General features: G+C 54.9%; 62 protein-coding genes and 1 pseudogene (2 of these 63 running past the window's edge). 27 read left to right on the forward strand and 36 right to left on the reverse strand.

Going from position 1 to position 55,055, the window contains the following annotated elements; all coding sequences use genetic code 11:
* Positions 1–736 carry the end of a transglycosylase domain-containing protein gene (locus tag OCA8868_RS10845; RefSeq protein WP_093996583.1) on the forward strand. Its footprint begins 1,418 nt before the window's first position, so 736 of the gene's 2,154 nt are visible here — the last part of the coding sequence; its start codon lies off the left edge, out of view; it ends in the stop codon at positions 734–736.
* On the opposite strand, the gene OCA8868_RS10850 is transcribed toward OCA8868_RS10845, so the two are convergent.
* From OCA8868_RS10850 to OCA8868_RS10860, 3 genes are read right to left on the reverse strand one after another with little or no spacing between them, the layout of a single operon-like run.
* Positions 737–1,102: a hypothetical protein gene (locus tag OCA8868_RS10850; protein ID WP_093996584.1), complete on the reverse strand. Its 366-nt coding sequence runs from the start codon at positions 1,100–1,102 to the stop codon at positions 737–739. It lies immediately after the preceding gene.
* A complete protein-coding gene (locus OCA8868_RS10855; protein ID WP_093996585.1) occupies positions 1,102–1,698 on the reverse strand; it encodes an MlaC/ttg2D family ABC transporter substrate-binding protein in 597 nt (198 codons plus the stop codon). The genes OCA8868_RS10850 and OCA8868_RS10855 overlap by 1 nt, the downstream gene beginning before the upstream one ends.
* Positions 1,698–2,417 (reverse strand): MlaA family lipoprotein, encoded by a 720-nt coding sequence (locus tag OCA8868_RS10860; protein WP_245848182.1) that lies wholly within the window; start codon positions 2,415–2,417, stop codon positions 1,698–1,700. Before OCA8868_RS10860 ends, OCA8868_RS10855 begins: the two co-directional genes overlap by 1 nt.
* 280 nt (positions 2,418–2,697) lie before the next feature.
* Between OCA8868_RS10860 and OCA8868_RS10865 the strand changes: the two genes are divergently transcribed.
* Genes OCA8868_RS10865 through OCA8868_RS10880 form a run of 4 tightly spaced genes read left to right on the forward strand, consistent with a single transcriptional unit; the run spans position 2,698 to position 5,389 of the window.
* A complete protein-coding gene (locus OCA8868_RS10865; protein ID WP_093996586.1) occupies positions 2,698–3,156 on the forward strand; it encodes a RidA family protein in 459 nt (152 codons plus the stop codon).
* A complete protein-coding gene (locus OCA8868_RS10870; protein ID WP_093996587.1) occupies positions 3,153–3,899 on the forward strand; it encodes a glycerophosphodiester phosphodiesterase family protein in 747 nt (248 codons plus the stop codon). Before OCA8868_RS10865 ends, OCA8868_RS10870 begins: the two co-directional genes overlap by 4 nt.
* A gap of 30 nt (positions 3,900–3,929) precedes the next feature.
* Positions 3,930–5,114 (forward strand): GNAT family N-acetyltransferase, encoded by a 1,185-nt coding sequence (locus OCA8868_RS10875; RefSeq protein WP_093996588.1) that lies wholly within the window; start codon positions 3,930–3,932, stop codon positions 5,112–5,114.
* Complete coding sequence (locus OCA8868_RS10880) at positions 5,111–5,389, forward strand: 4a-hydroxytetrahydrobiopterin dehydratase (protein ID WP_093996589.1); 279 nt, start codon at positions 5,111–5,113, stop codon at positions 5,387–5,389. Before OCA8868_RS10875 ends, OCA8868_RS10880 begins: the two co-directional genes overlap by 4 nt.
* A gap of 36 nt (positions 5,390–5,425) precedes the next feature.
* Here the strand turns inward: OCA8868_RS10880 and OCA8868_RS10885 are convergent, their stop codons facing one another.
* Positions 5,426–5,917 (reverse strand): peroxiredoxin, encoded by a 492-nt coding sequence (locus OCA8868_RS10885; protein ID WP_093996788.1) that lies wholly within the window; start codon positions 5,915–5,917, stop codon positions 5,426–5,428.
* 81 nt (positions 5,918–5,998) lie between these two features.
* Between OCA8868_RS10885 and OCA8868_RS10890 the strand changes: the two genes are divergently transcribed.
* From OCA8868_RS10890 to OCA8868_RS10900, 3 genes are read left to right on the forward strand one after another with little or no spacing between them, the layout of a single operon-like run.
* Entirely contained in the window at positions 5,999–7,207 is a 1,209-nt protein-coding gene (locus OCA8868_RS10890; protein WP_093996590.1) for an NAD(P)/FAD-dependent oxidoreductase, read from the forward strand.
* Positions 7,204–7,749, forward strand: coding sequence for a 16S rRNA (guanine(966)-N(2))-methyltransferase RsmD (rsmD, locus tag OCA8868_RS10895; protein WP_093996591.1), 546 nt, complete (start codon positions 7,204–7,206; stop codon positions 7,747–7,749). The genes OCA8868_RS10890 and rsmD overlap by 4 nt, the downstream gene beginning before the upstream one ends.
* Positions 7,746–8,387 (forward strand): HAD family hydrolase, encoded by a 642-nt coding sequence (locus tag OCA8868_RS10900; RefSeq protein WP_093996592.1) that lies wholly within the window; start codon positions 7,746–7,748, stop codon positions 8,385–8,387. The genes rsmD and OCA8868_RS10900 overlap by 4 nt, the downstream gene beginning before the upstream one ends.
* On the opposite strand, the gene map is transcribed toward OCA8868_RS10900, so the two are convergent.
* Both map and sfsA read right to left on the reverse strand, forming a co-directional pair.
* Positions 8,384–9,193, reverse strand: coding sequence for a type I methionyl aminopeptidase (gene map, locus OCA8868_RS10905; RefSeq protein ID WP_179214843.1), 810 nt, complete (start codon positions 9,191–9,193; stop codon positions 8,384–8,386). The two genes, OCA8868_RS10900 and map, sit on opposite strands and share 4 nt — an antisense overlap.
* Positions 9,194–9,292: 99 nt before the next feature.
* Positions 9,293–9,988, reverse strand: coding sequence for a DNA/RNA nuclease SfsA (sfsA, locus tag OCA8868_RS10910; protein WP_093996593.1), 696 nt, complete (start codon positions 9,986–9,988; stop codon positions 9,293–9,295).
* A 40-nt stretch (positions 9,989–10,028) separates the two neighbouring features.
* Between sfsA and OCA8868_RS10915 the strand changes: the two genes are divergently transcribed.
* From OCA8868_RS10915 to OCA8868_RS10930, 4 genes are read left to right on the forward strand one after another with little or no spacing between them, the layout of a single operon-like run.
* On the forward strand, positions 10,029–10,751 hold the full coding sequence (locus tag OCA8868_RS10915; protein ID WP_093996594.1) for a competence/damage-inducible protein A: 723 nt from the start codon (positions 10,029–10,031) through the stop codon (positions 10,749–10,751).
* Complete coding sequence (locus tag OCA8868_RS10920) at positions 10,748–11,467, forward strand: GNAT family N-acetyltransferase (RefSeq protein WP_093996595.1); 720 nt, start codon at positions 10,748–10,750, stop codon at positions 11,465–11,467. Before OCA8868_RS10915 ends, OCA8868_RS10920 begins: the two co-directional genes overlap by 4 nt.
* A complete protein-coding gene (locus OCA8868_RS10925) occupies positions 11,468–12,037 on the forward strand; it encodes a peroxidase-related enzyme (protein ID WP_093996596.1) in 570 nt (189 codons plus the stop codon).
* Complete coding sequence (locus OCA8868_RS10930; protein ID WP_093996597.1) at positions 12,034–12,972, forward strand: OmpA family protein; 939 nt, start codon at positions 12,034–12,036, stop codon at positions 12,970–12,972. The genes OCA8868_RS10925 and OCA8868_RS10930 overlap by 4 nt, the downstream gene beginning before the upstream one ends.
* A gap of 82 nt (positions 12,973–13,054) precedes the next feature.
* Here the strand turns inward: OCA8868_RS10930 and OCA8868_RS10935 are convergent, their stop codons facing one another.
* The 7 genes from OCA8868_RS10935 to ilvD all read right to left on the reverse strand — a co-directional run bounded on the left by OCA8868_RS10935 (position 13,055) and on the right by ilvD (position 20,750).
* Positions 13,055–13,960 (reverse strand): LysR family transcriptional regulator, encoded by a 906-nt coding sequence (locus OCA8868_RS10935; RefSeq protein WP_093996598.1) that lies wholly within the window; start codon positions 13,958–13,960, stop codon positions 13,055–13,057.
* Between the two features lie 145 nt (positions 13,961–14,105).
* A complete protein-coding gene (locus tag OCA8868_RS10940; RefSeq protein WP_093996599.1) occupies positions 14,106–14,807 on the reverse strand; it encodes an SGNH/GDSL hydrolase family protein in 702 nt (233 codons plus the stop codon).
* Positions 14,808–14,881: 74 nt separating this feature from the next.
* Positions 14,882–16,900, reverse strand: coding sequence for an NADPH-dependent 2,4-dienoyl-CoA reductase (locus tag OCA8868_RS10945; protein ID WP_093996600.1), 2,019 nt, complete (start codon positions 16,898–16,900; stop codon positions 14,882–14,884).
* Between the two features lie 155 nt (positions 16,901–17,055).
* Complete coding sequence (locus OCA8868_RS10950; RefSeq protein WP_093996601.1) at positions 17,056–17,445, reverse strand: hypothetical protein; 390 nt, start codon at positions 17,443–17,445, stop codon at positions 17,056–17,058.
* Positions 17,446–17,454: 9 nt separating this feature from the next.
* Positions 17,455–18,228 (reverse strand): DUF6478 family protein, encoded by a 774-nt coding sequence (locus OCA8868_RS10955; protein ID WP_093996790.1) that lies wholly within the window; start codon positions 18,226–18,228, stop codon positions 17,455–17,457.
* Between the two features lie 96 nt (positions 18,229–18,324).
* Positions 18,325–19,011, reverse strand: coding sequence for a hypothetical protein (locus tag OCA8868_RS10960; protein WP_093996602.1), 687 nt, complete (start codon positions 19,009–19,011; stop codon positions 18,325–18,327).
* A 5-nt stretch (positions 19,012–19,016) separates the two neighbouring features.
* Complete coding sequence (ilvD, locus tag OCA8868_RS10965) at positions 19,017–20,750, reverse strand: dihydroxy-acid dehydratase (RefSeq protein ID WP_093996603.1); 1,734 nt, start codon at positions 20,748–20,750, stop codon at positions 19,017–19,019.
* Between the two features lie 78 nt (positions 20,751–20,828).
* On the opposite strand from ilvD, the gene OCA8868_RS10970 reads away from it, so the two are divergent.
* The 8 genes from OCA8868_RS10970 to OCA8868_RS16735 all read left to right on the forward strand — a co-directional run bounded on the left by OCA8868_RS10970 (position 20,829) and on the right by OCA8868_RS16735 (position 27,467).
* Positions 20,829–21,230, forward strand: a complete 402-nt coding sequence (locus tag OCA8868_RS10970) for an ACT domain-containing protein (protein ID WP_245848184.1) — start codon at positions 20,829–20,831, stop codon at positions 21,228–21,230.
* Positions 21,223–22,104 carry a CPBP family intramembrane glutamic endopeptidase gene (locus tag OCA8868_RS10975; RefSeq protein ID WP_245848187.1) on the forward strand — a complete coding sequence of 294 codons (882 nt, stop codon included), beginning with the start codon at positions 21,223–21,225 and terminating at the stop codon, positions 22,102–22,104. The genes OCA8868_RS10970 and OCA8868_RS10975 overlap by 8 nt, the downstream gene beginning before the upstream one ends.
* A 54-nt stretch (positions 22,105–22,158) precedes the next feature.
* A complete protein-coding gene (gene accD / locus OCA8868_RS10980) occupies positions 22,159–23,112 on the forward strand; it encodes an acetyl-CoA carboxylase, carboxyltransferase subunit beta (protein WP_093996606.1) in 954 nt (317 codons plus the stop codon).
* Positions 23,113–23,129: 17 nt separating this feature from the next.
* A complete protein-coding gene (locus OCA8868_RS10985) occupies positions 23,130–24,398 on the forward strand; it encodes a bifunctional folylpolyglutamate synthase/dihydrofolate synthase (RefSeq protein WP_093996607.1) in 1,269 nt (422 codons plus the stop codon).
* Positions 24,395–24,934: a hypothetical protein gene (locus OCA8868_RS10990; protein WP_093996608.1), complete on the forward strand. Its 540-nt coding sequence runs from the start codon at positions 24,395–24,397 to the stop codon at positions 24,932–24,934. Before OCA8868_RS10985 ends, OCA8868_RS10990 begins: the two co-directional genes overlap by 4 nt.
* Before the next feature lie 147 nt (positions 24,935–25,081).
* Positions 25,082–25,696, forward strand: a complete 615-nt coding sequence (locus OCA8868_RS10995; protein ID WP_093996609.1) for a rhodanese-like domain-containing protein — start codon at positions 25,082–25,084, stop codon at positions 25,694–25,696.
* Positions 25,697–25,938: 242 nt separating this feature from the next.
* Entirely contained in the window at positions 25,939–26,571 is a 633-nt protein-coding gene (locus OCA8868_RS11000; protein ID WP_093996610.1) for a rhodanese-like domain-containing protein, read from the forward strand.
* 20 nt (positions 26,572–26,591) lie between these two features.
* A complete protein-coding gene (locus OCA8868_RS16735) occupies positions 26,592–27,467 on the forward strand; it encodes a LysM peptidoglycan-binding domain-containing protein (protein ID WP_218822681.1) in 876 nt (291 codons plus the stop codon).
* On the opposite strand, the gene zapE is transcribed toward OCA8868_RS16735, so the two are convergent.
* Positions 27,464–28,537 (reverse strand): cell division protein ZapE, encoded by a 1,074-nt coding sequence (gene zapE / locus OCA8868_RS11010; protein ID WP_093996611.1) that lies wholly within the window; start codon positions 28,535–28,537, stop codon positions 27,464–27,466. The two genes, OCA8868_RS16735 and zapE, sit on opposite strands and share 4 nt — an antisense overlap.
* Positions 28,538–28,680: 143 nt before the next feature.
* On the opposite strand from zapE, the gene OCA8868_RS11015 reads away from it, so the two are divergent.
* Positions 28,681–29,925, forward strand: a complete 1,245-nt coding sequence (locus OCA8868_RS11015) for an MFS transporter (RefSeq protein WP_093996612.1) — start codon at positions 28,681–28,683, stop codon at positions 29,923–29,925.
* A gap of 13 nt (positions 29,926–29,938) precedes the next feature.
* Here OCA8868_RS11015 and OCA8868_RS11020 read toward each other — a convergent pair whose 3' ends face one another.
* The 8 genes and pseudogenes from OCA8868_RS11020 to mbfA all read right to left on the reverse strand — a co-directional run bounded on the left by OCA8868_RS11020 (position 29,939) and on the right by mbfA (position 36,374).
* Positions 29,939–30,871 (reverse strand): alpha/beta fold hydrolase, encoded by a 933-nt coding sequence (locus OCA8868_RS11020; RefSeq protein ID WP_093996613.1) that lies wholly within the window; start codon positions 30,869–30,871, stop codon positions 29,939–29,941.
* 2 nt (positions 30,872–30,873) lie between these two features.
* A pseudogene (locus tag OCA8868_RS11025) lies at positions 30,874–31,787 on the reverse strand (ornithine cyclodeaminase family protein).
* Positions 31,784–32,404, reverse strand: a complete 621-nt coding sequence (locus tag OCA8868_RS11030) for an HAD family hydrolase (protein ID WP_093996614.1) — start codon at positions 32,402–32,404, stop codon at positions 31,784–31,786. The pseudogene OCA8868_RS11025 and the gene OCA8868_RS11030 overlap by 4 nt, the downstream one beginning before the upstream one ends.
* Before the next feature lie 48 nt (positions 32,405–32,452).
* Entirely contained in the window at positions 32,453–32,902 is a 450-nt protein-coding gene (locus tag OCA8868_RS11035; RefSeq protein ID WP_093996615.1) for a YaiI/YqxD family protein, read from the reverse strand.
* Complete coding sequence (gene fghA, locus OCA8868_RS11040) at positions 32,899–33,726, reverse strand: S-formylglutathione hydrolase (RefSeq protein WP_093996616.1); 828 nt, start codon at positions 33,724–33,726, stop codon at positions 32,899–32,901. The genes OCA8868_RS11035 and fghA overlap by 4 nt, the downstream gene beginning before the upstream one ends.
* Positions 33,726–34,421: a nitroreductase family protein gene (locus OCA8868_RS11045; RefSeq protein WP_093996792.1), complete on the reverse strand. Its 696-nt coding sequence runs from the start codon at positions 34,419–34,421 to the stop codon at positions 33,726–33,728. Before OCA8868_RS11045 ends, fghA begins: the two co-directional genes overlap by 1 nt.
* Before the next feature lie 12 nt (positions 34,422–34,433).
* Entirely contained in the window at positions 34,434–35,357 is a 924-nt protein-coding gene (locus tag OCA8868_RS11050) for an AEC family transporter (RefSeq protein ID WP_093996617.1), read from the reverse strand.
* Positions 35,358–35,396: 39 nt separating this feature from the next.
* Positions 35,397–36,374 (reverse strand): iron exporter MbfA, encoded by a 978-nt coding sequence (mbfA, locus tag OCA8868_RS11055; protein WP_093996618.1) that lies wholly within the window; start codon positions 36,372–36,374, stop codon positions 35,397–35,399.
* 153 nt (positions 36,375–36,527) lie between these two features.
* On the opposite strand from mbfA, the gene OCA8868_RS16680 reads away from it, so the two are divergent.
* Together OCA8868_RS16680 and OCA8868_RS11060 are read left to right on the forward strand one after the other, a co-directional pair.
* Positions 36,528–36,704, forward strand: coding sequence for a hypothetical protein (locus OCA8868_RS16680; RefSeq protein WP_179214844.1), 177 nt, complete (start codon positions 36,528–36,530; stop codon positions 36,702–36,704).
* 62 nt (positions 36,705–36,766) lie between these two features.
* On the forward strand, positions 36,767–37,384 hold the full coding sequence (locus OCA8868_RS11060) for a TetR/AcrR family transcriptional regulator (protein ID WP_093996619.1): 618 nt from the start codon (positions 36,767–36,769) through the stop codon (positions 37,382–37,384).
* A 42-nt stretch (positions 37,385–37,426) separates the two neighbouring features.
* On the opposite strand, the gene OCA8868_RS11065 is transcribed toward OCA8868_RS11060, so the two are convergent.
* Positions 37,427–38,539 (reverse strand): S-(hydroxymethyl)glutathione dehydrogenase/class III alcohol dehydrogenase, encoded by a 1,113-nt coding sequence (locus tag OCA8868_RS11065; protein WP_093996620.1) that lies wholly within the window; start codon positions 38,537–38,539, stop codon positions 37,427–37,429.
* 99 nt (positions 38,540–38,638) lie between these two features.
* Between OCA8868_RS11065 and OCA8868_RS11070 the strand changes: the two genes are divergently transcribed.
* Both OCA8868_RS11070 and OCA8868_RS11075 read left to right on the forward strand, forming a co-directional pair.
* Positions 38,639–38,926, forward strand: a complete 288-nt coding sequence (locus tag OCA8868_RS11070) for an I78 family peptidase inhibitor (protein ID WP_093996621.1) — start codon at positions 38,639–38,641, stop codon at positions 38,924–38,926.
* Positions 38,927–39,115: 189 nt separating this feature from the next.
* Entirely contained in the window at positions 39,116–39,451 is a 336-nt protein-coding gene (locus tag OCA8868_RS11075) for a DUF2794 domain-containing protein (protein ID WP_093996622.1), read from the forward strand.
* Here OCA8868_RS11075 and OCA8868_RS11080 read toward each other — a convergent pair.
* From OCA8868_RS11080 to OCA8868_RS11100, 5 genes are all read right to left on the reverse strand, one after another.
* Positions 39,448–40,275: a C40 family peptidase gene (locus OCA8868_RS11080; protein WP_093996623.1), complete on the reverse strand. Its 828-nt coding sequence runs from the start codon at positions 40,273–40,275 to the stop codon at positions 39,448–39,450. The genes OCA8868_RS11075 and OCA8868_RS11080 overlap by 4 nt on opposite strands.
* Positions 40,272–41,651, reverse strand: a complete 1,380-nt coding sequence (locus tag OCA8868_RS11085) for a leucyl aminopeptidase family protein (protein ID WP_093996624.1) — start codon at positions 41,649–41,651, stop codon at positions 40,272–40,274. Before OCA8868_RS11085 ends, OCA8868_RS11080 begins: the two co-directional genes overlap by 4 nt.
* Positions 41,652–41,738: 87 nt before the next feature.
* The gene (locus tag OCA8868_RS11090; RefSeq protein ID WP_093996625.1) at positions 41,739–42,143 is read right to left on the reverse strand and encodes a hypothetical protein; all 405 of its coding nucleotides are present in this window, start codon (positions 42,141–42,143) and stop codon (positions 41,739–41,741) included.
* Between the two features lie 190 nt (positions 42,144–42,333).
* Positions 42,334–43,356 (reverse strand): aspartate-semialdehyde dehydrogenase, encoded by a 1,023-nt coding sequence (locus OCA8868_RS11095; RefSeq protein ID WP_093996626.1) that lies wholly within the window; start codon positions 43,354–43,356, stop codon positions 42,334–42,336.
* A 94-nt stretch (positions 43,357–43,450) separates the two neighbouring features.
* Positions 43,451–44,635, reverse strand: a complete 1,185-nt coding sequence (locus OCA8868_RS11100; protein WP_093996627.1) for an MFS transporter — start codon at positions 44,633–44,635, stop codon at positions 43,451–43,453.
* A gap of 130 nt (positions 44,636–44,765) precedes the next feature.
* Between OCA8868_RS11100 and OCA8868_RS11105 the strand changes: the two genes are divergently transcribed.
* Complete coding sequence (locus tag OCA8868_RS11105) at positions 44,766–46,436, forward strand: ABC transporter permease (RefSeq protein ID WP_093996628.1); 1,671 nt, start codon at positions 44,766–44,768, stop codon at positions 46,434–46,436.
* A 59-nt stretch (positions 46,437–46,495) separates the two neighbouring features.
* On the opposite strand, the gene OCA8868_RS11110 is transcribed toward OCA8868_RS11105, so the two are convergent.
* Complete coding sequence (locus OCA8868_RS11110) at positions 46,496–47,509, reverse strand: extracellular solute-binding protein (protein WP_093996629.1); 1,014 nt, start codon at positions 47,507–47,509, stop codon at positions 46,496–46,498.
* A gap of 156 nt (positions 47,510–47,665) precedes the next feature.
* Between OCA8868_RS11110 and OCA8868_RS11115 the strand changes: the two genes are divergently transcribed.
* Positions 47,666–48,889 (forward strand): NAD(P)/FAD-dependent oxidoreductase, encoded by a 1,224-nt coding sequence (locus OCA8868_RS11115; protein ID WP_093996630.1) that lies wholly within the window; start codon positions 47,666–47,668, stop codon positions 48,887–48,889.
* Here the strand turns inward: OCA8868_RS11115 and OCA8868_RS11120 are convergent.
* The 7 genes from OCA8868_RS11120 to leuC form a co-directional block, all read right to left on the reverse strand.
* Positions 48,882–49,856, reverse strand: coding sequence for a DMT family transporter (locus tag OCA8868_RS11120; RefSeq protein WP_093996631.1), 975 nt, complete (start codon positions 49,854–49,856; stop codon positions 48,882–48,884). The two genes, OCA8868_RS11115 and OCA8868_RS11120, sit on opposite strands and share 8 nt — an antisense overlap.
* 109 nt (positions 49,857–49,965) lie before the next feature.
* Complete coding sequence (leuB, locus tag OCA8868_RS11125) at positions 49,966–51,069, reverse strand: 3-isopropylmalate dehydrogenase (protein WP_093996632.1); 1,104 nt, start codon at positions 51,067–51,069, stop codon at positions 49,966–49,968.
* A 145-nt stretch (positions 51,070–51,214) separates the two neighbouring features.
* The gene (locus OCA8868_RS11130; protein ID WP_245848191.1) at positions 51,215–52,195 is read right to left on the reverse strand and encodes an endonuclease/exonuclease/phosphatase family protein; all 981 of its coding nucleotides are present in this window, start codon (positions 52,193–52,195) and stop codon (positions 51,215–51,217) included.
* Between the two features lie 116 nt (positions 52,196–52,311).
* Positions 52,312–53,100, reverse strand: coding sequence for a hypothetical protein (locus OCA8868_RS11135; protein ID WP_093996794.1), 789 nt, complete (start codon positions 53,098–53,100; stop codon positions 52,312–52,314).
* 405 nt (positions 53,101–53,505) lie between these two features.
* Positions 53,506–54,111: a 3-isopropylmalate dehydratase small subunit gene (gene leuD, locus OCA8868_RS11140; protein WP_093996633.1), complete on the reverse strand. Its 606-nt coding sequence runs from the start codon at positions 54,109–54,111 to the stop codon at positions 53,506–53,508.
* Positions 54,112–54,266: 155 nt separating this feature from the next.
* Positions 54,267–54,797 (reverse strand): hypothetical protein, encoded by a 531-nt coding sequence (locus OCA8868_RS11145; protein ID WP_093996634.1) that lies wholly within the window; start codon positions 54,795–54,797, stop codon positions 54,267–54,269.
* On the reverse strand, positions 54,797–55,055 hold the 3' portion of the coding sequence (gene leuC, locus OCA8868_RS11150) for a 3-isopropylmalate dehydratase large subunit (RefSeq protein ID WP_093996635.1). Its footprint extends 1,148 nt past the window's final position; only the last 259 of its 1,407 coding nucleotides appear in the window; its start codon lies beyond the right edge, outside the window; the stop codon is at positions 54,797–54,799. The genes OCA8868_RS11145 and leuC overlap by 1 nt, the downstream gene beginning before the upstream one ends.

A 55,055-nucleotide genomic window follows, 5' to 3' on the forward strand; every position in this document is an offset into this window, starting at 1 on the left:
GGTCACTATGGTTGAGGCCCTCCAGCAATCGCTGAACATCCCTGCTGTCGCCCTGTCTGAACTTGTTGGCAGAGCCGCTGTTCGCGCTGTCGCGGAAGGTTTCGGCATTGACCGTGACCTCGCGGATGGTCCCGCTCTCGCGCTTGGGGTTTCCGAAAGCACGCTGCTTGAGATGACTGGTGCATATGCCGGTATTCTAAACGGTGGTTCTGCGGTGAAACCTTATGGGCTGACTGAACTACGGTTGGCTGGGGATGATACGCCACTTCTTGAGGCGACAGGTGGTATCCGTGAGCGCGTGATCCAAGAGAGTGCGGCGCGGCAGCTGACGTGGATGATGTATCAGGTCGTTGAAGGTGGTTCTGGCCGACGCGCGGCTGTTGAGGGCTGGGAAATTGCTGGCAAGACGGGCACCACTCAAGCAGCGCGGGATGCGTGGTTTATCGGGTTCAGCGGCGACTATGTGGCTGGTGTTTGGATGGGGTACGACGACAACACGCCGTTGACTGGCGTGACTGGATCGGGCCTTCCGGCGGATATCTGGCATGAAACGATGACGCGGATTTTGTCAGGTCTGACCCCGACACCGCTCCCAATGGAAGTACCGACCCAGGTAGCCGTTCCGCAACTGCAACCACAAACAGGTCAAGCGGGTGACGGGTTGGGTTACACACCTGAAGAAGCAGATACGATCATCAACGATCTGCTACGCGAATTGCAAAACAGCGGTGGTTGATTACTCGGTGGGTTCGTTGCAGCGGGAATAGCGGAAGGCGTAGCCGTCCCAAATCATGATGATGCCGCCTTCGACTTCGGCGTCATTCATGACCATCGCGCGTTCAGTCCAGATTTGATCGCTGCCGGAACAACGCATGGTATAGAGAGTCGCGTCCATGCTGACGACGGTCACAGGGCGCGTCATACGGCATTCCATTTCAACGCCGTAAAAGATGCCATCATCGATTTTAAGCGAACCACCATCCACCCCAACAAGCTGGCATTCGGAGTTCGCGTTCTGGCGGTACGTTCCGTCGTACGGCGTCGCGACAGCCAGTGCCGGAACGAACGTGAGCGCAAGCGCGGAGGCGAAACGGCGACCCATTAGCGTAGGTCGCGAATGAGCTCGTCGAGGTTACCACCGCGTGCATCCAACATCGCACCAATTTCGGCGCGTTCAGACAACAGCATGTTGATGCCCTCAATGATCAGGTTGAAGAACACCGGACGACCCGGGCGGTCGGATACGTGGAAATCCACCTGAAACGGTGACTGGTTGCGCAGTACGGCAAGGGTGCGCACTTCGATATAGCTGTTCACGGAACGGGAGCCTTGCACCTGAATCTGTCCACCTGCGAATTCATTAAACCGGCGGCCGTATTTGTCTGCAAGGTAGTAGCTAAACGCATCCGCAAACGCGCTTTTCTGAGCGTTTGTCGCGGAACGGCCATCGTTGCCCAGCGCATAGGCTGCGACATAGGACGTGTCAGAATAACGGTCAAAGATGCCTTTGAAGCTGCGGATCATCGAATTCAGCGATGCACCTGACTGAATGACACCGTTGATGTCAGCCACGGCGGAATTCACGAGACCTTCGGCCTGACCGCCAGTCAAAGCGAAGCTTGGCAACGGCAGCGTTGCCAATGCGCCTGCGCCACCAAGGGCCAAAACATTGCGACGGGAAAAAGTTTGGTTCGTCATTACTCAAATCCTTCAAGGCTTAGTTCATCTGAGAAGGGGTCAATTTCGTCGCCGGCGGGTGGTTCTTCACCCAATTCAAACCGACGGTTTTGCAAGTAAGCAAGCCGCGCCTGTGCATAGCTGTCCGCGCTATCATAAAGGACGCCATCGAAGGTATCCATGAATTCGCCACGTGTAATAGCCAGCCCAGCCACACGAGCGCCTGCTCCATAGTCAATTTGTGGTGAGGTCCCGACCTGATCAAGGGGGTCGAACACCATATCGACGATAATTCCGACCATATCGCGCTGTGTAGACGGGCCAAATACCGGCAGTTCTACATAAGCGCCTTCGGGAACACCCCAAACGGCGAGGGTCTCACCAAAGTCGGTTGATTGTTCTTCTAGTCCAATGGCACCTGCGGGATCGAACAGACCGCCAATACCCACGGTCGTGTTGAGTAAGAAACGGAAGGTGTTTGTGGCGGACCCGCCGATATCACCTTGCAGCAACCCATTCGCGACCATCCCCGGCAGGCCGACATTATCTGCGAAATTCTCAACTGGAATGGTGATTTCTTCGGGCAAAACGGCTGCAGCACGCCCAGCTGGACGTAAAAACGCGCGATCAATGCCTTTGTTGAACGCGTGTATGCTGCGGTTCGTTTCCTCAAACGGGTCGTTGAACTCGGCCCCCGGTTGTTGGACGGCACATGCAGACAGCGTGATAACTGCGGACAACGCGCACCCGGTGCGCAATTTTTTCAGAACAGAATGTGACAATAGGGAACCTACGGCAGCCAAATGGAATTGAAAGGAGATAATACCTTAATGGAAAAATAATAGTAGTCGCGAACATCATATTCGATGATGACGCAAATACACCACTAATCGGACGCTGAATAGGCAACAGATCGCTGATGTACCCATGGAACCGGGCGCACTGAAGGCAAGGCCCAGCGATATTGCACGCGCCAAGCGAGACCGCTAGCGTCACGCGAAACCAAATTGGAGAACCACCATGTCAATCGAAGCCCGCCTTACCGAACTCGGTGTCACCCTGCCGGATGCCCCTGCTCCAGCCGCCAATTATGTACCTTGGGTTAAGACCGGAAACATGCTGTTCGTGTCTGGCCAGATTTCCGCGAATGCTGATGGTTTCATCACCGGAAAACTTGGGGAAACCATGACAGTAGATGAAGGCGCGGAAGCCGCTAAGTATTGTGCCATTAGCCTTCTGGCACAGCTTAAGGCCGGATGTGATGGCGACATTGAACGACTTGTTCGCGTTGTGAAACTGGTCGGCTTCGTGAACTCGACGCCAGACTTCGGCGATCAGCCGAAGGTCATTAATGGCTGCTCGGACTTCATGGTGGAAGCGCTCGGTGACAAGGGGCGCCATTCACGAAGCGCCGTTTCGGCGGCATCGCTTCCGTTTGGAGTTGCGGTTGAGATCGATGCAATTTTCGAAATCGAATGACCCTCCCTGCTTCATTTTTTGCACAGCCCTTTGCCCACCGGGCATTGCACGACGCGACTATGGCTGAGAACTCGATAGGTGCCATTCGCATAGCTGTGGCAGCTGGGTATGGCATCGAAATCGACATTCAGCCGTCAAAGGACGGCGTTCCGATGGTGTTTCACGACTATGACCTCGGGCGACTTACGCGCCAAGCAGGGCCGGTGGCAATGAGAACCGCGGCTGAGCTTGGGAAGATTTCCTTGTCTGGCGGCGGCGGTTGCATCCCGACGTTGTTGCAGGTTTTGAAAGCGGTTTCCGGGCGCGTTCCTTTACTGATTGAAATCAAGGATCAAGACGGGGCGCTTGGGCCTAATGTTGGCGACCTTGAGAACGCCGTTTGCGAAGACTTGAAGGGGTACGGAGGCGACGTAGCGCTGATGTCGTTCAACCCCCATTCGGTCGCGGCCTGCCGAAAGTTCGCGCCAGACTTGCCTCGAGGGATTACGACATGCCCCTATCCCGCAGAAGACTGGCCGACTGTGCCTGCCAAAGTGCGTGACGCATTGAACGAAATTCCTGATTTCGATCGCGTCGGCGCTTGTTTCATTAGCCATCAACAAGATGATCTAAACTCACCTCACGTCGCCGTGCTGAAGGAGCGAGGTGTCCCGATATTCTGCTGGACGGTTCGGAGTGCTGAAGTCGAAGCGCGGGCCCGCGAGATTGCCGATAACATCACTTTTGAAGGTTACCGTGCTTGACCACGCGCCCAGAGATGCCACTTCTTAGGTATGGACGGCGGTACAATTGAAATCACAACGCATACGTCTCTCGCGACGGTCGATCCCGCCGCGTGGGATGCTTGTGCATGCCCCGAAACCCAGAACGGACGTGCGATTGATCCGTTCACGACGTATCGTTTTCTGAAAGCGCTGGAAGACAGTGGCAGCGTTGGTGGCGGAACTGGGTGGAGCCCACATTACCTGACGGCTGAGCAGAACGGCGAGATGATCGCCTGTGCACCGCTTTACGGCAAAAGCCATTCGCAGGGCGAATACATGTTCGACCACAACTTCGCCCAAGCGTTTGAGCGGTCTGGTGGGCGGTATTATCCCAAACTGCAAATCGCGGTGCCGTTTACGCCAGCGACGGGGCGGCGGTTTCTGACACGTACAGGTCATGAGGTGCAGGGCATGGCCGCGCTGGTTCAAGGTGCGGTTCAGATCGCGTCTGATAATGAGCTTTCGTCGCTCCACGCAACGTTCTGCACCGAGGCCGAAGCCTTAGCGGGGACCGAGATGGGCCTATTGCAGCGCACATCGCAGCAATACCATTGGATGAATGACGGCTACGCGGGTTGGGACGGTTTTCTTGAGGCCTTGTCGTCACGAAAGCGCAAGACGCTGCGCAAGGAACGCAAGACGGCGCAGGCGTTCGGCGGCGAAATCGCCCAGTTGACGGGGGACCAGATTCAGCCCCACCACTGGGATGCGATGTGGGCGTTTTACCAAGACACAGGTTCGCGCAAATGGGGACAGCCGTATCTAACACGAGAGTTTTTCCAGATCGCACATGAGCAAATGCGTGATGACATTTTGCTAGTATTCGCAATGCAGGACGGTGTGCCGATCGCTGGCGCGTTCAATATGATTGGCCGCGAAACACTTTACGGGCGATATTGGGGCTGCACAGAGCATCACCCCTGCCTGCACTTTGAAGTGTGTTATTATCAGGCCATCGACTACGCGATTGCGCATGGTTTGAAGCGGGTTGAGGCGGGTGCACAAGGCGAGCACAAGCTCGCGCGCGGTTATTTACCCGTCCCGACCCATTCATTGCACTGGTTTAAAGATGCGGGTTTTCGCGGGGCCGTTGCTGAGTATCTGGAACGAGAACGCGCAGCGGTGGATGAGGAAATTGAAATCCTGACCTCCTACGGGCCGTTCAAATCCGTGAAAGTCGAGGAGCAAGAATGAGCGCCGAATTAGATAAAGTTGGACGCGATGCATTGGCAGCCGCGGGATGGGACGTTGGTGAAATGACCGCGCGAAAGGTTTTCAAGTTCAAGAATTTCGTTGAGGCCTTCGGATGGATGACGTCGGTTGCCATTGTCGCTGAAAAACTGAATCACCATCCTGAATGGTCGAATGTCTACAAAACCGTCGATGTTACGCTGACCACCCACGATACGGGCGGGCTGACAGATCTGGACCTAAAGCTGGCCAAGCGCATGGATGCTTTGGCCAAGTAGTCCGCCACGAACCGGATTGGTCCGTGGCGGAGGCACTTATTCCATCGCGTTGAGCAAGGCTTCGCCCGCTGAAATCTCGCACTCGCCTGGGCTTTTCTCTTCGTGGAGAATTTTCACTTCGCCGTCCATCACCAGCATTGCGTAGCGTTTTGAACGGTTGATCAGGCCAGCAGGTGGTGCGGTGAAATCCATGCCAATGGCTTTCGTGAACTCAGCGCTCGGGTCGCCGATCATTGCGATCTCAGCCTCGGTCGCACCAGTCACCTCGCCCCAATTGCCCATAACGAACGGGTCGTTGACGGACAGGCAGATGATCTCATCGACACCGCTTTCAAGGAATTCACTCTTGGTGCGAATGAAGCTTGGCACGTGGGCCGAATGGCATGTTGGCGTGAATGCGCCTGGAACCGCAAAGATAGCGACCGTGCGCCCTTCGGTCAGTGTTGAGACGGAAATTTGCTCTGGCCCCTCTTCGCCCATCTTCACAAGCATCACGTCCGGAAGTTTGTCGCCAACTGAAATCGTCATAAAGTGCCCCTTTCGGCAATTGCGTTCATCATGAACGCCAATATAGGGTCCATTTGGCAGCAACCAAACAGGAAACATCCCATGAGCCATATTGTTGTAATCGGCGCAGGCCAAGCGGGGGCCTCTTTGGTCGCAAAATTGCGCAACGAGGGGTTTGAGGGTGAGATCACCTTATTGGGTGCCGAAGCGAGCCCGCCGTACCAACGCCCAGCGCTGTCCAAGGCGTATTTGTTGGGTGAGATGGAGCGAGAGCGGCTCTTTTTGCGGCCACGGGAATGGTATGAAAACAATAACATTAACTTGCGCACGGGGACGCCCGCGGTTTCTGTTGATGCGGCCTCCCAGACGGTGACGCTTGAGGGGGATGAGGTGCTTTCCTATGACCACCTCGCGTTCACAACAGGGTCGCACCCGCGCACCTTGCCTGCGGTAATCGGTGGTGAGCTAGACGGTGTTTTCTCCGTGCGTGACCTTGCAGACGCGGATGCGTTGAAACCTGAATTCACTGGCGGTCGTCGTTTGCTGGTTATTGGCGGTGGCTACATCGGACTTGAGGCCGCGGCGGTGGCTGCCAAGATGGGCCTGCACGTTATCCTAGTCGAAATGGCTGATCGCATTTTGCAGCGTGTCGCGGCACCCGAAACATCCGATTTCTTCCGCAACCTGCACAGTGGGCATAACGTCGACATCCGCGAAGGCATCGGCCTTGAGCGGCTGGTTGGCGAAGATCACGTGACAGGTGCTGTGCTGTCTGATGGCAGTGAGATCGAGGTAGATTTTGCGATTGTTGGTGTGGGCATTTACCCAGCGACGGTGCTGGCGGAAAACGCGGGTGTTGCCTGTGATAATGGTATTATCACCGATGCGTTTGGGCGCACGTCTGATCCGAACATTTGGGCCGCAGGGGATTGTGCAACGCTTGATTGGCACGGTGCGCAAATCAGGCTTGAAAGCGTTGGAAATGCGATTGATCAGGCCGAAGTCGTTGCGCAAAACATGCTGGGTGCAGAGAAATCCTACGCCCCGAAACCGTGGTTCTGGTCTGACCAGTATGACACCAAGCTGCAAATTGCGGGGCTTAACCTTGGCTACACAGATGTCGTGACCCGTGAGACAGGCGATGCGCGGTCGCATTGGTATTACCGTGACGACACACTGATTGCCGTGGACGCGATGAACGATCCGCGCAACTACATGATCGGCAAACGCCTGATCGAGGCCGGGAAGTCCCCCGCGCCAAGTGTGATTGCCGACCCTGAAACGGATATGAAGGCCCTTCTGAGATCATGAGGATCATTGGCGGGCAGCATCGCGGCCTCACCCTTGCGAGTGTAGGTAAAGGTGACGCAGGCGCACATTTGCGCCCGACACCTGACCGTGTTCGTGAGAGTTTGTTTAACGTTCTCGTGGGCCACGGGCTGCCGCACGGCGCACGCGTGTTGGATTTGTTTGCAGGTACCGGTGCGCTTGGCCTTGAGTCCCTTTCACGGGGTGCGCTGCACGCGACATTCGTAGACAATGGGCGCGTGGCGCAGGGGCTTATTCGCGAAAACCTTGCAAAGGCGCGGCGCGTTGATGATGCGACAGTGCTGACCTGCGCCGCCGATAAACTGCCTGCAACGTCTACGCCCTGTGATCTGGTGTTTCTTGATCCGCCTTATGGGAAATTTCTGGGGGGTCCCGCGGTCCTAGCGGCGAAAGCCCAAGGGTGGATTGCACCAGATGCATTGATCGTGATGGAAGACAGCGCGCCGCAACCCGTTGCGGGGTTTGCGCAGGTCGATCTGCGCCGATACGGGGACACGCATATCACGTTGCTTAGGGCGCCATGACCCCTGAGTTGGTTGTCTTTGATTGTGACGGCGTTCTTGTGGACACCGAAGGCCCGATGTTTGATGTGTTCGCCAAAAGCATCACGGAACACGGTCTGCCTGTAACGCCCCACCAGCTGGCGACGGAATTCACCGGCGGCACCACCCCGATCATGCGCGACGAAGCGATACGGCGCGGTGCAAAATTACCCGACGGTTGGGTTGAAGACATGAACACGCAAATCCACGCGCGCATCGCGCAAGGTGTTGCCGTGTTCGACGGCGTGTTGGATTTGATCACGGCGTTAGAGGATGCAAATGTTCCGATCTATGTTGCATCTAATGGCACGATGAAGCGCATGGGGCTATCGCTTGGGCCATCCGGCATTTGGGACCGCCTTGAGGGGCGCATCCTCAGCCGTGAAACTTATCCGGCAAAGCCCGATCCCGCGATGATTTTGCATGCGCTGGCGCAAACGGGGGCGAACCCTGAAAAGTCGTTCATGATTGATGACTCGGTTCCCGGCTGCCAAGCGGGGATGAACGCAGGTGTGCAGACCATTGGGTTCGCTACGGAAGGGCAAGACGCTCAACTGGCCCAGATTGGCGCCACCGTTGTGAATACGATGGCGACAGCCCAACAGCTCATTCTTGGTTAGTACGTCGGGTGGAACTTGCCCGCTGGTGAGAGCGTAAAGATTTCCGCACCCGTCGCCGTGATCCCGACGGAGTGTTCGAACTGCGCCGACAGGGACTTGTCGCGTGTTACCGCAGTCCAGTCGTCTGCTAGAATCTTCGTCTCAGGGCGCCCAAGGTTCACCATCGGCTCAATCGTAAAGATCATGCCTTCTTCGAGAATCGGCCCAGTTCCGGCGCGACCGTAGTGCAAGACATTCGGTGGCGCGTGGAAAACAAGCCCAAGCCCGTGACCGCAGAAATCGCGTACAACTGACATGCGTTGCGCCTCGACAAAAGACTGGATCGCGTGGCCGATATCGCCGAACGTATTGCCGGGTTTCGCCACCTCGATAGACCGCATAAGCGCGTCGTGGGTCACATCAATCAGCCGCTTCGCCTTAACGCTTGGCTTACCGCCCGCAACATACATCCGGCTTGTGTCGCCGAACCAGCCGTCCACAATAACGGTGACGTCGATGTTGATAATGTCGCCCGCCTTCAACGCCTTTTCCCCCGGGATACCGTGGCAAACGACGTGGTTTACGCTGATACAGCTCGCGTGTTGGTAGCCCTTGTAACCGATCGTCGCAGAGGTAGCGCCAGCGTCATTGACCCACTGTGTAATCAGTCGATCCAGTTCACCCGTCGTTTGGCCCGGTGTCACATGTTCTGCGATGCGGTCCAGAATTTCGGCAGCCAAGCGGCCTGCGTTTCTCATTCCATCAAATTCGGCAACATCGTAGAGGCGGATTCCATCTTTGGTCAGCCGTGCTTTTGAACTTTTCAAACCGATTATCCTTCTTGCTTGTCCTCCAAATAGGACAAACATTCCCGTTTCTAAACCCCCTGCTTCATCTTGGCCAAAAAACTCGCCCCGTAGGGTCGGTCAGCCAAAGGGCAGTTGTTTTGCTAACGTGATGCCTTCAGGTGAGATTTCGCAGTCGAAACACATGACTTCAACACCTGCGGCCAAAGCTGCGTGGAATGCTTCCGCATAGGTTGGATCCAGATCAGCGGCGAGCGTTACACGATTGCAATCCGTGCGTTGCACCAAGAAAAGTAAAACCGCGCGGTGGCCTAGCTCCACCATCGCGGCCAAATCACCTAGGTGCTTGGCCCCACGCGCCGTGACGCTGTCAGGGAATTCTGCCAACCCAGTTTCGCGCGATAAAGTCACGGATTTGACTTCAAGGTAACAGTCGCGGCGCCCTTCGTCCGACAACAGAAAATCCACACGACTTTTTTCGCGGTATTTCACCTCGGGGCGGATTGTTTCATATCCGTCGAGCCCTGTGATTCCGCCCGCCAAGGCTTCAGCGACGATTCCATTCGCGGCGCCAGTATCAACCCCGACAAATGCTTGGTCCAGTTCAGCCAACCGCCAACCCCAGTCGAGCTTTTTCTTGGGGTCGTCGTTGCCTTCGATCCAGACACGCATGCCTTCGTCTTTTAGACCCATCATTGAACCGGGGTTCGGGCAATGGGCCTTCAAGACGCGGCCGTCTTCGAGTTGCACATCAGAAAGGAAGCGCATGTAGCGGCGGATCAAGCGGGCGGGAACAAGGGGTGTGGCAAAGCGCATGGGCCGCATTTATACCATTCACGAAAGCAGGAGAACCCGAATGCCAAACCCAACTGCCGCGATGCTCGTAATCGGGGATGAAATCCTTTCGGGGCGCACGCGCGATGCGAATATGTATCATCTTGCGGGTAAGTTGACTGAGGCGGGAATTGACCTCGTTGAGGTGCGGGTGGTGAGTGATGACGCACTGGCGATTATCGCTGCTGTGAAATCGCTGAGTGCTGCGTTCGATACTGTTTTCACGTCGGGCGGAATTGGGCCGACCCATGATGACATCACAGCCGATTGCATCGCGACTGCGTTTGATGATCATATTGATGTGCGAGACGATGCGCGTGCTTTGTTGCAGGCGCACTACGATAAGAACGGGCAAGAGTTGAATGAGGCTCGCCTACGTATGGCCCGCATTCCTGACAGTGCCACGCTGATCGATAACCCCGTCAGCATTGCGCCGGGGTTCACGGTGCAGAACGTCCATGTGATGGCAGGTGTGCCGTCGGTGTTTCAAGCGATGGTCGCCTCAGTATTGCCAACCCTGACGGGTGGAGCACCGCTATTGTCAGAAACCCTGCGCATAGATCGTGGAGAGGGGGATATTGCGGGGCCATTAGGGGAACTGGCTACCGAGTATTCAGACCTGTCGATCGGGTCCTATCCTTTTCAAAAGGACGGCAAATACGGAGCGAATATTGTAATCCGCGGGCAAAATGCAGAACGGATTGCATCGGCAATGACAGAATTAAAGGGCGTGTTTTCAACATGACGCCGGAAACGCTCACCTCCTTGATTGAAGCAACTTGGCCCGCGAAATCCTTACGCAAGGTAGATGGCTGGACAATCCGTGAGGGTGCGGGCGGTGGTAGCCGGGTCAGTGCTGCGACAGCATCTGTAGGTGCCCACTTGGAAAGCTACGAAATTGCCGCCGAAGCCATGCAAGCACTGGGTCAAACGCCTTTGTTTATGATACGTGCAGGGGAAGATGAGCTCGACGCGTTGTTGGAGCACGATGGGTACGTGATCAAAGATCCGGTGACCTACTACACCGCCCCGACGAATTTACTCGCCACAAAGCGCCCACCACCCGTGACGTGCTTTCAGGTTTGGCCGCCCCTCGCGGCGCAGGCCGAAATATGGGCGGAGGGCGGCATCAATGACGCGCGCCTTACGGTCATGCATCGTGTAACCGGTGCAAAGACAACCATTTTGGGTCGCCAGAACGACACGCCTGCGGGCACTGCGTTTGCTGCCATCCACAATGGCACCGCGATGGTTCATGCGATAGAAACTGCCACTGCGTTTCGCCGTCAGGGTTTAGGCCGTCATATGCTCACGGCGTTATCGTTCTGGGCCAAGGAGCAAGGCGCAGAAACGGTTGCGTTGCTGGTGACGCGTGCCAATGTCGGGGCCAACGCGCTCTACGCTTCCCTCGGGATGACTCCCGTGGGAGGATACCATTACCGCATCAAACCGGAGGCCTAGATGTCACAAGATTTACCAACCGCACTTAATCTGCCGCAAGCGGACCCGCTGCCGGACCACATTGCGAAGTATTTTGATGTTTGTGATGAAAAGCTCGGGTTTGTTCCGAATGTGCTGCGGGCCTATGCGTTTGATCCCGCCAAACTCGATGCGTTTACGGCGATGTATAACGATCTGATGCTGGCTGATTCAGGACTGTCCAAACTGGAACGCGAAATGATCGCGGTGGTCGTGTCATCCATCAATAAGTGTTTCTACTGTCTTACCGCGCACGGCCAAGCGGTGCGCGCATTGTCGGGTGATCCAAAGCTCGGGGAGATGATGGTGATGAACTGGCGTGTCGCGGATCTTGATGCACGCCAAACAGCAATGTTGGCCTTTGCCGAGAAAATTACCAAAGCCAGTGCAGTAACAACCGAAGCAGACCGTCAGTCATTGCGCGATGTTGGGTTTAGCGACCACGATATCTGGGACATCGCTTCGGTTGCAGGGTTCTTCAATATGACAAACCGCATGGCTTCCGCCACGGACATGCGCCCAAATGATGAGTACCATTCACAGAACCGATGATCCGTTTAACTGCCATCCTTTTTGCGACCTCGCTCGGCGTTAACTGCGCCGTTGCGGTGACGTTGGATATGCCGAGCAATGCGACGCTTGAAGCAGAAGATGTTGCCGGATTGGACAGCTACGCCATGCCGACCGGACCTTGGTCGCCTGATGGGTTTCCGATTTTGACCGGAACCGGAGAAGTGCGCCAGCAAGCGTGGCAGGTTAAGGCAGCTGGCCTAACGACATTGCAGCTTATGCAGCCATTGACGGACCAGCTCGCAGAGGCAGGTTTTGAGGTTCTGTTTTCCTGTGAAGATACTGAATGCGGTGGCTTCGATTTTCGGTTCGCGACACCTGTCCTTCCAGCCCCAGCTATGCACGTAGATCTTGGCGATTATCGCTTCGTTGCGACCCAACGTGTTGTGAATGGCGACACCGAATTACTTAGTATTCTGGCAAGTCGATCGTCGACCGCTGGGTACATCCAAATCACGCGCGTTGGCGCGAGCACGGCAGGACCCGTTGCAAGCGCGGACGCGCCCGCGACACTGGCGATTTCCACGCCGACGATCACTGGTGACCTTGCGCAAACGCTGGAAACGGTCGGCTACTTTGTTCTGTCTGATCTCACGTTCCAAACCGGCTCGGCGCAACTTGGCGAGGCGACGTTCGAGACGCTTGATGACCTCGCTGAATACCTTATTGCGAACCCTGAACGCACTGTTGCGTTGGTTGGCCATACGGATTCTGTCGGCTCGCTTGATGGGAACATCGCTCTTTCCAAACGCCGTGCTGGGTCCGTTTTGGAACGGCTTGTTACAACATATGATATCCCGCGACGACAATTGGAGGCCGAAGGGATGGGGTATCTCTCACCCGTCGCGACGAACTTGACCGAGGAAGGTCGTGAGGCGAACCGCCGTGTGGAAGTAATCGTCACATCCACTGAATAACCCATCATTCGGAACAAAAAAACGCAGCCCCGAAAGGCTGCGTTAAGTGAGGGCGTTGCACCCTTTGGGAAACTTATTCGGATTACCAGGCGTCTGGACCCTTTTCGGCAAATGCATTCACCAAGAAGTCGATGAAGGCGCGTACCTTAGGCTGCGTAAAGCGACCCGGAGGGTACACTGCGTAGATGCCTTGGGTTTCGACCGGAAGATCAGGGATCGCTTCTTCGACCAGACCTTTTTCCAACGCATCCGCATAGAGGAAGGACGGCAGGTAGGCGATGCCAAGACCGGAAATTGCGGCGTTCAACAGAGACTGCCCATCGTTAACTGTTAGCCAACCAGCAGTGCGTACTTGGCGCTTTTCGCCGGACGGTGCTGTCAGCTTCCAAACCGCGGAGTTCGCTTGGTTGGAATAGTGCAGCAACTTGTGGTCGTTCAGATCGTCGATCTTTTCAGGGCGGCCGTATTGTTCGAAATAACCCGGTGCCGCGACCATGCGACGAGAGGTTTCTGTCAACTTACGAGCCCGCAATGTGCTGTCTTCCAGCTCACCAATGCGGATCGCCATATCGAAGCCTTCAGAGATCAGTTCGACGTAGCGGTTGTTGAGAACCATGTTGACCGTGATGTCGGAGAATTCGCTAAGAAAGTCACCTAGGACGGGGGACAGGTGGTTTACGCCAAAGTCCGTTGCAACAGAGATACGCAATAGGCCGGATGGCGCAGATTGCATTGACGTCACGAGCGCATCTGCTTCGCCCGCATCATTCAGAACGCGGCGGGCACGGTCATAGTAAGCAAGGCCGATCTCAGTCGGGCTAACACGGCGTGTTGTGCGGTTTAGAAGACGTGCACCTAGGCGCGCCTCAAGCGATGAAACATGCTTGGAGACGGCGGACTTGGAAATCCCCATCTTCTTGGCTGCGTCGGTAAATCCACCTTGGTCCACAACAGTGGCGAAGGCTTCCATTTCAGTAAGGCGATCCATACACGGTCCTCGGTAATACGTCTCTTGTTCGAGGGTTTGTATCGCGGCGAAAAGGGGCAGACTTAGGGCGATGGCCTGACAATTGCAGGGTAATGACAGGACTGTTGCGAGGCGGGAAACAAGGAAAAACTGGGTTTCCACGGCTTCATTGCCTGCTCGCCCTTCTGATTTCTGTTGCAATCAACTGGCCAATCAACGCCGCGCCGCGTGGCGAAGGGTGCACTAAATCGGGCGCATAGGCGGCAGCATCACCTGGTCCAATGACCTTCCCACTATCAACAAAGATCACCGACGGGTTTAACGCAGCCATTTTGGATTGACGCTCTGCAAGCTCATCCAATTCTGAACGACAATGCGCAAATGGCCCGCCTTGGTCACTGATTGGATAGTATCCAAGCACGATGACCTGTGCCCCTTGGTTTGCAACCAGGCTAACAAACGTAGGAAACGCCCCTGCTGTGCCATCATCAGAAACAATTGCATCTATGACTTGCTGAGCCATTGGCGTCTGGCAAACAGAGTGCAAATCATTGCCACCGCCATCAACGATCACCCAATCCCAAGCACCTGACATATATTGTGTCGGAATACCCTGAGCACCTAGGAAGGTCGCGCCATTGACGGCCATGTCACTGATCCCAAGGTCGGTCGATTGACCAACGATATTCGGAATGGACTGGCCCGACCTGCGGTGCCAAGCAAGAATCGAATCTCCGACAACAATGATATCTGCATCACGATTAGCACTAGGTGGCGAAACAGTGCAGCCTGCCAACGTCAGTACCGCCGTAAGCAGTAGCATCCAAATCGTGATCCATGCTCTCGGGTTTCGCATCCAGGTTTTCATGAAGCTACGCTAAGCTTCATCAAGGACAGAGCCAAGGCGACGAGCAATACTACACGATAAAGTGCAGTCAAAGTTTAGAGAGACGCCACCAGCCGTGTGCCCTGATCAATCGCCCGTTTAGCATCCAACTCAGCCGCAACATCCGCACCACCAATAACGTGACAAAGTTTGCCGGCCGCCTCTAGCTCATCCGCGAGTGTACGTTGTGGCACCTGTCCGGCACACATCACGATTGTATCAACTTCGATCAATGTCGGGTTCTCGCGCGCTTCACCAAAGCTTACGTGCAGGCCGTTTTCGTCAATGCGTTCGTAGTTCACACCGCCGATCATCGTCACGCCTTTCATCTTGAGCGTAGCACGATGGATCCACCCAGTTGTCTTGCCCAACCCTTTGCCGAGCTTGGTTGCCTTACGCTGCAACAACGTCACCTCGCGCAAGGGAACATCCGGTTGCGGCCCCTCAGGGCGTACGCCACCGCGTGTTTCTGACGGATCGCCAACGCCCCATTCCTCAAGCCACTCTTCAAGGTTCTCAGTTGGGCTCTCCCCCGTCACCAAATATTCGGCGACATCAAAACCAATGCCACCGGCACCGATTATGGCGACACGTTTTCCGGCGTCGGCCTTACCGCGTAGGACATCGATATATGAGAGAACGTTTGCGCCGTCTTGCCCTTCAATCTGCGGGTCACGCGGTGAAACGCCAGTCGCTATGATCACTTCATCGAAGCTTTTTAGGTCATCTGCCGTTGCATCTGCACCAAGCTTCAGCGTTATGCCAGCTTTCGCTACCGCGGCGCGGTAGTAGTCGACCAATCCCCAGAATTCTTCTTTCCCCGGAACCTGTTTGGCCATGTTCAACTGTCCGCCGATATCATTCGCACGATCAAACACAGTAACGTTCATCCCGCGTTCAGCCGCTGCCAAGGCTGACGCGAGGCCCGCTGGCCCAGCGCCGACAATCCCGACGGACTTCGTCGACAGGGATAAAACCAACTCGGTTTCATGGGCAGCTTTAGGGTTCACCAAACAAGACGCAATCTTCATAGAGAATGTATGATCGAGGCAGGCTTGATTGCAGGCGATGCACGGCGCAATCAGCGCGGCGTCACCGGCTTCGGCCTTGGCGACAAAATGCGGATCCGCCAAGAACGGGCGCGCCATGCTCACCATGTCGGCGCAGCCATCTGCCAACACATCTTCGCCCACCTGCGGCGTGTTGATACGGTTAGACGTGATGATTGGAATATTTACTTCGCCCATCAGTTTCTTGGTCACCCAAGTAAAGGCACGGCGTGGAACGGAGGTCGCGATTGTCGGAATCCGCGCCTCGTGCCAACCAATGCCCGTATTCAGAATGTTCGCACCCGCCGCTTCAATCGCTTTCGCCAACGTCACGACTTCTTCCCACGTAGAGCCATTTGGGATCAGATCGATCATGCTTAGACGATAAATAACGATGAACTCAGGGCCTACGACCTCCCGTACACGTCGCACCACCTCAACAGGCAACCGCATACGGTTCTCGTAACTGCCACCCCAACGGTCTTCGCGCTTGTTGGTATGGGTGACCAGAAACTGATTCAGAAAGTATCCTTCGGAGCCCATGACTTCGACGCCGTCGTATCCGGCGTCTTTTGCACGGCTTGCCGCGGTCACCATGTCATTGATCTGCTGCTTGATACCGTCTTCGTCCAGCTCCGTCGGAGGGAACGGCGAAATCGGAGACTTAACAGCACTCGGGGCAACACATTCTTTGGAATAGGCATATCGTCCAGCGTGCAATATCTGCATTGCAATTTTGCCGCCAGCGTCGTGAACACGATCTGTCACGATTTTATGGTTGGCGATGTCTTGATCTGAAAACAAACCTGCGGCACCCGGGAAAACACCCCCTTCAGCGTTTGGAGCCATGCCCCCTGTAACCATTAAGGCAACACCACCGCGCGCACGTTCAGCGTAAAACTCCGCCACTCGGTTCCAGTCGCGTGTCTCTTCAAGACCGGTGTGCATTGACCCCATCAAAACGCGGTTCTTCAGCGTGGTGAAACCCAAATCAAGGGGTTCCAAAAGGTGCGGATAGGTCGACATGATTAGCTCTCCTAGAAATCCGTTTCATCCTGCCGAAGCTTGACGCGCACGTCACCTCAAACGCCGCGTCATCTTGTCTTTGTTTCGCAAATATCCTGGGGGAATCGCATAGCGATGGGGGCTAGCCCCCTCCCCGCCAGCCGCAGGCAATCAAACTAGTTGTTCGCGGTTTCGACGCAATGGCGGCGGAATGCCTTTTTCAGCATATCCAACTCAGCCCGCAGCAATGACATCTCGGAACGAATGTCTTCGGAAAGCGCATCACCGGCGATAATGGAAAAACTACCCAGAAGCCTGTCTTCGCTGCGATCACGTATAACAAACGTCTGCACACCGTCCGCGATGCGATCGGCCGGGATCGGAACGCTCACACGCCATGTTTCCTCAACACGGTCCTCTTCAACTTCGACACCATCGACTGGAAAGTCGAGATGCGTCACCTCGATATTGGGTTTCCAATCCACTTCGCGGCCGTGGTTCTTTAGCGACCCATGCCAGACGCCCTCAACGAGGCGCAATTTGGTCAGCACAATATTCTCAGACATAGCGCCCCTCTAGAGTTCCGCGCGTGGATGGCGCGAGAATGTAACGTCGCGGATCGTGACTTGGTTCATTTCTGGCCCTTCAAAGATCAGATCAATCCACATCGCCTCAACGCGCTTTTCGTTCAGTTTTGTGTAGGCCAAATCAAACTCGACCATCACTTTGTCACCATCCATCGGCAGTTCACGTACTATCTGCTCTGTGTTAGGTCCGTGTCGCACGTTTAGACGTGCAAAGATTTCCAGCGGCTTTTCAACCTCAACGATTGCGTCCATTCGCAGCAAATGCCTACGCAACAAGCCTTCGCAGGAGGCCTGCGGTAGGTTCAGCACGAGGCTCAGGAAAGAGCCGTCGAAGCGGAACACATCCATGCGCAGCCCAAACGGCGCCAAATCTGCTTCGCGCGTATTGCGAAGCTGGCGCAGTGTAAGCTCGGAAATCTGGCAATCGTGGAAAATGGTTACTTCGTCGCCCAACATCGTTTTGCTGTCGACCGAAGACATACCTTTAACAGGAAGCGCACCGCGCCAAAGTTGCGGGCGCCATGACCAGTCGGTTCCAGCGGGCTTGGGAAACGTCGACGACCCGATACGCGGCAGTGCCAAACGGCTGTCGGCGATGTAGGTAAGCTCGTCCAATTTCTGGCGCAAGATGCGGGCTTCGTTGCGTTGGTCGCGCAACAATGACAGGTCCGTAGTTCCAGCAGCGTTCGCAGCACGGGACCAAAACGCACGTACGCGCCGCGATAGCAGCTTTTCAAAGAGAGAGGTGCGTTGCTGTCCCATGACGGTCCGATAGAATCCTTTTGTCCGGACCATACCTGCCAAATTGTTTCGCAAAAGGAAACAATTTGCGGGATTTTCTTCGCGATAACAGCGGTTTTATTCGGTTTCGGCCTCAGCGACTACAACCGGTGCGTTAGCTTCACCCAGTTCCGCCATTGCAACGGTCAACAAACGCTCACCTTCACCACGGCTTAGTGCGCTACGATCAAAACTCAGAACCGAGATTGTCGTAAGGCGCCCATTGATGTCTAGGAAACCACGCCATTGGGGGCCACTTGTCCCTGTAAACACGGGGCCGCCGGAGGTGTCTTCGAACCGTGCCATCACACCGGTATCACCAGTGACAGTAGATACATCTGAAACAGATGCGGCATCACCGCTACCCGCCAGCAATGCACGGCCACTTTCAGATTCAAGGAACTGCGCGAACGTTGTTTCGTTGCCCGTAACGTTGGCGGTGTCCTCATCGCCGAACTGGACCGTGATCAAACCGTCTAGCGTTGGCATGAACCCAGCGTCGTCTGACAATAGCGCGCAGCCAGCAAGAACGGCGAAACCACGACGTGCGTTGCTTGCACCTTGATCGACGCAATAGGCTTCAGGGCCACGGACACGCACGTCACCGCCCAACAGCGACAACGTGCGAATACCTTCACTGGTGGCATCCGTTGCGGCGCCGACGTTGGCGAGTTGACCCGCGACATTGTTGGCCATGCCTTCAATATCTTCACAGCCAGACAGACCGACCAAAAGCAAAACAAACGCACACAAACGCACAAACATAGTCTTTACAGGTCCATGTAGATGTGGCGTTCTTTTTTCGCACCCGGGTGGGTCACAGCACCGTTCAACGCACCGCCAACCAGCTGGGCGTATTTCCAAAGCGCACCAGAGGTGTAGATGGTCTCTCTCGGGCCTGCCCATTCGGATTTACGCTTGGCAAGTTCTTCGTCGCTCAGATCGACCGAAAGCTCGCCGGTGATCGCGTTGATTGTGATCATGTCGCCGTCTTTCAGCAGGCCAATCGGCCCGCCGTGCGCAGCTTCTGGACCAACGTGACCAACGCAGAACCCACGCGTCGCGCCGGAGAAACGACCGTCTGTAATAAGCGCAACTTTCTTGCCCATGCCCTGACCGGACAGCGCGGCAGTCGTTGCGAGCATTTCACGCATGCCTGGGCCGCCGGATGGACCTTCGTTGCGGATGACCAGAACTTCGCCTTCTTCATAGGCGCGTGCCTTAACGGCGGCAAATGTGTCTTCTTCGCATTCGAACACACGTGCAGGACCAGTAAAGGATTGCTCGTCTTCAGACATGCCAGCAACCTTCACGATTGCACCTTCTGGCGCGAGGTTGCCTTTTAGGCCAACAACGCCGCCAGTCTTCGTGATCGGGTTCTCGACTGGGTAGATAACTTTGCCGTCTGCCTCGCCTTTGATCATGTCGAGTTCTTCGCCGATGACCTTGCCGCTCGCGGTCATACAATCGTCATGCCACAAGCCCGCCTTTTGCAGTTCTTTCATGACGACAGGAACGCCGCCAACTTCGAACAGGTCTTTCGCAACGTATTGGCCACCTGGCTTCAGGTCTACGAAGTAAGGCGTGTCGTGGAAAATGTCGCAGACGTCGAACAGGTTGAAATCGATGCCAGCTTCGTGGGCAATCGCCGGAAGATGCAGGCCAGCGTTTGTAGACCCACCTGTACACGCAACAACACGGGCTGCGTTTTCTAGCGACTTGCGGGTCACAACATCACGGGCGCGGATGTTCTTGGCAATCAGGTTCATGACCGCTTCACCGGACGCTTCGCCATACTTGGCGCGGTCTTCGTAAGGCGCTGGCATGCCGGAGCTGTTCAGCAACGCAAGACCAATAGCCTCGGATACGCAGGCCATTGTGTTGGCTGTGAATTGGCCGCCACAGGCACCCGCAGATGGGCATGCAACGCGTTCAAGCACGGCTAGTTCACCGTCAGACATTTGGCCCGCTTGGTATTTACCAACGGCCTCGAACATATCCTGAACGGTGATGTCTTTGCCGTCGTGTGAACCCGGCAGGATCGAGCCGCCGTACATGAACACGGATGGCGTGTTCAAACGCACCATCGCCATCATCATACCCGGAAGGGATTTGTCACAGCCAGCAAGACCGACAAGCGCATCATAGCAGTGGCCGCGCATGGTCAGCTCAACCGTGTCCGCAATCGCGTCACGGGATGCGAGGGAACTGCGCATGCCTTCATGACCCATCGCGATGCCGTCAGTGACAGTGATGGTTGTAAATTCGCGTGGCGTACCTTGGGCTTCTTTCACACCGCGTTTAACGGACTGTGCTTGCCAGTTTAGCGCGATGTTACACGGCGCTGCTTCGTTCCAGCATGTGGCCACACCAACGAACGGCTGATTGATCTGCTCTTCCGTCAAATCCATCGCATAGAAGTAAGAGCGGTGCGGCGCGCGCGCCGGCCCTTCGGTTACATGGCGGCTAGGCAGGTTTGTTTTGTCAGTGCGGTTCGCAGTCATCGCATTATCCTTCGGGAAATCTGTTTGGAAACGGTCTAAATCGCCAAAGCGTGGTCTTCAAGGTTCAATAGACTTGGCATGCGGATGCGCACGCGGCACTCTGACGCTATGGAACTCACTTTCACGCCCCTGATCGGCGACTACGCCATCACCAAATTGCCCGCCGATGCCGCGTTTCCTGATTGGATCGACCAATCTGGGCTGGTCAGCATCACGCGGGCAGATGACGAATTGTCAGTCGTCAGCCTTTCAAACGGAACCCCGCCCGATGCGGATGTAGGATGGAGTGCGCTGCGGGTGGATACGCTTGCCGCACTTGATGAGCCCGGTGTTGTGATGTCTGCCGTCACGCCAATCTCGACGGCTGGCCTCGGCGTGTTCGTGATATCAACCCATCTGCGCGACTATTTGCTTGTGCGCACGGCCGAGATGAACCGCGTGGCTGCTGCGCTTACAAATGCGGGTCATTCGCTTGTCTGATCGATACGCCCCCATGAACACGCGGGCGGATGCTTTCGCTGGAACCGCGAACTGGGCCTTCGTCGTCATCTCAATTGCTGTGCTGTGGTACGGGTTCCAAATTGTATTCTTTTCAATCTATTCAATGTGGATGCAGACACCAAAAGTAGTCTCTAACCCTGGGTTAATCGATGATTTCGCTTATGGAAGCACCCCAGCCGCTGTGCGTTGGACACTCGCAACCTTCGCCATCTACACAGGCCTTTTATTGGCGACAGCACGCGCATTGCATGGGATCGGTCTTGGGCAACTCGTTGGTTCGATTTCTGCCGCGTGGCGCGAGTTCTGGCGTGTTAGTCTCTATTTATCACCAATCTATGCGCTTCTGATTGTCCCAAGTTTGCTTGAACCGGAAGCAGAACAGCAATTTAGCGTCGCGGAGTGGCTATTGCTTCTCCCAGCAATCCTACCGTTGCTGTTTATTCAAATTAGTGCCGAAGAACTGGTGTTTCGCGGTTACCTGCAAAGCCACATTGCGGCCCTTACCCAAAACCCGATCATCTGGATGGGCGTTCCATCATTTCTGTTCGGATTGATCCATTATGATCCCCTTACCGTACCCTATTCAGCTTGGGCGTATGTCGTTTGGGCCACCTGTCTTGGCCTCGTCTGTGCAGATCTCACTGCGCGGTCAGGAACGCTTGGCCCTGCCTTCGCCGTACATTTCATCAACAACATCGGCGCATTGGTTATTTTGGCCGCTGACGATTGGCTATACGGTGCGGCACTGTTCGTTTGGCCAATGTACGGGCTGGCGTGGGTACCTTGGATACCATTTGAGGCGCTTTTGCTGTTCACTGTTTGGCTCAGCGCGCGTCTCGCGATACGCCGTTGATTGCAATTCACTCCACGTCAGCTTATCTCATTTCCAACACCAAATGAGGGTCCCATGAACTGGATTTCCAACTACATCCGCCCACGCGTCAATTCCATCTTCTCGCGTCGCGAAGTGCCCGAGAACCTTTGGTCCAAGTGTAGCGAGTGCGGCACCATGCTGTTTCATCGTGAATTGGCCGAAAACCTGAATGTTTGCACGTCTTGCAACCATCACATGGCCATCACACCGCGTGATCGTTTCACAGCGTTGTTTGATGGCGGAATTTTCGTAGAGGTCGACGTTCCAGCACCGACGGCTGATCCTTTGCTGTTCAAGGATCAGAAAAAGTATCCGGACCGGATGAAAGGTGCCCAGAAGAACACGGGCGAAAAAGAAGCCATGCTTGTCGTTGAAGGTGAGATCGGGCGCACGCCGATTGTTGCCGCAGCGCAGGACTTTAGCTTTATGGGCGGCTCAATGGGCATGTATGTCGGCAACGCGATCATCGCAGCCGCCGAACGCGCCGTTGAACTAAAGCGCCCGCTCGTACTGTTTTCCGCGGCTGGCGGTGCACGCATGCAGGAAGGGATACTGTCCCTCATGCAGATGCCACGCACGACTGTCGCGGTTGAGATGCTTAAGGAAGCGAACCTGCCCTATATCGTCGTACTGACACACCCGACCACCGGTGGTGTCACCGCATCTTATGCAATGCTTGGCGATGTGCATATCGCCGAACCAAACGCGTTGATCTGTTTCGCAGGGCCACGTGTTATCGAGCAGACCATTCGTGAAAAGCTGCCCGAAGGTTTCCAACGTGCGGAGTATCTGTTGGATCACGGTATGCTGGACCGCGTGACTGAACGGGGGAAGATGCGCGATGAGCTGATCACGATCACACGCATGTTGATGGGTCTTGATCCTGTTGTAGCAGGTGAATTACCGGCACCAAACGAGGCCGATCAAGTTGAGCCTGAAGAAACCCCAGCGGCAGACAGCGCGATCGAGGTTGCAACCACCACTTGACTGCACTGGACCTCTTCATGACCCAGAACTCAGATAATATCCTCGCACGCATGATGGCGCTGCACCCGAAGATCATCGATCTAACTTTGGATCGCATGTGGCGGCTTTTGAACGCGCTCGGCAATCCTGAGCGCCGCTTGCCACCGGTCATTCACATTGCTGGAACCAACGGAAAAGGGTCGACGCAAGCCATGATCCGTGCGGGGCTGGAAGCGCAGGGAAAGCGCGTTCACGCCTATACATCCCCTCACCTTGCGCGGTTTCACGAACGTATCCGCCTTGCCGGTGAGCTGATCTCCGAGGATGCGCTGACGGACGCGCTGGATCGCTGTTACGCCGCCAACAACGGTGAAAACATCACCTATTTTGAAATTACGACCTGTGCTGCGATCCTTGCGTTTTCGGAATCGCCTGCCGATTACACCTTGCTGGAAGTTGGTCTTGGCGGACGGCTGGACGCCACCAACGTCATGGACCCAGCGATTAGCGTCATCACCCCTATCGACCTCGACCATCAGCAGTTCTTGGGCGACACATTGCCCGAGATCGCCGCGGAAAAGGCGGGCATTATCAAGCGCGGCGTTCCGTGTATTGTTGGCCCACAGCACGATGATGCGATGGACGTTATTGAAGCGACTGCCGCACGTTTGGGGGCGCCGATTGTTGCGTACGGACAGCACTTTCATGTCTCTCAAGAACGAGATCGACTGGTCTATCAAGATGAAACAGGGCTGCTTGATCTGCCTTTGCCGACACTTCGTGGCCCCCACCAAGTCCAAAATGCGGGCGCTGTTCTTGCTGCACTGCGCCACTTTGGCGCCGACGAAACCGCGTGCGAAGCGGCCCTAACGAATGCGACTTGGCCCGCACGTATGGAACGCCTGACGTCGGGCCCATTGGTTGAACGCTGTTTGCCTGCAGAACTTTGGCTTGATGGGGGGCACAACCCCGCTGCAGGCAAAGCGATTGCCGCGACGCTCACCACGCTGCCAAAGCGCCCGACGCACGCCATTTGCGGCATGCTGAATACCAAAGACGTGACGGGTTTTATGACCCCGCTTGCGTCCCACGTTCAATCCCTCACAGCGGTTGCGATTCCGGGGGAGGCGAACACGCTCCCCGCCCAGGCGACAGCTGACGCGGCGTCTTTGGCAGGCATCAATGCGGCCATCGCGGAAGACTTGAACGCAGCACTCGACATGATCTTGGCTGTTGATCCAACCGCACGTATTCTGATTTGTGGCTCGTTGTATTTTGCGGGCCACGTGATGAGAGAAAACGAATGATACGTCTTGCTGTAGTTCTTAGCTTTTTCGGCCTCCCATTAGAGGCCGCCGACTTTGAGTTTTGTTGGGAAGGCGACAATGGTTACCGCATGGAAGGCACAATGAGTGTGCCAGACCCCGTGATGAACCGCTCGCTTCTTACGCACAACGACATTTCGGCATTTTTCATTGTTGGCTTCAAAGATGACGTGCCACTCGGGACGTGGGACATGCGTCAACTGACCCCGACAACCAGTTGGAACCTCAGCTTTGATCCGCGTGGGATGGTCTTTCCGACTGGCGGGATGCATGACAGCGATAAGGGTCAAGCATGGAACGCAGGTGGCCGTGCGGATGACTGCGGCGACCCCGGTTTTGGGTTCAATTCAGGGACGAACGCGCAAGACCTCTGCGTCAACAACGTGTGGCACACGGACAGCATGATCAACCGATACACACGCTTTCCGGTCTTCCCTGCTGGTTCGACAGACCTCGATTGTGGCGGCGTTGCACTGTTTGGAAGCCTTCCCCAGGCCGCCAATTCCGCGAGCAAATAGACTCACAAACCGAAAAAACGAATCACTTCTCACATTTTCCTTTGACGAGTGATTCGCGATACCTCTATATATTGCTGTTAAATCTATCTGGGCGCAGTTCTGCCAGAATTGGCACAAGATTTAGCGCTATTCGTTGGGGGACGAGGGATGATACGCACCGCGTCGGTTTGCACATTTATGGCGATAGCGACCGCCAGTGCGGCTGAATTACTGCCGGTGACAGCGGATGCAGTGTTCACGTTTAACGGGCAAGAATTTACGATTTCTCGTGCGAGCACGATCGACCAGACCACCATCACAGCGCTTTCTCAAACGTCTGCAACCTGTCCGAGCCCTTGCCTGTCCCCGATGATCGTGGCACGAAATGTACCAACGCTGGGCGAACTCGATGTGATCGATTTTTTGTCAAATCAGGTTGAGGCTGGCGAAGGACTTTTGATCGACGCGCGACCGCCTGAGGAGCGTGCGATTGGTTTTATCCCTGCATCAGTCAACATTCCTGCAGCAACCTTGGCCCCCACCAACCCGTATCGCGACGAAATCTTAATGGCACTTGGTGCTGAGCAATTCCAAGGCGTGTTCAATTTTTCGGACGTGTTGTCATTGGTTGTGTTCGATGCAGGTCCGGCGACACAGGACGCAAGTAAGCTTGTTACCGACCTTCTTGCGGCGGGATATCCTGCCGAGAAGATTGGTTATTATCGCGGCGGCATGCTGGTGTGGTCGACCTCCGGCCTTTCAACGGAGTCGACGATACAATGACGCACGAATTTTCATACCCCACTCGAAGCGTCGCTTGCGCTGAGTGGTTTTCTATTTCGGCAGCCTGACTTAACGGGCGCCGGCACGATCTTGGCAGGGTGAAGTGGCGCGTATTGAAATGCCGCTTCACAACACGCAGGCGAAACCAGTGGCGCTTTTTTGGGGTGCGCTCACGTCACTGGACAAACAACAGAGCGCGCCCCACGAACGACCTAGGCGCCGCAAGATTAGAGAGGCCGAAGATGAAATACCGAATTCTTACGGCCGCGCTCTGTGTTTCGGCCACCGCTGGAACCGCGCAGGATGTGCGTATCACGACATTTAAAACTGACAGCACGTTTACGCTGAACGATCAGACCTTCACTGTGACGCGCAATCAGGACACAGAAGCTATGTTAAGCGGTGAATACGCGCTGACGTCACGCGCTTGCCCGCCGCACTGCCTGCAACCGCTTGTTGTGGCGGATGGTGTGGCGACACTCGCTGAACTAGAGGTTCTGACTTTCTTGGAAGGGCACGTCACAGGGGGCACGGGCCTACTGATCGATGCACGCTCCCCCGCTGATTATGCGACAGGATCTATTCCTGGGTCTGTAAACGTTCCTTTTCCAACGCTCGCCCCAGACAATCGGTATCGGAATGATATTCTTCGCGCACTCGGCGCAGTTGATAAGGGCGAAGATTCCCTTGATTTCACCCAAGCAATGGCACTTTCGCTATACAGCGGCGGGCCATGGTCTGATGATGCCCCTACAGCAATTGAAAGCTTACTTGCTGCGGGTTACCCAGCTGAAAAGCTTTTCTATTTTCGTGGTGGCATTCAGGCCTGGGCACACGCTGGTCTGACTATTCATCAATCACAAAACCCTGGTTAATCCGCTTTAAGGTTCCCAATATGATCCGCACGACCGTTGCTCTCTTTCTTTTCGCCATTGTCATCTGTGGCCTCATTGTCTTTCGCCCCTTCACCGAGGGTGAAGAAACCACTGCCGATCGCCTTGGCACGCCGATTGACACGGATGTAGAAGTTACCCGTTCAGTAACGGCAGACTTGGCTACCCTCAAGGAAGCGGCCAGCGCACCATTGACCACGAATGCCGTGACTGGTTTGGTTGAAGCACCGCGCCGTATCGACGTCGCCCGTCCGAACACGGACGACACCCGTTTGTCTGACATGACAAACAACGTTCTGGCTGAGCTCGGGTTTGCAGGTGTCCAAGCAGTGACCACCAACAGTCAGGCGCAGCGCCAATCAACCTCTGATATTCTCGCGGGTATCGAGGCAGCGACAGGCCATCGTTCCGTTCTTGAGGAAAGCGAAACGCTCGAAGCAATTGTGATCGCGGCATTGCGTGCTGGTGAAACAGATGAGCGGATCGATACAATTGTCAACGAAGCGGCGGCGGCTGGGACAGTGGCCGTGCCTGAAATTCTCGTTACGTCCGACGGCCGCGTCGACACGCATGTGTTGCTTAACAATATCGTAACGCAGGCCCAGATCGCGTCTGGTGGTGCCGCCCCTGCGATTCCTGATGTCTCACCTGACAACACAGAGGGCATGGAAGTCCGCTTTGTGCAACGCGCCACGGACGAAGTCCAAGCGCGGTTCTACACGGTGCAAAGCGGCGATAGCCTCGGTGCGATTTCGATCAAGTTCTTTGGCTCAATCGAACACTATGATGCGATTTTTGAGGCAAATAAAGGTCTGCTTTCGAGCCCGGATCGTATCCGTGTTGGGCAACGCCTCGTGATACCGCAGTTAGACGCCTAGGCCTTACCCCAGTCAGCGCCCTGCATCTCGCGCAGGCGACTGGCAGTGCGTTCGAACTCAAACACGCCTTCGCCTTCGATATAGAGCATCTCTGGCTCAGCTGCCGCAGATGCGATTAGCTGAACTTTTGCTTCGTAAAGCGCATCGATCAGCGTCACGAACCGTTTTGCCTCATTGAAATTCGCACGGCCCAAACGGGGAATGTCTTCCAGCACGAGTACACGCACAGCGTCAGCAATCGCGAGATAATCCGCAGCACCCAAGAACACACCGCAGAGGTCATGGAACTTGGCCCGCGCGACGCCATTATCAAACGCGGGCAAAACAACATCGCGCCCTTTAACCTTCAGCGTTAGTTTTTCGGCCGTACCGCCGGTTAGCTGCTGCCAAGTTGCTTCAACAGCAACGCGTGCCTCGGCGGTATTTGGTGTGAAATAGTGTTGAGCGCCTTCCAAGAACGACTGGCGATAATCCACGTCGCTCGAGAGTTCATGCACATCCATTCGGTCCTTCAATAGCGCGATGAAAGGCAAAAATAGTTGTCGGTTCAAGCCGTCTTTATACAGCTCATCTGGAACGCGGTTAGATGTTGTCACAACGACGACGCCAGCAGCAAACAGCGCCTCAAATAGGCGCCCCACAATCATCGCATCGGTAATATCGCTGATCTGCATTTCGTCAAATGCCAGAAACCGCACGCGCCCTGCCAAATCCGCGGCGACTGGTGCAATCGCGTCTTCAACGCCGTCCTTTCGCGCTTGGGCAATCGCGGCGTGGACCCATTGCATAAATTCATGAAAGTGGCTGCGTTGCTTTGGGACCTGAATGGTATCGTACAGCAAATCCATCAGCATGGACTTTCCTCGCCCGACGCCACCCCAAAGATACAATCCCTTTGGCCCAACTACAGGCGCCGCCTTGCGAAACCATCCGCTTTTAGGAGCATCCGGCGCATTTAATACAGCAGCCCGCACGCGATCGAGTGATGCGAGCGCTGCGCGTTGTACCGGATCATCGTGCAGCGATCCCGCTGCAACGCGACGTTCATATTCTTCTTGGACCGTTCCCATATCGCCTTGTTAGTCACCCAACGCGAGGCCCGCAATCCGCGCAGCGGCGTCTTTGATGGAAATTGTTCATCCGACAGGATCTGATCGCTACCATCACTATTCACGAATTGACGCGGGATACCTTTCCCCTTCTAAGTTGCCAAATGGAACGCCAATCAAACCTCGTAACGCCCGTCCTTATCGCGGGCTGTGTCATTATCATGGTCAGTTTTGCTGTCCGAGCGTCATTTGGCGTGTTTCAGATACCGATTGCGGATGAATTCGGCTGGGCACGCGCTGAGTTCTCATTGGCAATCGCATTCCAAAACCTTGCATGGGGTATTGGACAGCCAATTTTTGGAGCACTGGCCGAGCGCTTAACAGATCGAAAAGCCATCATCATTGGTGCACTCATCTACGCCATCGGCCTTGTGCTTTCCTCAAACGCGGTATCTCCGATTGCGCACCAAACTTACGCTTGGTTGGTAGGGTTTGGTATCGCGGGCACCGGTTTTGGCGTCATTCTTGCGGTTGTCGGACGCGCTGCGTCTGATGAGAACCGTTCAATGTCGCTGGCTATTGCCACTGCTGCGGGATCGGCCGGACAAGTCTTTGGTGCGCCTGTCGCGGAGTTCTTGCTTGGCATCATGCCGTGGCAGTCGGTTTTCCTCGTCTTCGCGGGCGCAATCCTTGCATCGCTGATGATGTTGCCAATGATGCGTGCGCCGACGAGCGCGTCCAGGCTAGAGCTGGAAGAAACCATTGGGCAGGTCATTACGCGGGCGTTTCGCGATCCGACGTATACGTTCATCTTCCTTGGTTTCTTTTCCTGTGGATACCAGCTCGCGTTTATTACGGCACATTTTCCTGCAATGATTACCGAAATGTGTGGTCCGATTCTGCCGGGAGGCGCGTTGCATAGTCTGGGCGTCACCACGACCTCAGCTCTCGGTGCGGTGGCGATTTCCTTAATCGGACTTGCCAACATCGCCGGTACGCTTCTCGCGGGTTGGGCTGGTAAACGCTATTCCAAAAAGTACCTGCTAGCAGGGATTTACACCGCCAGAACTGTTGTTGCTGCCTTGTTCATCGCGTTTCCGATCACCCCGGCAACGGTTGTTATGTTCTCGATTGCCATGGGGTCACTCTGGCTTGCGACTGTTCCGCTCACCAGTGGGTTGGTCGCGCATATTTATGGGTTGCGGTATATGGGAACGCTTTACGGTATCGTGTTCTTTAGCCACCAGCTTGGTAGCTTCTTAGGTGTCTGGCTTGGCGGTCGCCTCTATGATGTCTACGGGTCTTACACCGCCGTTTGGTGGGTTGGCGTCGGCATTGGTGCATTCTCAGCGATCATTCACTTGCCGATCCGGGAAGACCGGCGCGCGCCTTTGGCTTCGGCGAGCTAAAGAACACGTCGAGTTACCCGACAGCGTCGCGGAGTGCGTCTCGTAGGACTTCGACGACCTCTGCTGAGTGCGTGAAGCCCACATTGTGATCTGCTTCCGGGATCACTTCTTGGCGGCAATTGCGGTTCCACTGCGTCAACGTTCCGAGGGACTTTAACGGAATGATTTCATCTTTCTCGGCCCAGATCGCGACGACCGGCACGTCTTCACGCCCGATCGTTCGATGGGCGTCTTCCTGTACATCGTTGAGCATATGACGACGACTAGACAAAACCGCACGCAGGAACCCACGGCTTTGGTATTCCGCAATCTGAAGTTCAACGATACCCGTGATGTCAAACTTCTGGCCCAATTGCGCACGCAACGCTCTTCGATCCCTGCGTGCGACGATAACCGCGTGCAACCAGTCTCCGAAAAACGGGATCGTTCGGCTTAACTCTGTCAGCTTGTCTTCACGCAACCAAATTCCGCCTGACGCCAACAGCACAAGACGCGTAACGCGGTTTGGGTGTAGCATACTAAAGTGTGTGGCGATCGATCCGCCCATGGAATAACCCATCAGCGTTACGTCACCTGTTAGACCTTGGTGTTCCAAAAGATCTTCGAGCTGCTTGGCGAAGAAGTCACCGGTCTGAACACCACGTGGTGCATCAGAAAACCCGCGCCCGTACAGATCGTAGACAAGAACGCGGTAGCCGAGCTTAGTTAAACCTTGGGCGATGCCATACCAAACGGGGCTCGGTGTTGTTAAACCATGCACGCAAACAATCACCGGCCCACGTGCTTCGCCAAGCCATTGATAGTGCGTCACGCCTTGGCTCAACTTTGCGAAGCGTCCGGGCGCTTTGGCTCTGAACGCTTCAGCACCGTGTCGACGGCTTTCCGCCAGCATTGGCAAGCACGCTAATCCACCTAGAACCAATAGCGGTAATACCCAACCCAACATTCTTACCGCCCTTTCCAGACATTTAGAATATAGCGGCTCGTCATCAGATCCAGATGTGCGCCGCCTCCGTTTTTGAACAACGTTATCTCATCATCCGATTGCCGCTGAAATTGGTCCAGCTCGTAGCAGTCCGCGATGACGTGGTCTTCAGATATGACACCCGTAGCTAACGGAATCTTAAGCTCTCCGATGTGGCCCATGGTCGTCGCGTAGCTGTCCACAAAAACACGTGAGCGAAGTAGAGCGTCATCATCGACTTCGCGCATATCTGGGCGATACGCGCCGATTAGATCAATGTGTTGGCCCGCTTGAAACCATGCGCCTTTCAGAAGTGGTTCTGTCGTCATCGTCGCCGATGTAACAATATCTGCTGTCTTCACAGTAGAGACTCTAGGTCGGAAGCAACAACAACCCCCTCACAGCCCTGAGCGAACCTCTCAGCACCTTCAATTGACCGGTTCCAGACATTAAACCGCGCGTTAGGAAAAACTGTCGAATAAGCCTCCCAAAGCGAACGACCAACTGTTCCCGCTCCAACGATAAGGATGTTTTCGCTGTCTGGACGCGCCAAACGTCGCGCCGCCAAAAGGCTGTCGCCCGCGGTCTTCCATTTGGTCACAAGATGAAAATCGACGATCGCTTCCAACTGGCCGTTGTCGTCGGAAAACAGAAACACTGCTCCGTCCACCATTGGCTTCCCCTGTGCCTTGTTGTCTGGAGAAATCGTGGCGCATTTGACGGCCAAACCCATACCATCGATCCAGGCAGATCGATTCAGCAAGGTCTCTTTGCCGCGATACATAAAGACGTCTTCGACGTTTGCTTTTGGGCGTTCATGGCCCTGAGCCAGCGCATCAGTCAGCGCGAGCCAATCAAGGCCGTTTTGACCTTCATCAAAGGAAATTATTTCGGTCATTGCGCGGCCTCCGGTGTTAACAAACCTTCTTGGACCAACCGTTCCGCCCATCCAGTTGGCCCTTCAAATAGGTGCGTCTTCCAGCCGCGCGCGTCTGCGGCGGCGATGTTATCATGCCGATCATCAACAAACAGCAACCCGCCCGGTGCTATGCCGCTATCGTTCTCGACGTGTTCATAAATTGCCGCAGCTGGTTTGATGATTTGCAGCGCTCCTGAAATGTAACGCTTATCGAATTCCTCAAGGAACGGATATTCAGGCTCAGCAATCGCGAAGGTTTCGTTTCCGAAATTCGAAAGCGCATATACCGGATGCCCAGCACGACGCAAAGCCCGTAACAGACGAACAGAATGGTCAATCACTGGTGATGCCATTTCGATCCAACGATCACGCCAAAGGGTAAGCTCATCCGCCCAGTCAGGGTTCTGCGCGATGGTTTCTGCAATCACATCGTGAAACACCTCACCCGCATCCACACGATCATTCATTTCATGTAGCTGGATCGCCGCGAAGAACTCAGCGCTGCGTTCCGCACCGATGACCCGATCAAAAAACCGCTCGGGCTGCCATTCGATTAGGACGTTCCCAATATCAAAAACGATCGCTTGGACGGTCATTTGCTAGCTCCTTCAAATTTACCACGGCGTAACGGTATCACGAACTTATCACAGTGCTTTAGCGGTGCGTAACTCACGTTCCAATGCATCCAGAAAACGCGAACGATCCGCTTTGGAAAACGCTTTTCCGCCACCTTGGCGAAACGGGTCCGCCGCACGGATGTCCGCCATCAGGTCGCGTGTCGCGAGGACGTTGCCGATATTTGCCTGTGTAAGTGCCTCACCGTTGTGCTTGAGAACCCGCGCGCCAGACTCGACGCATTTCGCGGCCAAAGGAATGTCGCCTGTGATGACGACATCCCCTTTCACTGCGCGGTCTGCGATCCACATGTCGGCGATATCCGGCCCGTCCGGGACGATGACCGTTTCGACAAGCGGGTTTTGTGACGGGCGTAGTCCCCCGTTAGAGACAACGAACATACGAACGCCGTGGCGCGTGCCGACTTTCTCAACCTCGGCCTTTACCGGACAGGCATCTGCGTCGACATAAATGCTCACGCCCAAAGTGCCTCAGCGTGGAAGTTCATGTGGTCTTCCATAAACGACGAAATAAAGAAATAGCTGTGATCATAACCTTTTTGCAGGCGGATGATCCCCTCTTGGCGTTTCGCGGCGAATGCTGCCGAGAAAGCTTCATTTCCCAACAGATCCCAGAACTGATCGTTTGTTCCGGTATCGACAAGCATCGGGCCGTCGAAACCTTTGCTTTGCATCAAGATGGTCGCGTCATGCGCTCCCCAGTCTGCCTTTCCCCCCAAATACGCTGTGAACTGTTTGCGGCCCCAGCCGCTTTCTGTCGGGTTGCAAATTGGCGCAAAGGCCGAGACAGACCGGAACCGCCCAGGCAAGGCCATCGCCATTGTCAGCGCCCCATGGCCACCCATTGAATGGCCCGTGATGGACTGGCGGGTCATGTCGATTTCGAAGTTCTCAGTGAGAAGTGAGGGAAGTTCGTCAGCAATGTAAGTCCACATCTTGAAATGCTTTGCCCAAGGTTCTTGCGTCGCATCGACGTAGAAACCTGCACCCTGTCCAAGTTCATAGGCTTCGTCATCCGCGACGCTTTCACCACGAGGGGACGTGTCGGGAAACACCAGCGCAATGCCTTGTTCAGCCGCCCATGCCTGCGCACCAGCTTTGGTCATTGCGTTCTCGTGGGTACATGTGAGGCCGGATAGGAACCACAAAACAGGAACCGGGCCATCCTTGGCCTCTTCGGGCATAAAGACGGCGAAGGTCATTTCGGTACCGGTCGCCGAGGAGTGATGTTTGTAGACTCCTTGAACACCGCCAAAACAGGCGTTCTCTGAAACGGTTTCCATTAGTTTTCTCCTTCGTATGTAGTCAGGATTTCATGCAAATCCTTTTTCTTCTTCGCGATCGCAGGGACGGTCGCATCCTCTGCGGGGTGTCCTACTGCGAGGATCATAATTGGCTTTTCGTTTTCAGGGCGGTCACACAACTCGTTCAAGAACTTCATCGGGTTCGGGGTATGCGTCAGGCATGACAGGCCCGCGGTGTGCAGCGCAGTAATCAGCATTCCAGTGGCAATGCCTACACTTTCAGGAACGTAGTAATGTTTAACGCGCTCACCATTTCTTTCACCCCAACGCTGGGCAAAAATAACGATGAGCCATGGGGCGATATCGAGGTGCGGTTTGGATGCATCTGTGCCGATGGGTTCCAACGCCTTGAGCCACGCGTCACCACCACCACCGCTGTAAAATTTTTCCTCTTCCTCTTCCGCAGCCTTTCGAACTTTGGCCTTCATTGCAGGATCGTTGATTGCAACGAAGTGCCATGGCTGTTGGTTGGCACCACTGGGTGCAGTTCCCGCGGCAAGCACGCAGGCCTCGATTACGGCTTTGGGAACGGGCTTATCGGTGTACTCGCGAATAGAATGGCGCGTTTTGACGTGAGCGTAGAACCGTTCGGCTTCCGCCAGCATTTGCGCGTCATCGTAGTCTGCGCGATCTGGCAATGGCAAAGCGGAATAGGTTGGGGGCGTGTCTGTCATTGGTGTTCTCATCTATGTGACTGCCGCGATCACGGCGGTTATTGTGAATACGCTCAGGGCCGTTGAAATCAGGATCGATGCTGAAACCCGTGCGGGCGCTACGCCGTAATGCTGCGCGAGAATGTAGACATTTCCAGCGACGGGCAAGGCCGAAGCTGTGATCATCACACCAGCCGCGTATGGGTCAATGCGAAACATAACGAGGGCCGCGAATGCGACGGCAGCTGGGTGTAGCACGAGTTTTGCGAATGAGAGCCACCCAGCGACGGCCAATTTCTCGGCAGACTTGGTGGCAAGGGACGCGCCAATGGCGAAAAGGGCACCCGGCGTCGCGGCTGCGCCTAGAATTGCAAGGAACTCATTTGCGGGGTCTGGGATCGGTAAGCCAAGTGACGAGACAATGAGGCCGAGAGAGATCGAAACGATCATTGGGTTTTTCAATAGCCCCACACCGACGGTCTTTAGGACGCCCACAGACATACGGCCATCGCGGGACCCAGTGATTAAAATCACGATGAGCGAGCCGAACACGATCAGGTCTACCGCAAGAACCAGCATGACCGGCCCAATCGCTTGTTCGCCAAGCAGAAGAACCAACATTGGAATGCCCAGAAAACCGACATTCCCAACAACCGCGCATTGCGCTTCGACCGCCGCTTCTTCGACACCGCGTTTTCTGAATAACGCGACACCTGTCGCGATGAGGTAGATAAACAACGATCCCCAAAGGTATGCGAACACGAATGGCCAATCGAGAATTTCACTAAGGGACAGATTCGCAGAAAAACGGAACAGCATCGCCGATAGCGCAAAGTAGAAAACGAACTTCGTAAGGTATGACGTTGCCTCAGGCGTAAAGAAACCAGTTTGCCCTGCGCCATAGCCCAATCCGATGAGCGTAAAAAACGGAAGCGTTTGAAGGAAGATCTCAAGCATGTTCGACGCTTAGCATCGCGCCATGACATGCAAAAGCCTCTAGCCGCTGCCGATGATCATTCCCGCAGCCAGCACCAGAACGCCACCAACCACCACTTGGAATGCGGCCCTAAGGAACGGCGTTTGCATGTAACGGTTTTGAATCCATGCAATGGCCCAGAGCTCGATGAAAACCACAGCAAAGGCGATTATCGTCGCAGTCCAGAAGTCTGTGATGAGATAAGGAAGCGCGTGCCCCATGCCACCAAGTGTCGTCATCACACCAGCAGCGATACCGCGCTTGATGGGGGACCCGCGGCCTGAGATTTGCCCATCGTCACTCGCGGCTTCGGTGAAGCCCATTGAGATACCGGCACCGATACTAGCAGCGGACCCGACAAGGAATGTCGTCCATGTATCTTGGGTCGCAAACGCCGTTGCGAAAATCGGGGCGAGCGTTGAAACGGACCCGTCCATCAGACCCGCAAGACCAGGTTGCACCCACGTCAGGACAAACTGTTTGTGGGCCGCGTCTTTTTCTTCGGCGTCCGCATCGAGGCCTATGTTTTCTGCAACCAGTTCACTCGCGCGATCCGAATGTCCGGCTTCGGCTGCCGCAAGGTCACCTAAAAGTGTCCGTGTCTTCGCATCAGTCGAATTTTGCGCGGCTATTTCGTAGAACCGTTGCGCATCGCTTTCCATTTGGCGCGCTTCGTCGCGAATACGGTCAAGGCCTAGATTCTCAACGAGCCAAACCGGACGCCGTGCATAGAAACCTGCGACATGTTCGCGGCGAATGAGGGGAATCGTATCCCCAAACCGGCTTTGGTGCATTTCGATGAGACGGCGGCGATGTCCATCTTCCTCAAGCGCCATACCCTCGAATACAGATGCGGACGCGGGGAAGTCTTCCCGCAATCGCTCAGCGTAGCTGCGATAGATCCGTGCGTCATCTTCCTCAGACGAAATCGCTAGGGCGAGCACTTCTTGCTCTGACAAATCTGAAAACCGTTTTCGGTGCGAGAATCCGGGGATCATAGCAACCTTCCTTATTAGAACGATTCTAATCTAGCGGATTTGGCATGCAACGCAACCCGACAAAGTGAACTGCGTAGTTCATTTTATAGTTGCAAACTAAACGAATCAGTTTAGATATCCGAAAATCAAGTTCACTTATCAAAGGATAGAACCATGAAAAATGTTACCCTCGCCGCTGTCACTTCAGTGTTGCTTGCTTCCTCAGCATCCGCTGGCGGTATTTCATTCTCTCTCCCTAATCTGACTTTCCCTCCGGTCTCCGAACCCGTCGTCACGCAAGATTGCCAGTCATTTGACACCTCGCAGAACGTTTGCATCGATCAGGAGTAAATAGCGCCTCCTTGCCCGTTCTAAACGGTTCAGTTTATAAAACGTCGCAGGGAGAGCATTTCATGACAGACGAGAAACCAGCGGTTAAGCGGGGACGTAAGTTCGACCAAGTGCTGAGCGGTGCGCGTGCAATCTTCATGACCGACGGTTTTGAAGGGGCGAGTGTCGATGACATCGCTAAAGCAGCGAGCGTATCCAAAGCGACGCTTTACAGCTATTTCCCAGACAAACGCCTGTTGTTCATGGAGGTCGCCAAGGCCGAATGCGTCCGCCAAGCGGACTCAGCTATTGAAAACATTGACATGTCCGAACCTGCCGACAGGGTTCTGACGCAAGCAGCATGGCAAATGGTTTGTTTCTTCACGTCCGATTTTGGTCAACGCGTTTTCCGGCTATGCGTCGCAGAGAGTGATCGGTTTCCCGAATTGGGGCGCGAATTCTACCAAAGCGGGCCCGCTCTGGTTCGTGAAAAGCTGGTCAATTTCCTGAAGATTGCGATCTCGCGGAATGAATTAGAAATTGATGATCTGGCACTTGCCGCTGATCAATTCAGCGAATTGTGTAAAGCAGATCTGTTTCCGCGTTTGATGTTCAGCATGGATTCATCTTTTGACGACAGCCAAAAAGAACGGATCGTTGAAGGCGCCGTGAAGACATTCCTTGCACGCTACGCTGTATAAGTTGACGAAGGCCCGATCATTGGCCGGACCTTCACCATTGAATTAATAGACGACAACGCCGCGGATGCTTTCGCCGGAATGCATCAGATCGAAGCCTTTGTTAATGTCATCGAGAGACATGGTATGCGTGATCATCGGGTCGATCTCGATTTTCCCGTCCATGTACCAATCCACGATTTTTGGAACGTCCGTACGCCCTGAAGCCCCGCCAAATGCGGTTCCGCGCCAGCTGCGTCCGGTCACGAGTTGGAACGGACGGGTGGAAATTTCTGCACCAGCCGGAGCGACACCAATGATGATGCTTTCTCCCCATCCTTTGTGCGCTGCTTCCAGTGCTGTCCGCATAACCTGCACATTGCCGGTCGCATCAAACGTGTAATCTGCGCCGCCACCTGTCAGTTCAACCAAATGCGCAACGAGATCACCTTCAACGTTTGACGGATTCACAAAATTTGTCATGCCGAAGTGTTCTGCCATTTCGACTTTGCTGTCATTCAGATCAACACCGACAATCTGGTCAGCCCCAGCAAGGCGCAATCCCTGCACCACGTTCAGACCAATGCCACCAAGACCAAACACAATCGCTGTGCTGCCGATCTCAACCTTGGCAGTGTTGATAACCGCGCCGATGCCAGTTGTGACACCGCACCCGATGTAGCAAATCTTATCAAAAGGTGCGTCCTTGCGGACCTTCGCCAGCGCGATTTCCGGTACAACCGTGTGGTTCGCGAATGTCGAACAGCCCATGTAGTGGTGGATTGGTGTCCCATCGAGCATAGAGAACCGAGTCGACCCATCTGGCAGCAATCCGGCACCTTGGGTGCTGCGAATCTGCTGACACAGGTTCGTTTTTGGGTTCAGACAATATTCGCATTCGCGACATTCAGGCGTGTACAGTGGGATGACGTGATCGCCGACCTCAAGGCTCGTGACCCCTTCGCCGACTTCAATAACCACGCCTGCCCCTTCATGACCGAGAATCGCAGGGAAAATCCCTTCAGGATCGTCGCCCGAGCGGGTGAATTCATCAGTGTGGCAAAGGCCTGTGGCCTTAATTTCAACGAGAACCTCACCAGCACGAGGGCCTTCAAGGTTGACCTCCATCACTTCGAGGGGCTGGCCAGCGGCCAGTGCTACGGCGGCGCGTGTACGCATGTTTCTTCCTCCAATATTTGTGGCCCAAATTGGGGGAAGCCGAGGCACCATGCAATCCCTAGTCTTGCGTTGTGTGCCGTTCGGTTGGATAAATATCCTATGAAAAAGATGTTTGCGATTGCCCCGATTGTGTTTCTTGCCGCTTGTGAAGCGGTTACGCCACCACCTGCGCTTGACCCATTGCCAACGCCAGATCAGGACACGTGTAACGCCAGCACGTACAGTCACCTTCTCGGTCAGGACGCCACAGCATTGGAACGCGTGATGCTTTTGGGCCAAGTCCGTGTCATACGACCGAACCAAGCAGTTACAATGGACTACCGCCCAAATCGCATCAATTTCAACATCGCTGAAGATGAGCGGATCACATCGATTCACTGCTCTTGAGATTACGAAGCCGCTCCGGAAACTCGCACTGGGTGGGGGCTAAAAAACGCGCCTCCGGAGCACTTCGATGGGCAGTATTTGCCACCCGAATGTGGCGTGAGTTAGAACCTGAGGCGGTGTTTTGGCGGCATCGGTACATTTTCTAAAAGCAGGGTTGATTTGCCACAGCGAAATCGCAAGTCTAGTTATATGAATGCACCGACGCCTTTTCCGAACCAACTGCCTACGCAAACTGCATTTCACCGAACCGAATTGAACGCGATTCTTTCTCTCTATGGACGTTTCGTGTCAGCGGGCGAATGGCGTGACTACGGGATTTCCCACTTCAAAGATGTGGCAGTATTTTCAATCTTTCGCCACACCGCTGAACACCCGATGTATAGGATCGAAAAACGCCCCAGTATGCGCCTGAAACAGGGGCAATACGTCGTTCTCGGGATGGAAGGACAGATCCTTAAACGAGGTAACGATCTGCGTCGCGTACTACGGGTGTTAGAGCGAAAGCTGATCCGCGCAGTCGACTAAAGGACGCGCCGCCGCGCCGTAATGTCACCGTCGCCCTGCGCTTTGATGCGCAGCGTTGCCTGCACCAGACCTTCATAAACCACTGCCATATGGTGAGCGTTTGCATGGATCATCGTTTCACCGTCAACCATCATCGCGACGTGGCCCTTCCAGAAAATCAAATCCCCACGCTGCAAAGGATCATCCACACCCAGCGCCCGCCCAAGTCCTTCAGCCTGCATGTCACTGTCGCCAGCGCAGAGATGCCCGCTCGCGTGGTAACTCGCCTGCACTAACCCCGAACAATCTACGCCGCGCGTGGAATTGCCGCCCCAAAGATAGGGCACACCAAAGAACAGCTGTGCGACGGTTGCAGGGTCTGCGAACATCTGATCGACAGGCCGAAGGTGTTTTTTCGGGATGAAACCGTACGGTGTTTCAAAGAACTTATGCAGTTCGCTGATGATGTTGACCTCAGCGCCGAATGGCAACTGAAGCAGGTCGCGCGACTTGAAGCTCTCGGTCTCGTAAGCGTGTGTCGCTGGCGATGAAACGCGATGAGTTGTGATTGTGGGTGTGGTTAGCGCTGCTTCAGGAATGTACCCAACATATCCGTCGCGTTTGGATTGCACGAAGGCCCAGCCATCCAGTCGTTCATAAACGGTAACTGCCGCCCCAAGAAGCAGCTGCCGGTCGCGTTTGCCTGCGGGGCTGGCACAAAGGTCAACAACCACTTCGCCAATGCTGGCGGCGGCGCCATCGACAAAGCGATCCGCCTGCACTTGCCCGCGAAGGTGGCTTGCAGCGACGCGCCCGTTTGCGGGAGTTAAGCGACGATCACTCACAGGCCTAGAACCTCAGGCAGGGCTGCCAAAATCGCCCGTGCGCCCATGCCAGCGCCCCCCTTGGGCCGTGCCGGTGCGGCGACAGGGTTCCAGCCGTAGATGTCAAAATGGGTATAGGGTGTGTCTGTCACAAATCGGCGCAAGAATAGTGCGGCCGTTATCGACCCCGCAAACCCACCAGACGGGGCATTGTCGAGGTCCGCGATTTGCGGCTCAATCATGCTTTCGTATGGGTCGTGAAATGGCATCTGCCAAACTGGGTCAGCCGTTTCTTCCGCGGCCTGCGCAAGCACACGCGCCATGGCATCATCCGTTGTGTAAAACGGCGCTAGGTCTGGTCCAACAGCAACTCGCGCGGCGCCTGTAAGCGTAGCCATCGAAATGATGTGATCTGGTTTGCCTTCATCCGCCAACGCCAACGCATCCGCCAAAACAAGGCGGCCTTCGGCATCGGTGTTGTTGATTTCAACAGTCAGTCCCTTGCGGCTGGTCAGCACATCACCGGGGCGAAATGCGGATCCATCAACCGAGTTTTCAACAGCGGGAATAAGAATGCGAAGTTGTAGCGGCGTTTTCAACGCCATAATCATATGCGCAAGACCCAGCACAGTTGCGGCTCCGCCCATGTCTTTCTTCATCAAACCCATCGACGCGCCCGGTTTCAGGTTCAACCCGCCAGTATCAAAACAAACCCCCTTCCCGACAAGCGTGAGTTTTGGGCCAGTCGTACCCCATGACAAATCGATCAAACGCGACGTGCGTGGGGACGCGCGGCCTACGGTGTGGATCAACGGGTGGTTTTGTTTCAGTAGATCATCGCCCTTGATGACCGTGCAGTTTGCGCCATGTTGTTTGGCTAAGGCGACTGCTGCTTCTTCCAGCTCGGCTGGCCCCATGTCAGACGCCGGAGTGTTAATCAAATCGCGGGTCAGGCACTCCCCCGCGGCGAGAGCTTCGATGCGCTCAGCGTCCACTCCTGCAGGCAAAACAAATACGATATCTTTGGCCGCACCTGATTTGTACCGGTCAAACTTGTAGGTAGTTAGCAGCAAACCAAGCGCCGCTTCATCAAGCGCTGGTCCCGTTAGCATCGTATCGAGGGTGTAGGTTCCCGCAGGGAGTTTCGCAGCCGCCGCAGCGAGAGCAAAACGAACACGTGACTGCCCTTTTGCACCGATACCAGCGTAAACCGCCTTTATCGTCCCGTCCGCATTGGGAAGCGCTTCGATCGCGCCAATGGATGCGTTGAAACCTTTGTTACGCAGCCAGCTTGCAGCGGCGTTTGGAAGGTTCGCGAGCGTTACATCCAAGTCATCAGACTTAACTGTGATCAACGGAATTGCGGTAGCGGAAGGGGCGGCAAATTTAGGAGACATATGACCTCTGATCTGGCTATTAGGTCAGCCTAGACCAAGCCGTTGGCGAGGGCCACAGGCCCTGATCGAAACCCCTACTTACCAACTTCAAAAAGCCGATATCGGCGGTCCGGCCGCATGATCCAGCGCTTGCGTTATCAACCTCATTAGGCGTGACAATGTTGCGGCCAAGGCGACCTCATTGGGATCATCAATACAGTAAACGACATCTGCCGCGACCTGACCAACCCGTCGAAGTCCAAGCTGATCGGCGAGCATGACAATGCTACGTGCCCGCGTTTCAAGGCGGGATAGTTTCCCAGACCGGTAATCATCATCTAACCACTTTAAATGGCGAGATAGCTCTTCTAGGCTGGCGTATACAAACTCGCTCTGGCCAAGGTCATCTTCGGTTAAACCAGTTGGCGACAACACACGAACGTCATGTCCTGAGGTTTCTCTTGGTATTAGGCGTGCGATCGCACGCGTGCTTCTGCTGTGTTCTTGATTCATCGTGGTCCCACTCTTTCATCACCCGAACGCAGAAATAGGGTTTCAAGGTTTCCAAGTGGTTTCTTCGATGTAGGTAAGTCGCTCGAATTTCTCTCAAATTCCAACGGGTCCTGAGGCGGCATCGAAGGGTCACAAATAAAAAAGGCCCCACCAAACAATTGGTAGGGCCTTCCAATAGCTTCTGGCGAGCCTAGCCCTTTTTCAGAACGCGGTTGCCAAGTGTCTCAGCGATCTGCACTGCATTCAGCGCAGCACCTTTACGCAGGTTGTCAGAAACGACCCACATGTTCAGACCATTGTCGATCGTGCTGTCCTGACGGATACGGCTGATGAACGTGGCAAAATCGCCGACGCATTCAATAGGTGTGACGTAACCACCGTCTTCACGCTTATCGATGACCATACAACCCGGTGCTTCGCGCAGGATATCGCGGGCTTCATCTTCGTCGAGGAAGTCTTCAAACTCGATGTTGATCGATTCAGAGTGGCCAACGAATACAGGCACACGAACACAAGTCGCCGTAACTTTGATGCTTGGGTCGACGATCTTTTTCGTCTCTGCAACCATCTTCCATTCTTCTTTGGTATCACCGCTGTCCATGAACACATCGATGTGCGGGATAACGTTGAACGCGATCTGCTTTGGATAGACCTTTGGTGCGACTTCTTGACCAGGAACGTAAACGCCCTTGGTCTGGTTCCACAGTTCGTCGATCGCCGCCGTGCCGCTGCCAGATACAGACTGGTATGTAGACACTACAACGCGCTTGATCTTCGCGCGGTCATGCAAAGGCTTCAGGGCAACAACCATCTGCGCGGTCGAGCAGTTCGGGTTCGCGATGATGTTCTTCTTCGCGTATCCGTCAACAGCCTCAGGGTTCACTTCTGGCACAACCAGCGGAACGTCAGGATCATAACGATAAAGCGAAGAGTTATCGATCACGATGCAACCTGCTTTAGCAGCTATCGGCGCGTACTTCTTCGTGGCGTCAGAACCCACCGCAAAGAACGCAATGTCGTAGCCCGCGAAGTCAAAGGTATCCAAGTCTTGGGTTTTCAACGTCGTGTCACCAAAGCTCACTTCCGTGCCCAGCGATTTACGGGATGCCAGTGCGACAACCTCATCCGCTGGAAACTGGCGCTCGTCCAGAATGTTGAGCATTTCGCGGCCCACGTTACCTGTGGCACCCGCAACGACGATTCTATAACCCATGTGCTTGGTTCCTTTGTAAATGCACGCCCCCGCCCAATCGTTTGGTGGGGACCACGCGCCTCATAGACGCAATGTGCCTTAAACAAAAGGGGCGTCAGTCGGTGCGATCCGTGCTGAAGGCGTAGATGGCAAGGCCGCAACAGATCAGTATGCCGTAGAACCAAAAGAGCATCGGATAGGTGCCACCTTCAAACTTGGCGACCGAGTCCCAATGATCGACCATTCTGCCAGTAACGATCTGCATGACGCCTACCCCTCCGATGCCAAAGAGGTTCAGCAATGTTACACCCCGTCCGGTCAGGTGTTCAGGAAAGAACGGGCGTGCATGCGCGATTAACAACGGGAAAGATGCACCCGTCATTCCAACCAACGCTAAAAGCGCGGTTGCGGTCCAAACTGACGCGCCGGGAGAAAGTGCAGAAAGAGCAAAACACCCGATTGCGCCCAGCGCATTCCCTAAGAACACCACCCATTTTCGGGTGCCGAAGACACGATCCATTGGTCCATAGGCGAAATTACCTGCAACCATCGCAAGGCCCATTACCAGCGTCATTGTTCCAATCAACGCGGTATCCGCGCCAAATACGTCCGACCCATACGGCCCGACCCAAAGCCCACGCAGCCCAGCCGCTGGCGCGTAGTTCACGAACATCAACGGGAAAATGAACCAAAGTGCCTTGATCTTTAGAAGGTCCAAAACAGATCCGCGCGGCCCCGTCGAAGCTGTTTTTGGCGGGTCTTTCATGAATACCCCAAGTGCGATGGAAATCAGCAACGTTGCTACCGCGACTGCAACCATCGTTTCACGCCACCCGAAGGCATCGACAGCCCATGCCATCGGTGCCGAACTCGCTAGATTGCCGAGGGATCCGAAGCCAATCATCGCGCCAGCCAGCGTCGAAAATACCACTGGCGGGTACATTTTGGCGAAAATGTAATAGGAGGCCATCAAGACAGGCGAGCAACCAATTCCAATCAGAACCATCGCGTAAGAGATATGTGCTGGGGTTTGCGCCAGCGCGAACACCAACGCGCCGCCTGCGCCGCCCAAACCGAACAAAACAACTGTAGTTAGTCGCGGGCCGACACGATCCAGTGCTTCGCCTACGGGGATTTGCATGACCGCAAAAACGATAAACCAAAGACCCGACGCATAGGACAGATCGGCAGACGTGGTCCCTAGATCTGCTTCCAACGCAGGTGTCAAAACAGCTAAAAATGCGCGATAGAACTGGCTAAATACATAACCGAATACCAAGAATATCAAACCCATGCGCATTGCAGGCTCCCCCTACCGCCAGACGTCGCACAGCGCCCAATGCGGCGCAAGCCCGTGTTCACCGATCAAACCCGACTAAAACAATTGGTCATAGATGGACGAGACCCAGTAGATAGGGTAGCAAACGGCCATGTCAGACAGCACCCAACACCACGCGCACACACGCAAACCTTCTTGGTTCATTGCGGACAAGGCCATTGCCGCATTGGCGCTCGTGATCGCAGCCTTCTGTCTTTTGCCACACCTGTCTGTTCTTGTAGCAGCCCTGATTGGGGATACCGAGACACTCCGCCATCTCGCGGGTTCGGTGTTGGGAGACTACATGCGCAATACGGCAGCACTCGTCGTACTCGTCGGTATTGGGACTTTCATGATTGGGACTGGTGCGGCGTGGCTCGTTACGATGTGCGACTTCCCAGGAAGGCGTTGGCTGGAAATTGCGTTGGTAATTCCGCTCGCCTTTCCCGCCTACGTCCTTGCCTATGCCTATACGCATGTCTTGGACCATCCTGGCATTGTGCAATCGGTATTGCGTGACCTTACCGGTTGGGGTCCGCGCGACTATTGGTTCCCGGAAATTCGTAGCTTGGGCGGCGCTGCAATCATGCTTGTCCTCGTCCTCTATCCCTACGTCTACCTCCTCGCACGCGCTGCGTTCATTGGGCAGAGCGCGACAACCTTTCTAGCCGCCCGTTCGCTGGGAAAGTCACCCGTTCAGGCATTCTTGTCTGTGTCACTTCCGTTGGCCCGGCCAGCCATCGCCGCAGGGGTGCTTTTGACGATGATGGAAACCATTGCAGATTTTGGAACTGTCTCTCATTTCGGTGTTCAGACCTTCGCGACAGGTATCTACAACTCATGGTTCGGAATGGTGGACCGAGGGGCAGCGGCTCAACTTTCGCTTGGTCTTCTGGCCTTCGCACTCCTTCTCGCGATGCTTGAACGCTCAAATCGAGGTCGTGCGCGATTTAGCAATGGCAAACGTCAGGATGTGATCGCCCGCGTTCCACTCACCGGTGGTGCAAAATGGGGCGCTATGGTTTTGTGTGGCCTGCCCGTAATGTTGGGCTTGGTTATCCCCGTCATCGCCCTGTCCGTGATGGCCACAAGTTCAGAGCAAAACTTATTTAGCCCACGCTACGCGCGCTTTATCACAAATTCTCTAACGCTCGCCGCAATCGCGGCAATTGTCACTGTCAGCGCGGCCATTCTTCTTGGAAGCTTCAGCCGCCTTCGAGAGACTCGGATTGCCAGTGCAGCGCTGTATGTCGCGCGGATAGGTTACGCCGTTCCGGGCGGCGTTATTGCAGTTGGTTTAATCGTTCCGTTTGCTGCTTTTGATAATTCTCTAGATGCATGGATGCGCGCGAATTTCGATATTTCAACTGGCTTGCTGTTCACTGGGTCTATCTGGCTGTTGATCGGCGCGTATTTGATCCGGTTCCTTGCTGCCGCGCTCGGCGCGTATGAGGGTGGTATCGCCGCGGTAAGCCGGAATATCGACGCCGCGAGCCGCGTGCTCGGCGAAAATGTGATCGGCACCGTGCGGCGTGTTCACGTCCCCCTCCTCACGCCGAGCTTATTGACCGCTGCGTTGATTGTCTTTGTTGACGTGATGAAAGAACTGCCTGCGACGCTTATTATGCGACCGTTCAATTATGACACATTGGCGGTACAGGCGTTTCGGCTGGCGTCTGATGAGCGATTGAATGGGGCGGCGGTACCAAGCCTTTTGATCGGTGCAATCGGGTTGTTACCTGTCATTTTGCTGTGTCGCAGGGTTGCGATCCACAAGGCCTAACCAAAAAATAGGGGCGCAGCTATCGCTACGCCCCTTCCTGCTCGAATTTTGGTTGACGCTTATTCCCAACCAACATCGTTGAAGATTGTCAGTGCCAATGGCAGCTGCTTTGCAACCGCGCTAAGGCTCACGTCGTCTGCGTTGAATTCGCCAAGGGACGCAACAGCTTCGCTAAGTTCAACACCTTCTACAGTTGGGTACTCGTCGTTACCGTTTGAGAAGTACTGTTGCGCTTGGTCAGACGCGAGGTACTCAAGGAAAAGAATAGCGTTTTCGCGGTTCGGGGAATTCGCGACGACACCAGCACCGGAGAGGTTCATGTGCGCACCTTCAGCGTCTTGGGACGGCCACTGCAGGCCAATCATGTCGATGCTGTCGGAAAGACCATCGACGTCTTTGCGAATGGCACGTGCGAAGTAGTAGGTGTTTGAAACAGAGATTTCGCATTCACCGGAAACGATACCGCGCAACTGATCCGTGTCACCACCTTGTGGGGAGCGGGCCATGTTGTTGACAACGCCTTGTGCCCATTCACGCGCAACCTCTTCGCCGTGGTTCTCGATGATAGAAGCCAAAAGCGTCTGGTTGTATGTGTTTGTGGAAGACCGGATGCAAACGAGGCCAGCGTAAGCCGGGTCTGCGAGGTCGAGGTACGTTTGAGGTGGATTAGCTACATCGGCCTTATCGTAGAAGATTACGCGTGAACGCTGCGAAAAGCCGAACCACTGGTTGTCGGTGTCTTGCAAGTTCGCTGGAATCGCGGCTTCAAGGACATCGCTTTCGATAGCCTGCAAAAGGCCTGCATCTTTAGCGCGTTCCAGACGGGATGTATCAACAGTGATGAAAACATCCGCAGGAGAGTTAACGCCTTCCGCTTCGATTCGCGCAGCGAGCTCGTCCGCCTTGCCTTCGATCCGGTTGATTGTGACACCCGTTGCTTCTTCGAAGTCGGAATAAAGACGTTCGTCCGTATCATAGTGACGTGAAGAATAAAGGTTCAGTTCACCTTCAGCGAAGGCAGGCGCGGCGCTGCTCAAAAGAAGCGCTGCAAGTGTCATGGTTTTCATCGTCATTGGTTCATCCTTATATCTGACTTTTTCACTCAACTATCGCCAGCAACACATCGCGTCAACCATTCCTGACAAAAATAATAAACTAATCTCTGAGCGCACAAAGCTTGACCGATCAACGCTTTTCGTTCCCATTGGCAATAAGGAGGCTCGAAAACTATGGCAGCAGCGAATTTCAACGCGACCCCGAGTAAATCTAGCTATGATGTCGTCATCATCGGCGGGGCTATGTATGGCTCGTCTGTTGCTTGGTTTCTAACCGACAACCCCGACTTTGACGGGTCGATTCTCGTGATCGAACGCGATCCAAGCTATGAGAAAAGTGCGACCGCACATACGAATTCTTGCATCCGCCAGCAGTTCAGCAACCCACTGAACGTTAAAATTTCTCAGTTCGGTGCCAAGTTTATAGACAATTTAAAGGAATTCATGGGGAACGATTCGCGTGTTCCGGATCTGTCGATTCAAAGCTACGGATATATGTATCTGGCTGACAACACGGCGTTCGCCGACCAGCTTCGTTCGGCGCAACAAGTTCAGCTGGCCGCTGGTGCCGCGACACAGTTGATGACCCCAGAAGAAATCAGCGCCGCCTACCCTTTCTATTATGTCGACGACATTGAGCTTGGCAGCATCAACCTTGTCGACGAAGGATACTGGGACGGAGGCACAGTGTTTGATTGGTGGCGCAGGTCCGCGCGTGAACGTGGTGTCGAATATGTTGCGGGCGAAGTCGTTTCGATGAGCAAGAGCGCGAATGGTACCCGTGTTGAAACCGTCACCCTCGCGAATGGCGCCGTTATCGCATGCGGAAAAGTTGTGAACGCGACTGGACCGCGCGGCGCAATGACAGCAAAGATGGCTGGCATCGGCATCCCGATTGAGCCGCGCAAGCGTTTCACATGGATTTTCTCGGCCGAACAGCCCCTTGATCGCGACCTGCCACTAACAATTGATCCAAGCGGCGTGCATTTCCGCCAAGACGGGCCGAAGACCTATTTGGCGGGTGGGCACGCAGACCACGACCCAGCCGTGGATTTCGACGACTTCACGATGGATCACAGCCTTTGGCAGGACAAGATTTGGCCAACCATCGCGACACGAATTCCGCAGTTTGAAGCGATCAAAGTCGTCACCGAATGGGCGGGGCACTACGACTATAACACGCTAGACCAAAACGCGATTTTGGGGCCGCATTCTGAAGTTGAGAACTTCTTCTTCGTGAACGGTTTCTCAGGCCACGGCTTGCAACAATCCCCTGCGATGGGGCGCGGCACCGCCGAGATGCTAACCTACGGTGAATACCGGACGCTTGATCTTTCCCCCTTCGGATATGACCGGATCGCAAAGAATACGCCGTTCTCCGAGACCGCGATTATTTAGGTGCGGTTTTGCCTTCAGGGTGTCGCCCCATAAGCCGCAGAAGCGGCCCAGCGCGTAAGTATGTCCCCGTTTCGTGGCGCGAACGCGTGCGCAACACAGGCGTTGTTGCCGAAGCACCGGAGTTGCTTTCACGCAGTACGATATAAAGGCCAGATGCGATGATGATACTCGCACCAATGATCGTTGCCGTGTCGATAACTTCGTCAAAGAGCCACGCGCCAAATATCGTCGCCCAGATAATCTGGCTGTATTGCATAGGCGCGATGATTGCAGCCTCACCAGCCTGATACGCAGCGATAATAAGGCGGCCTGCAGTCCAGGCAAACGCGGCCAACAATGCGACCAGGCCGAGGTGCTCAATCGGCATCGGCTTGTACACAAACGCAAGCGCGGCACCCATCAAAACGAAGTTGGCCACCATCGGATACAGCAGCATTACAATCGGACGTTCTTCCGATCCGATCCTGCGCACAACTATAGACGCCAACGAACTGCCAATCGCGGCCGTCATCGCTGCTGCGTGACCCAAAGTCAGATCTGTCGCCCCCGGGCGCAGAACCACGATCACTCCAGATAGCCCCACGATAACCGCGAGCCAACGACGCAGGCGCACCTGCTCCCCCAAAACAGGGATGGCAAGGATGGTGATCAAAAGTGGCGAGGCGAACAGGATCGCGTAGGTTTGGGCCAATGGCAAAACGGTGAACGCATAAAATGCAGAAACCGCTGTTGCGACGGAAGCCACCGTTCGCAGGGCCATCCACCATGGATGACGCGGTAGTAAATTTCCCGGCTTGGAATCCCGCATGAGGAAAACTGTTGCCAACGGAAAGCTAAAAAGGACCGAGAAGAAAACGATCTGGATTGGTGAATAGGTCTCACCCAGCACCTTGATGAAGACATCATGTGTGGCGAAAACCGCGAAAGCGATCAGACCAAGAATCGCACCTTTTGCATTTGAAGACATACAGCACCCATTTTCAGATACGGAACTGTTAGCACTAACATCCAATGCAAAAAAGCGGCGATTGTACATCGCCGCTTTCTAAACTGTTACAGACTTGAGTTGTGAGTGATTAGAGGCTCTCGTCGAGGGCCGCCAGAATAGCATCGGTCATACCTGACGTGCTGACCGCTGTGCTGTTCGCGTCGCTCAGCAAATCGCCGGTGCGAACGCCATCAGCGAGTACCTTTTCGATCGCTGCCTCAAGGCGTGTCGCTTCAGCACCCTCATCAATAGAATAACGCAGCGCCATAGCGAAGCTCAGGATACAGGCAATCGGGTTCGCCTTACCTTGGCCCGTGATGTCAGGCGCAGAGCCGTGCACCGGTTCGTACATCGCCTTCGGGCGGCCATTTTCCATTGGCGCACCAAGAGACGCCGACGGCAACATGCCGAGGGAACCTGTGAGCATCGCGGCACAGTCAGACAGGATGTCACCAAACAAGTTATCTGTGTAGATCACATCGAACTGCTTCGGCGCGCGCACCAACTGCATCGCGCCGTTGTCGGCATACATGTGGGACAGTTCTACCTCTGGGTAGTCTGCGTGGACTTCGGTCACGACGTCACGCCACAGAATACCGGATTCCATAACGTTGGCTTTTTCCATGGAACACAGTTTCTTGTTGCGCTTCATCGCCATCTCAAATGCAGCACGTGCGCCGCGCTCAATCTCGGCTTCGGTATAGCGCTGTGTGTTCACACCAACGCGCATGTTGTCTTCCATGTGGATGCCGCGTGGCTCACCGAAGTACACGCCAGACGTCAATTCGCGTACGATCATGATATCGAGGCCAGCAACGAGTTCTTTCTTCAGGCTCGAAAAATCAGCCAATGCGTCAAAACACTGCGCTGGGCGCAAGTTCGCGAAAAGGTCCATTTCCTTGCGCAGGCGAAGAAGGCCACGCTCAGGCTTTAGGCTGAAGTCCAGATCGTCGTATGCAGGGCCACCAACGGCGCCAAGAAGAACCGCGTCGACCTCTTGTGCTTTGGCCATCGTGTCGTCGTGCAGCGGAACGCCGTGTTTGTCGTATGCGGCACCGCCGACCAAATCTTCGAATACATCGAACTGCAGGTCACGCTTTGCGCCGAACCACTCAATAACGCGGCGTACTTCCGCCATGACTTCTTGGCCAATTCCATCGCCTGGCAGGATCAAAAGGGAAGGGTTCGACATGTGAGAATTCCTAAGCTGATATAAGTTGGCTAGCGCCTAGCCCGTCAGGCGTTCTGGGTCAAGAAACCCACGAATTAACATCTCTCATCTCTCCATGTGCTAGCCGTTCCCAAACACACAAAAATCGAGGAATGAGGTGCGGGTTTTAGGGCGAAGATTGCAGGCGAACGTCCACCCAAACAAGGTGATGTGGCCCAGCGGCCAGACCATCGCTGCCGAGAAGCCCAGCCGCAAGATCATCTGGCGCGGGCCAAAAAACGCCAGCGTCGATGACCTCCATTTCGCGTGAAGGCAGAACATAAGACACACGTAGATTGCCCGGACCATCCTCGGGCCAGTCCGCCGTGTCAAATGCTGGATCACCGACATGATCCCTATCCGCCGAAATTACTGCCCCGACACTTCTTTGCATTGGGTCTTGGAGGTTTGGGTGCGTAAGCACCCTCCCAATTCCGCCCCTGATCCCTTCCCCGTCAAACGGGTCCGCGTTGACGTTGCCGATTACGACCGGTGAAGTAAAATCAGCCTGCAGACTTCCATCTAACACGGCCTCCCAAACACGAAGCTCATCTCGGTTGCGCAACCCATTGAAATCCTCCGGCCCATCAAAAACCGGTGCCGTTGCCGAGTACGCGAAGAGTGATATCACCGCGCCATCAACGTCGATCGGCACGATCCAATGACCGGTCGACGACACAGGCAGGACATCCAAGACTTTTTCAGAAGGGAACGCCGCTCCATTCAATGTGGGCAGTTCTCGCCCCGGAACATCGCGCCAAAATAGGTCAGTTAAGTCAGTGATACTCTCGGTCAGGATTGGGTAGCGGGAAAACAGCGCCATGCCGCCATCCCCAAAGAAACGCCCATATCCCAATGCATCCCGTGCATCGCCGGTATAACCGTTACCATCAACATCCAAGCCCGTCTGCACCCCTGCATTTGGCTGCGCAGAATACTGAAATTCATATGGCCTGTGCAAACCTTCAGAGAACGTCGCCATTCCGACGCCACCAGCATCGTAATCGAAGTCAGTGAGCAAAAGAATGTCAGGGTTTACGCGGTTCACGACTGCAAGAATTGCGGCAATCTGCGGGTCTTCGTGTGCGAGTAGGTCGCGCAGCAGCAACCCTGGTCCGTCGCGACTTAGGGGTGCTGCAAACGTAGCGATTCGAACGGTTTCTGAAGTCTGGGCAATGGCTGCAGTTACGCTAATTGCAACTGCCGCAAGTGCAGCGCCTAAACCTACGCTGGAAGCCCACCTTCGTCTTGCGCGCGAAGGTAAGCATTTTCGCGTTGAACGGCGATCATCTGTGCCACGCGGAGCATGGCGATACCGCGCATGATCATGCTGGCAGGAATAAAGGCCCATGCAGTCATCGTCCAAATTAATGTGTGTGAATCCTGCAGTTGGATCGGGTTAAACATATCTGATGCGAGCTTCACGAGTGCTGGTATTAAGAATGGGAGCAAGAACCCTAAGATAAGGTTAAGCTGGCCGTCCCGTTCAAGACGTTCAACAACGTCTCCACCTGCAGTCGGGTCAAACGTCGGAAGGTTGATCCAGACATTGAAGCCACCGCGTTTGTTTGGCCAATTCTTAACCCGCAGCACAAGAACGAAGAAAGCCAGTGAAAGTAAGGACACAAGATAGCTAAGGCCCGCCGCTGTGCGAACATTTTCAATCAGGTTTGTACTCGCTTCAGCAGGCAACATAAGCACAACGAGGCGCACTGGGGAATATGGGAAATCCATTGCCTCTGCGAGGGAGCCCCCGACCATTTCGAACAAGACTGTCAGAGTCGTAGGTTCGGTTGCACCTTTTGCGATAACTGTGAGCGCAAGGATCGTGGAAGCGAGGCCAAAGAAGCGCACGCGGTTAAACGGCGGGGCGTCGCGAAATTCCATTAAGCTTGGTGAGCTTGAGTTGTATTCGACAAAAACAAAGACGCCGGCAACAATTGAAACAAGCGCTACGATTTGCACGGTATCTGCCGCCGTGCTCGCAAGCATCAACGATGGAGTGGCGATCATAAAAATCACCAAGACTGCCCGTAGGACAGCACCTGTCAGCCGTGAAATCACTGCGCCTTTACCCTCATTTCGGTCGGTCGCGATACGATGCCGCGGCCTTGTCCCGTTTTGATCCTGCTCATTTACGGCAGGTTGCCTCATCTTCGCCATAATGTTGCCCACATTCAGATTCCGGTTCAAGTCACTGTTCTGTTTTGCAAAAAATTCGGGGCCGAATTGCGGCAACACTGGTGCGAGATTGCAACCATTTCATTGGATTAGAATGTTGCTGTCTAAATGTAGGGGGGAATGCCTGACCCAAGCACAAGTGACGTTTACGTCTACTTAGGACCTGCGCCAAAAAGAAGGAGGCGCCCGCTTGGACGCCCCCTTGTGTTAGAAATGCCTTATTTCGTCGTTTTGGGATTAGACCCAAGGACGATCGGCGGAAGCTTGCGCTTCGAATGTGTCGATTGCAGCGGCCTTTTCCATCGTCAAACCGATGTCATCCAAGCCGTTCATGAGGCAGTGCTTTTTGAAACTATCGACTTCAAAGGAGAAGACTTCGCCATCAGAAGAGGTGACGGTCTGCGCTTCGAGGTCGACTTCAATGCGTGCGTTGGCACCCTTCTCGGCGTCCTTCATCAGGGCGTCGCGCTGATCTTCTGGCAAGACGACCGGCAGAATGCCGTTCTTGAAGCAGTTATTGTAGAAGATGTCAGCGAAGCTGGTTGAGATCACGCAGCGGATGCCAAAATCAGCAATCGCCCAAGGCGCGTGCTCACGCGAGGAACCACAACCGAAGTTGTCGCCAGCTACAAGAATCGATGCCTCACGGTAGGCCGGTTTGTTCAGGACGAAATCAGCGATCTCGTTCCCTTCGCGGTCAAACCGCATTTCATCAAACAGGTTCACGCCGAGGCCGGAACGTTTGATCGTTTTCAAAAACACCTTCGGGATAATCATATCCGTGTCGATGTTTACCAACGGCATTGGCGCCGCGATACCAGAGAGTTTGTCGAACTTTTCCATCGTCTTTTCCTTTTCTGGCGTTAACTAAATTCGTCTTCGAAGTTAACGAAAGTAAACGCCTGAGTAAGACCCAGAAACCGTATGGAAAGCATATGGGAACCGTATGGGTCCGGTATGGGTCTTTTCAGTGGTCTGAGTCATGAGGTTATTGATTTCTATTCCTGATCAGCCGATTGGGGCTGGTCGTGATGTGGATGTGCCGAGAATTCGGAACAGCATGCGTTGTCGATATTTGACAGTTCGGTGCGCAAGTCCGGTGGCGTAAGGTCGGCGGTGTCGATGTGTTTGACCACATCGCGAACCGCCGGCTTTGAAACCGTTTCAGCCGAAGTTGCTGTGCGGGCCGCAGCAGCCGTGCGGGTTGCCACAACGGATTTGGCCGGACGAATCCAAACCTTGCTGCGGGCCCAGCGCCCTGCCTGTGTGCGACCCTGAAGCGGACCAAGGATGCCCCGCTTGGACATATCCATCATCAGCTGTTCAGCTTGGCCCAGTTGCAAACCCAATTGCTTGGCCAGTGTGAACACCGAAAAGCTAACACGCGATTGCGAGTGATAGATTGCAGCATGAAGAGCGGACGCCGGATACGCGGCCTTAGTTGCAGCACCGATCGACGCGGACGGCACCAAGGGGGCGGCGAAAGCGCCCCCAAGCATTTGCAGAAATCCGCGCCGTTTGATCGACATTACATCAGCTCCCGAACGTCAGTCAGGTGGCCCGTGACTGCAGCAGCCGCCGCCATACCCGGAGACACGAGGTGAGTGCGGCCTTTGTAGCCCTGACGACCTTCAAAGTTCCGGTTGGACGTGGATGCGCAGCGTTCGCCTTCGGCCAGTTGATCGGGGTTCATCGCTAGGCACATAGAGCACCCCGCCATGCGCCATTCGAAACCGGCGTCCTTGAAGATATCGGCAAGGCCTTCTTCTTCGGCTTGGGCGCGGACA

Origin of the sequence: Octadecabacter ascidiaceicola (assembly GCF_900185015.1) — a bacterium.
Taxonomy (GTDB): domain Bacteria; phylum Pseudomonadota; class Alphaproteobacteria; order Rhodobacterales; family Rhodobacteraceae; genus Octadecabacter; species Octadecabacter ascidiaceicola.

Bases quoted from the DNA above. Each gene is read 5' to 3' on its own strand.
- OCA8868_RS11000 (WP_093996610.1), top strand. From the start codon at position 25,939: ATGAAATACCGAATTCTTACGGCCGCGCTCTGTGTTTCGGCCACCGCT.
- rsmD (WP_093996591.1), top strand. From the start codon at position 7,204: ATGAGGATCATTGGCGGGCAGCATCGCGGCCTCACCCTTGCGAGTGTA.
- OCA8868_RS11075 (WP_093996622.1), top strand. From the start codon at position 39,116: ATGAATGCACCGACGCCTTTTCCGAACCAACTGCCTACGCAAACTGCA.
- leuB (WP_093996632.1), bottom strand. From the start codon at position 51,069: ATGTCGAACCCTTCCCTTTTGATCCTGCCAGGCGATGGAATTGGCCAA.
- fghA (WP_093996616.1), bottom strand. From the start codon at position 33,726: ATGGAAACCGTTTCAGAGAACGCCTGTTTTGGCGGTGTTCAAGGAGTC.
- OCA8868_RS11065 (WP_093996620.1), bottom strand. From the start codon at position 38,539: ATGCGTACACGCGCCGCCGTAGCACTGGCCGCTGGCCAGCCCCTCGAA.
- zapE (WP_093996611.1), bottom strand. From the start codon at position 28,537: ATGGGAACGGTCCAAGAAGAATATGAACGTCGCGTTGCAGCGGGATCG.
- OCA8868_RS11090 (WP_093996625.1), bottom strand. From the start codon at position 42,143: ATGAATCAAGAACACAGCAGAAGCACGCGTGCGATCGCACGCCTAATA.
- mbfA (WP_093996618.1), bottom strand. From the start codon at position 36,374: ATGATCCCCGGATTCTCGCACCGAAAACGGTTTTCAGATTTGTCAGAG.
- OCA8868_RS11070 (WP_093996621.1), top strand. From the start codon at position 38,639: ATGAAAAAGATGTTTGCGATTGCCCCGATTGTGTTTCTTGCCGCTTGT.
- OCA8868_RS10880 (WP_093996589.1), top strand. From the start codon at position 5,111: ATGAGCGCCGAATTAGATAAAGTTGGACGCGATGCATTGGCAGCCGCG.
- OCA8868_RS10985 (WP_093996607.1), top strand. From the start codon at position 23,130: ATGACCCAGAACTCAGATAATATCCTCGCACGCATGATGGCGCTGCAC.
- OCA8868_RS10955 (WP_093996790.1), bottom strand. From the start codon at position 18,228: ATGGGACAGCAACGCACCTCTCTCTTTGAAAAGCTGCTATCGCGGCGC.
- OCA8868_RS11045 (WP_093996792.1), bottom strand. From the start codon at position 34,421: ATGACAGACACGCCCCCAACCTATTCCGCTTTGCCATTGCCAGATCGC.
- OCA8868_RS11030 (WP_093996614.1), bottom strand. From the start codon at position 32,404: ATGACCGTCCAAGCGATCGTTTTTGATATTGGGAACGTCCTAATCGAA.
- accD (WP_093996606.1), top strand. From the start codon at position 22,159: ATGAACTGGATTTCCAACTACATCCGCCCACGCGTCAATTCCATCTTC.
- OCA8868_RS10875 (WP_093996588.1), top strand. From the start codon at position 3,930: ATGGACGGCGGTACAATTGAAATCACAACGCATACGTCTCTCGCGACG.
- OCA8868_RS11015 (WP_093996612.1), top strand. From the start codon at position 28,681: ATGGAACGCCAATCAAACCTCGTAACGCCCGTCCTTATCGCGGGCTGT.
- OCA8868_RS10870 (WP_093996587.1), top strand. From the start codon at position 3,153: ATGACCCTCCCTGCTTCATTTTTTGCACAGCCCTTTGCCCACCGGGCA.
- OCA8868_RS11085 (WP_093996624.1), bottom strand. From the start codon at position 41,651: ATGTCTCCTAAATTTGCCGCCCCTTCCGCTACCGCAATTCCGTTGATC.
- OCA8868_RS10890 (WP_093996590.1), top strand. From the start codon at position 5,999: ATGAGCCATATTGTTGTAATCGGCGCAGGCCAAGCGGGGGCCTCTTTG.
- OCA8868_RS11060 (WP_093996619.1), top strand. From the start codon at position 36,767: ATGACAGACGAGAAACCAGCGGTTAAGCGGGGACGTAAGTTCGACCAA.
- OCA8868_RS10945 (WP_093996600.1), bottom strand. From the start codon at position 16,900: ATGTCGACCTATCCGCACCTTTTGGAACCCCTTGATTTGGGTTTCACC.
- OCA8868_RS11050 (WP_093996617.1), bottom strand. From the start codon at position 35,357: ATGCTTGAGATCTTCCTTCAAACGCTTCCGTTTTTTACGCTCATCGGA.
- OCA8868_RS10990 (WP_093996608.1), top strand. From the start codon at position 24,395: ATGATACGTCTTGCTGTAGTTCTTAGCTTTTTCGGCCTCCCATTAGAG.
- OCA8868_RS10865 (WP_093996586.1), top strand. From the start codon at position 2,698: ATGTCAATCGAAGCCCGCCTTACCGAACTCGGTGTCACCCTGCCGGAT.
- OCA8868_RS11095 (WP_093996626.1), bottom strand. From the start codon at position 43,356: ATGGGTTATAGAATCGTCGTTGCGGGTGCCACAGGTAACGTGGGCCGC.
- OCA8868_RS11100 (WP_093996627.1), bottom strand. From the start codon at position 44,635: ATGCGCATGGGTTTGATATTCTTGGTATTCGGTTATGTATTTAGCCAG.
- leuD (WP_093996633.1), bottom strand. From the start codon at position 54,111: ATGGAAAAGTTCGACAAACTCTCTGGTATCGCGGCGCCAATGCCGTTG.
- OCA8868_RS16735 (WP_218822681.1), top strand. From the start codon at position 26,592: ATGATCCGCACGACCGTTGCTCTCTTTCTTTTCGCCATTGTCATCTGT.
- sfsA (WP_093996593.1), bottom strand. From the start codon at position 9,988: ATGCGCTTTGCCACACCCCTTGTTCCCGCCCGCTTGATCCGCCGCTAC.
- OCA8868_RS10935 (WP_093996598.1), bottom strand. From the start codon at position 13,960: ATGGATCGCCTTACTGAAATGGAAGCCTTCGCCACTGTTGTGGACCAA.
- OCA8868_RS11115 (WP_093996630.1), top strand. From the start codon at position 47,666: ATGGCAGCAGCGAATTTCAACGCGACCCCGAGTAAATCTAGCTATGAT.
- OCA8868_RS10930 (WP_093996597.1), top strand. From the start codon at position 12,034: ATGATCCGTTTAACTGCCATCCTTTTTGCGACCTCGCTCGGCGTTAAC.
- OCA8868_RS11135 (WP_093996794.1), bottom strand. From the start codon at position 53,100: ATGATCGCCACTCCATCGTTGATGCTTGCGAGCACGGCGGCAGATACC.
- OCA8868_RS16680 (WP_179214844.1), top strand. From the start codon at position 36,528: ATGAAAAATGTTACCCTCGCCGCTGTCACTTCAGTGTTGCTTGCTTCC.
- OCA8868_RS10995 (WP_093996609.1), top strand. From the start codon at position 25,082: ATGATACGCACCGCGTCGGTTTGCACATTTATGGCGATAGCGACCGCC.
- OCA8868_RS11120 (WP_093996631.1), bottom strand. From the start codon at position 49,856: ATGTCTTCAAATGCAAAAGGTGCGATTCTTGGTCTGATCGCTTTCGCG.
- OCA8868_RS10920 (WP_093996595.1), top strand. From the start codon at position 10,748: ATGACGCCGGAAACGCTCACCTCCTTGATTGAAGCAACTTGGCCCGCG.
- OCA8868_RS11145 (WP_093996634.1), bottom strand. From the start codon at position 54,797: ATGTCGATCAAACGGCGCGGATTTCTGCAAATGCTTGGGGGCGCTTTC.
- OCA8868_RS11105 (WP_093996628.1), top strand. From the start codon at position 44,766: ATGTCAGACAGCACCCAACACCACGCGCACACACGCAAACCTTCTTGG.
- OCA8868_RS10915 (WP_093996594.1), top strand. From the start codon at position 10,029: ATGCCAAACCCAACTGCCGCGATGCTCGTAATCGGGGATGAAATCCTT.
- OCA8868_RS10960 (WP_093996602.1), bottom strand. From the start codon at position 19,011: ATGTTTGTGCGTTTGTGTGCGTTTGTTTTGCTTTTGGTCGGTCTGTCT.
- OCA8868_RS11020 (WP_093996613.1), bottom strand. From the start codon at position 30,871: ATGTTGGGTTGGGTATTACCGCTATTGGTTCTAGGTGGATTAGCGTGC.
- OCA8868_RS10885 (WP_093996788.1), bottom strand. From the start codon at position 5,917: ATGACGATTTCAGTTGGCGACAAACTTCCGGACGTGATGCTTGTGAAG.
- OCA8868_RS10950 (WP_093996601.1), bottom strand. From the start codon at position 17,445: ATGTCTGAGAATATTGTGCTGACCAAATTGCGCCTCGTTGAGGGCGTC.
- OCA8868_RS10970 (WP_245848184.1), top strand. From the start codon at position 20,829: ATGCGGATGCGCACGCGGCACTCTGACGCTATGGAACTCACTTTCACG.
- OCA8868_RS11110 (WP_093996629.1), bottom strand. From the start codon at position 47,509: ATGACGATGAAAACCATGACACTTGCAGCGCTTCTTTTGAGCAGCGCC.
- OCA8868_RS10940 (WP_093996599.1), bottom strand. From the start codon at position 14,807: ATGAAAACCTGGATGCGAAACCCGAGAGCATGGATCACGATTTGGATG.
- OCA8868_RS10900 (WP_093996592.1), top strand. From the start codon at position 7,746: ATGACCCCTGAGTTGGTTGTCTTTGATTGTGACGGCGTTCTTGTGGAC.
- OCA8868_RS10850 (WP_093996584.1), bottom strand. From the start codon at position 1,102: ATGGGTCGCCGTTTCGCCTCCGCGCTTGCGCTCACGTTCGTTCCGGCA.
- OCA8868_RS10855 (WP_093996585.1), bottom strand. From the start codon at position 1,698: ATGACGAACCAAACTTTTTCCCGTCGCAATGTTTTGGCCCTTGGTGGC.
- ilvD (WP_093996603.1), bottom strand. From the start codon at position 20,750: ATGACTGCGAACCGCACTGACAAAACAAACCTGCCTAGCCGCCATGTA.
- OCA8868_RS10925 (WP_093996596.1), top strand. From the start codon at position 11,468: ATGTCACAAGATTTACCAACCGCACTTAATCTGCCGCAAGCGGACCCG.